Origin of the sequence: Paracraurococcus lichenis (assembly GCF_030657435.1) — a bacterium.
GTDB lineage: Bacteria > Pseudomonadota > Alphaproteobacteria > Acetobacterales > Acetobacteraceae > Paracraurococcus > Paracraurococcus lichenis.
In genome coordinates, this window is record NZ_JAUTWS010000008.1 from 165370 (window position 1) to 221261 (window position 55892).

Annotated in this window: 50 protein-coding genes (2 of these 50 only partly in view); 24 read left to right on the forward strand and 26 right to left on the reverse strand. The window is 72.0% G+C overall.

Annotation, left to right across the window (positions count from 1 at the left end; genetic code table 11):
* The 14 genes from Q7A36_RS10765 to Q7A36_RS10830 all read right to left on the reverse strand — a co-directional run.
* Nucleotides 1–302: the start of an ABC transporter substrate-binding protein gene (locus tag Q7A36_RS10765; RefSeq protein ID WP_305103684.1), read on the reverse strand. Its footprint begins 1471 nt before the window's first position; only the first 302 of its 1773 coding nucleotides appear in the window; the start codon lies at nucleotides 300–302; its stop codon lies off the left edge, out of view.
* A 49-nt stretch (nucleotides 303–351) separates the two neighbouring features.
* Nucleotides 352–633, reverse strand: coding sequence for a DUF2160 domain-containing protein (locus tag Q7A36_RS10770; protein WP_305103685.1), 282 nt, complete (start codon nucleotides 631–633; stop codon nucleotides 352–354).
* A 2-nt stretch (nucleotides 634–635) separates the two neighbouring features.
* Nucleotides 636–1502, reverse strand: coding sequence for a carbohydrate ABC transporter permease (locus Q7A36_RS10775; RefSeq protein ID WP_305103686.1), 867 nt, complete (start codon nucleotides 1500–1502; stop codon nucleotides 636–638).
* On the reverse strand, nucleotides 1499–2386 hold the full coding sequence (locus tag Q7A36_RS10780; protein ID WP_305103687.1) for a carbohydrate ABC transporter permease: 888 nt from the start codon (nucleotides 2384–2386) through the stop codon (nucleotides 1499–1501). Before Q7A36_RS10780 ends, Q7A36_RS10775 begins: the two co-directional genes overlap by 4 nt.
* A gap of 3 nt (nucleotides 2387–2389) precedes the next feature.
* A complete protein-coding gene (locus Q7A36_RS10785) occupies nucleotides 2390–3448 on the reverse strand; it encodes an ABC transporter ATP-binding protein (protein ID WP_305103688.1) in 1059 nt (352 codons plus the stop codon).
* Entirely contained in the window at nucleotides 3448–4527 is a 1080-nt protein-coding gene (locus tag Q7A36_RS10790; RefSeq protein ID WP_305103689.1) for an ABC transporter ATP-binding protein, read from the reverse strand. The genes Q7A36_RS10785 and Q7A36_RS10790 overlap by 1 nt, the downstream gene beginning before the upstream one ends.
* Nucleotides 4524–6050 (reverse strand): glycerol-3-phosphate dehydrogenase, encoded by a 1527-nt coding sequence (gene glpD, locus Q7A36_RS10795; RefSeq protein ID WP_305103690.1) that lies wholly within the window; start codon nucleotides 6048–6050, stop codon nucleotides 4524–4526. Before glpD ends, Q7A36_RS10790 begins: the two co-directional genes overlap by 4 nt.
* Before the next feature lie 82 nt (nucleotides 6051–6132).
* Nucleotides 6133–6963 (reverse strand): DeoR/GlpR family DNA-binding transcription regulator, encoded by an 831-nt coding sequence (locus Q7A36_RS10800; RefSeq protein WP_305103691.1) that lies wholly within the window; start codon nucleotides 6961–6963, stop codon nucleotides 6133–6135.
* 17 nt (nucleotides 6964–6980) lie between these two features.
* Entirely contained in the window at nucleotides 6981–8111 is a 1131-nt protein-coding gene (locus Q7A36_RS10805; protein ID WP_305103692.1) for a serine hydrolase domain-containing protein, read from the reverse strand.
* 136 nt (nucleotides 8112–8247) lie between these two features.
* Nucleotides 8248–9264 carry an LLM class flavin-dependent oxidoreductase gene (locus tag Q7A36_RS10810; protein WP_305103693.1) on the reverse strand — a complete coding sequence of 339 codons (1017 nt, stop codon included), beginning with the start codon at nucleotides 9262–9264 and terminating at the stop codon, nucleotides 8248–8250.
* Nucleotides 9265–9316: 52 nt separating this feature from the next.
* The gene (locus Q7A36_RS10815; protein ID WP_305103694.1) at nucleotides 9317–10297 is read right to left on the reverse strand and encodes a Bug family tripartite tricarboxylate transporter substrate binding protein; all 981 of its coding nucleotides are present in this window, start codon (nucleotides 10295–10297) and stop codon (nucleotides 9317–9319) included.
* 1 nt (nucleotide 10298) lies between these two features.
* Nucleotides 10299–10802, reverse strand: coding sequence for a DUF934 domain-containing protein (locus Q7A36_RS10820; protein ID WP_305103695.1), 504 nt, complete (start codon nucleotides 10800–10802; stop codon nucleotides 10299–10301).
* Nucleotides 10789–12501, reverse strand: coding sequence for a nitrite/sulfite reductase (locus Q7A36_RS10825; protein WP_305103696.1), 1713 nt, complete (start codon nucleotides 12499–12501; stop codon nucleotides 10789–10791). The genes Q7A36_RS10820 and Q7A36_RS10825 overlap by 14 nt, the downstream gene beginning before the upstream one ends.
* Nucleotides 12502–12516: 15 nt before the next feature.
* On the reverse strand, nucleotides 12517–12843 hold the full coding sequence (locus tag Q7A36_RS10830; protein WP_305103697.1) for a DUF2849 domain-containing protein: 327 nt from the start codon (nucleotides 12841–12843) through the stop codon (nucleotides 12517–12519).
* 543 nt (nucleotides 12844–13386) lie between these two features.
* On the opposite strand from Q7A36_RS10830, the gene Q7A36_RS10835 reads away from it, so the two are divergent.
* Nucleotides 13387–14649, forward strand: coding sequence for a CarD family transcriptional regulator (locus Q7A36_RS10835; RefSeq protein ID WP_305103698.1), 1263 nt, complete (start codon nucleotides 13387–13389; stop codon nucleotides 14647–14649).
* Nucleotides 14650–14726: 77 nt separating this feature from the next.
* Entirely contained in the window at nucleotides 14727–15683 is a 957-nt protein-coding gene (locus Q7A36_RS10840; RefSeq protein WP_305103699.1) for a D-2-hydroxyacid dehydrogenase, read from the forward strand.
* Between the two features lie 57 nt (nucleotides 15684–15740).
* Here the strand turns inward: Q7A36_RS10840 and Q7A36_RS10845 are convergent, their stop codons facing one another.
* The 3 genes from Q7A36_RS10845 to Q7A36_RS10855 form a co-directional block, all read right to left on the reverse strand.
* Nucleotides 15741–17402, reverse strand: coding sequence for a thiamine pyrophosphate-binding protein (locus tag Q7A36_RS10845; RefSeq protein ID WP_305103700.1), 1662 nt, complete (start codon nucleotides 17400–17402; stop codon nucleotides 15741–15743).
* Nucleotide 17403: 1 nt separating this feature from the next.
* Nucleotides 17404–18024, reverse strand: coding sequence for an SRPBCC family protein (locus Q7A36_RS10850; RefSeq protein ID WP_305103701.1), 621 nt, complete (start codon nucleotides 18022–18024; stop codon nucleotides 17404–17406).
* A 276-nt stretch (nucleotides 18025–18300) separates the two neighbouring features.
* Nucleotides 18301–20631 (reverse strand): xanthine dehydrogenase family protein molybdopterin-binding subunit, encoded by a 2331-nt coding sequence (locus Q7A36_RS10855; protein ID WP_305103702.1) that lies wholly within the window; start codon nucleotides 20629–20631, stop codon nucleotides 18301–18303.
* Between the two features lie 226 nt (nucleotides 20632–20857).
* Between Q7A36_RS10855 and Q7A36_RS10860 the strand changes: the two genes are divergently transcribed.
* Entirely contained in the window at nucleotides 20858–21610 is a 753-nt protein-coding gene (locus tag Q7A36_RS10860; protein ID WP_305103703.1) for a 2-keto-4-pentenoate hydratase, read from the forward strand.
* Nucleotides 21603–22787 carry an MFS transporter gene (locus tag Q7A36_RS10865; protein ID WP_305103704.1) on the forward strand — a complete coding sequence of 395 codons (1185 nt, stop codon included), beginning with the start codon at nucleotides 21603–21605 and terminating at the stop codon, nucleotides 22785–22787. The genes Q7A36_RS10860 and Q7A36_RS10865 overlap by 8 nt, the downstream gene beginning before the upstream one ends.
* Here the strand turns inward: Q7A36_RS10865 and Q7A36_RS10870 are convergent, their stop codons facing one another.
* Nucleotides 22788–23102 carry a hypothetical protein gene (locus Q7A36_RS10870; protein WP_305103705.1) on the reverse strand — a complete coding sequence of 105 codons (315 nt, stop codon included), beginning with the start codon at nucleotides 23100–23102 and terminating at the stop codon, nucleotides 22788–22790.
* Between the two features lie 202 nt (nucleotides 23103–23304).
* Here Q7A36_RS10870 and Q7A36_RS10875 point away from each other — a divergent pair, with 202 nt between their 5' ends.
* Nucleotides 23305–23940 (forward strand): glutathione S-transferase C-terminal domain-containing protein, encoded by a 636-nt coding sequence (locus Q7A36_RS10875; RefSeq protein WP_305103706.1) that lies wholly within the window; start codon nucleotides 23305–23307, stop codon nucleotides 23938–23940.
* 62 nt (nucleotides 23941–24002) lie between these two features.
* Here the strand turns inward: Q7A36_RS10875 and Q7A36_RS10880 are convergent, their stop codons facing one another.
* The gene (locus Q7A36_RS10880) at nucleotides 24003–25058 is read right to left on the reverse strand and encodes an SDR family oxidoreductase (RefSeq protein ID WP_305103707.1); all 1056 of its coding nucleotides are present in this window, start codon (nucleotides 25056–25058) and stop codon (nucleotides 24003–24005) included.
* A gap of 137 nt (nucleotides 25059–25195) precedes the next feature.
* Between Q7A36_RS10880 and Q7A36_RS10885 the strand changes: the two genes are divergently transcribed.
* From Q7A36_RS10885 to Q7A36_RS10920, 8 genes are all read left to right on the forward strand, one after another.
* The gene (locus tag Q7A36_RS10885) at nucleotides 25196–25741 is read left to right on the forward strand and encodes a DUF4142 domain-containing protein (RefSeq protein ID WP_305103708.1); all 546 of its coding nucleotides are present in this window, start codon (nucleotides 25196–25198) and stop codon (nucleotides 25739–25741) included.
* A gap of 328 nt (nucleotides 25742–26069) precedes the next feature.
* A complete protein-coding gene (locus Q7A36_RS10890) occupies nucleotides 26070–27281 on the forward strand; it encodes a nitrate/nitrite transporter (RefSeq protein WP_305103709.1) in 1212 nt (403 codons plus the stop codon).
* A gap of 19 nt (nucleotides 27282–27300) precedes the next feature.
* Nucleotides 27301–29775 carry a nitrite reductase large subunit NirB gene (gene nirB, locus Q7A36_RS10895; RefSeq protein ID WP_370655657.1) on the forward strand — a complete coding sequence of 825 codons (2475 nt, stop codon included), beginning with the start codon at nucleotides 27301–27303 and terminating at the stop codon, nucleotides 29773–29775.
* Between the two features lie 14 nt (nucleotides 29776–29789).
* A complete protein-coding gene (nirD, locus tag Q7A36_RS10900) occupies nucleotides 29790–30113 on the forward strand; it encodes a nitrite reductase small subunit NirD (protein ID WP_305103710.1) in 324 nt (107 codons plus the stop codon).
* Between the two features lie 10 nt (nucleotides 30114–30123).
* The gene (locus Q7A36_RS10905) at nucleotides 30124–30957 is read left to right on the forward strand and encodes a formate/nitrite transporter family protein (protein WP_305103711.1); all 834 of its coding nucleotides are present in this window, start codon (nucleotides 30124–30126) and stop codon (nucleotides 30955–30957) included.
* Between the two features lie 11 nt (nucleotides 30958–30968).
* Nucleotides 30969–33632: a nitrate reductase gene (locus tag Q7A36_RS10910; RefSeq protein ID WP_305103712.1), complete on the forward strand. Its 2664-nt coding sequence runs from the start codon at nucleotides 30969–30971 to the stop codon at nucleotides 33630–33632.
* Between the two features lie 60 nt (nucleotides 33633–33692).
* Nucleotides 33693–34769, forward strand: coding sequence for a uroporphyrinogen-III C-methyltransferase (gene cobA / locus Q7A36_RS10915; protein ID WP_305103713.1), 1077 nt, complete (start codon nucleotides 33693–33695; stop codon nucleotides 34767–34769).
* A complete protein-coding gene (locus tag Q7A36_RS10920) occupies nucleotides 34759–36468 on the forward strand; it encodes a bifunctional protein-serine/threonine kinase/phosphatase (protein WP_305103714.1) in 1710 nt (569 codons plus the stop codon). The genes cobA and Q7A36_RS10920 overlap by 11 nt, the downstream gene beginning before the upstream one ends.
* Before the next feature lie 159 nt (nucleotides 36469–36627).
* Here the strand turns inward: Q7A36_RS10920 and Q7A36_RS10925 are convergent, their stop codons facing one another.
* Nucleotides 36628–36933, reverse strand: coding sequence for an SWIB/MDM2 domain-containing protein (locus tag Q7A36_RS10925; protein ID WP_305103715.1), 306 nt, complete (start codon nucleotides 36931–36933; stop codon nucleotides 36628–36630).
* A gap of 199 nt (nucleotides 36934–37132) precedes the next feature.
* On the opposite strand from Q7A36_RS10925, the gene Q7A36_RS10930 reads away from it, so the two are divergent.
* The 5 genes from Q7A36_RS10930 (at nucleotide 37133) to Q7A36_RS10950 (ending at nucleotide 43799) form a co-directional block, all read left to right on the forward strand.
* A complete protein-coding gene (locus Q7A36_RS10930; protein WP_305103716.1) occupies nucleotides 37133–37930 on the forward strand; it encodes an enoyl-CoA hydratase/isomerase family protein in 798 nt (265 codons plus the stop codon).
* Nucleotides 37931–38148: 218 nt separating this feature from the next.
* Entirely contained in the window at nucleotides 38149–38898 is a 750-nt protein-coding gene (locus tag Q7A36_RS10935) for a dienelactone hydrolase family protein (RefSeq protein WP_305103717.1), read from the forward strand.
* A 115-nt stretch (nucleotides 38899–39013) separates the two neighbouring features.
* Nucleotides 39014–39319 carry a DUF6295 family protein gene (locus Q7A36_RS10940; RefSeq protein WP_305103718.1) on the forward strand — a complete coding sequence of 102 codons (306 nt, stop codon included), beginning with the start codon at nucleotides 39014–39016 and terminating at the stop codon, nucleotides 39317–39319.
* A 113-nt stretch (nucleotides 39320–39432) separates the two neighbouring features.
* Nucleotides 39433–40662: an efflux RND transporter periplasmic adaptor subunit gene (locus tag Q7A36_RS10945; RefSeq protein WP_305103719.1), complete on the forward strand. Its 1230-nt coding sequence runs from the start codon at nucleotides 39433–39435 to the stop codon at nucleotides 40660–40662.
* Entirely contained in the window at nucleotides 40659–43799 is a 3141-nt protein-coding gene (locus tag Q7A36_RS10950; RefSeq protein ID WP_305103720.1) for an efflux RND transporter permease subunit, read from the forward strand. The genes Q7A36_RS10945 and Q7A36_RS10950 overlap by 4 nt, the downstream gene beginning before the upstream one ends.
* A gap of 54 nt (nucleotides 43800–43853) precedes the next feature.
* Here the strand turns inward: Q7A36_RS10950 and motA are convergent, their stop codons facing one another.
* Both motA and Q7A36_RS10960 read right to left on the reverse strand, forming a co-directional pair.
* The gene (gene motA / locus Q7A36_RS10955; RefSeq protein WP_305103721.1) at nucleotides 43854–44720 is read right to left on the reverse strand and encodes a flagellar motor stator protein MotA; all 867 of its coding nucleotides are present in this window, start codon (nucleotides 44718–44720) and stop codon (nucleotides 43854–43856) included.
* A complete protein-coding gene (locus tag Q7A36_RS10960) occupies nucleotides 44717–45700 on the reverse strand; it encodes a flagellar motor protein MotB (protein WP_305103722.1) in 984 nt (327 codons plus the stop codon). The genes motA and Q7A36_RS10960 overlap by 4 nt, the downstream gene beginning before the upstream one ends.
* A gap of 281 nt (nucleotides 45701–45981) precedes the next feature.
* Between Q7A36_RS10960 and Q7A36_RS10965 the strand changes: the two genes are divergently transcribed.
* The 3 genes from Q7A36_RS10965 to Q7A36_RS10975 all read left to right on the forward strand — a co-directional run bounded on the left by Q7A36_RS10965 (nucleotide 45982) and on the right by Q7A36_RS10975 (nucleotide 48596).
* Nucleotides 45982–46935 carry an ABC transporter permease gene (locus Q7A36_RS10965; protein WP_305103723.1) on the forward strand — a complete coding sequence of 318 codons (954 nt, stop codon included), beginning with the start codon at nucleotides 45982–45984 and terminating at the stop codon, nucleotides 46933–46935.
* Between the two features lie 13 nt (nucleotides 46936–46948).
* A complete protein-coding gene (locus Q7A36_RS10970) occupies nucleotides 46949–47854 on the forward strand; it encodes an ABC transporter permease (RefSeq protein WP_305103724.1) in 906 nt (301 codons plus the stop codon).
* 184 nt (nucleotides 47855–48038) lie between these two features.
* The gene (locus Q7A36_RS10975) at nucleotides 48039–48596 is read left to right on the forward strand and encodes a lipid-binding SYLF domain-containing protein (RefSeq protein WP_305103725.1); all 558 of its coding nucleotides are present in this window, start codon (nucleotides 48039–48041) and stop codon (nucleotides 48594–48596) included.
* Between the two features lie 208 nt (nucleotides 48597–48804).
* Here the strand turns inward: Q7A36_RS10975 and Q7A36_RS10980 are convergent, their stop codons facing one another.
* Together Q7A36_RS10980 and Q7A36_RS10985 are read right to left on the reverse strand one after the other, a co-directional pair.
* Nucleotides 48805–50631, reverse strand: coding sequence for a glycoside hydrolase family 15 protein (locus tag Q7A36_RS10980; protein WP_305103726.1), 1827 nt, complete (start codon nucleotides 50629–50631; stop codon nucleotides 48805–48807).
* Between the two features lie 59 nt (nucleotides 50632–50690).
* Nucleotides 50691–52124: a helix-turn-helix domain-containing protein gene (locus Q7A36_RS10985; RefSeq protein ID WP_305103727.1), complete on the reverse strand. Its 1434-nt coding sequence runs from the start codon at nucleotides 52122–52124 to the stop codon at nucleotides 50691–50693.
* Between the two features lie 148 nt (nucleotides 52125–52272).
* On the opposite strand from Q7A36_RS10985, the gene aceA reads away from it, so the two are divergent.
* From aceA to Q7A36_RS11000, 3 genes are all read left to right on the forward strand, one after another.
* Nucleotides 52273–53601 carry an isocitrate lyase gene (gene aceA, locus Q7A36_RS10990; RefSeq protein ID WP_305103728.1) on the forward strand — a complete coding sequence of 443 codons (1329 nt, stop codon included), beginning with the start codon at nucleotides 52273–52275 and terminating at the stop codon, nucleotides 53599–53601.
* A gap of 88 nt (nucleotides 53602–53689) precedes the next feature.
* Nucleotides 53690–53899, forward strand: coding sequence for a hypothetical protein (locus tag Q7A36_RS10995; protein WP_305103729.1), 210 nt, complete (start codon nucleotides 53690–53692; stop codon nucleotides 53897–53899).
* Between the two features lie 35 nt (nucleotides 53900–53934).
* Complete coding sequence (locus Q7A36_RS11000; RefSeq protein WP_305103730.1) at nucleotides 53935–54171, forward strand: hypothetical protein; 237 nt, start codon at nucleotides 53935–53937, stop codon at nucleotides 54169–54171.
* A 48-nt stretch (nucleotides 54172–54219) separates the two neighbouring features.
* Here Q7A36_RS11000 and Q7A36_RS11005 read toward each other — a convergent pair whose 3' ends face one another.
* Nucleotides 54220–54849 (reverse strand): DUF1345 domain-containing protein, encoded by a 630-nt coding sequence (locus Q7A36_RS11005; RefSeq protein WP_305103731.1) that lies wholly within the window; start codon nucleotides 54847–54849, stop codon nucleotides 54220–54222.
* Nucleotides 54849–55892, reverse strand: the 3' portion of a protein-coding gene (locus tag Q7A36_RS11010) for a threonine ammonia-lyase (RefSeq protein WP_456306788.1). Its footprint extends 321 nt past the window's final position; only the last 1044 of its 1365 coding nucleotides appear in the window; the start codon falls outside the window, past its right edge; it ends in the stop codon at nucleotides 54849–54851. The genes Q7A36_RS11005 and Q7A36_RS11010 overlap by 1 nt, the downstream gene beginning before the upstream one ends.

Below are 55892 nucleotides of genomic sequence, written 5' to 3' on the forward strand. Positions count from 1 at the left end.
CCGGTGATCTCGGAGAAGGCCTTCGCCAGGGTGCGGGCCTCGTACTCATGCGTGGTGATCGTCTCCGACACCACGTTGATCTCCTGGCCGCGGAAGGGCTGCGCGGCGCGCGCGAACCACTCCATCTCCTGCATCTGCTGCTCGCGCGAGAGCGTGGAGGGCTGGAATTCCTCCCCGACCCAGCGGCGGGCGGCATCCACGCCCTGCGCGAGGCTGTGCCGCGGCGCCAGGATCACCGGCGCGGCGAGCACCGCCGCACTGCCGAGCAGCAGCCTGCGGCGGTTGATGATGGTCTCTGCCATGTGCATTTCCTCCTCGTGGTCGCTGCGCCCGTGCCCCGGGCGCGGGTGGTCAGGCCCAGCGGAACAGGGCTGCGCCGAAGATCACGGAGACGATGCTGGCGCCCCAGAGCGGGGCCTCGCCCGCCAGCGCCAGCCAGGCCAGATGGATGAAGGCGCCGCCGAGCAGCGTCAGGAACAGCCGGTCGCCGCGCGTGGTCGGCAGGCCGAGGATGCCGATGCGGTCCGCCTCCGGCCGCAGCACGGCGAGCAGCGTCATGACCGCGAGCGTGGCGAAGAGGGCGCCGAAGAACAGCGCCGTCTCCCAGGTCCAGGCCATCCAGGAGAGATCCATGGTCACACCCGCCCCAGCGCGAAGCCGCGCGCGATGTGGTTGCGGACGAACCAGATGACGATGGCGCCGGGGATGATGGTCAGCGTCCCGGCCGCCGCCAGCAGCCCCCAGTCCATCCCGGCGGCCGAGACGGTGCGGGTCATGGTGGCGACGATCGGCTTGGCATCCACGGTGGTCAGCGTCCGCGCCAGCAGCAGCTCGACCCAGGAGAACATGAAGCAGAAGAAGGCGGCGACGCCGATGCCGCCGGCGACCAGCGGCATGAAGACGCGGACGAAGAAGGCCGGGAAGGAACAGCCGTCGATCGCCGCCGTCTCGTCGATCTCCCGCGGCACGCCGGACATAAAGCCTTCCAGGATCCAGACCGCGAGCGGGATGTTGAAGACGCAATGCGCCAGCGCCACCGCCCAGGGCGTATCGAACAGCCCGACCGCGGAATAGAGCTGGAAGAAGGGCAGGGCGAAGACCGCCGGCGGTGCCATGCGGTTCGACAGCAGCCAGAAAAACAGGTGCTTGTCGCCCAGGAATCGGTAGCGGCTGAAGGCATAGGCCGCCGGCAGCGCGACGGTCAGCGAGATCGCGCTGTTCAGCACCACATAGGTCAGGCTGTTGAGGTAGCCCGTGTACCAGGAGGCGTCGGTGAAGATCCGCCGGTAGTTCTCCAGCGTCGGGTGCATGGGCCAGAGCGTCATGCCGGAGGCGATCTCGGCATTCGTCTTCAGGCTCATGTTCACCAGCCAGTAGATCGGCACCAGCAGGAACAGGATGTAGAGGCCGAGGACGAGGCGCGGCGCCAGCGCCCGGGCGGCGCCGGACCGCGCCGGCGCGCGCGCCGCCGGCAGCGCGGCGGGGACGGCGACGCCGCTCATCGCGCCGCCTCGCTCTGGCCGCGGGTGGTGGTGGCGTAGAAGACCCAGCACACCGTCAGGATGATCAGGTTGTAGACGATCGACATGGCCGCCGCCTTGCCCAGGTCGAACTGGCCGAGCGCGATCTTCACCAGGTCGATGGAGAGGAAGGTGGTGGCATTGCCGGGGCCGCCGCCGGTGACCACGAAGGGCTCCGTATAGATCATGAAGCTGTCCATGAAGCGGAGCAGGATGGCGATGGTCAGCACGCGCTGCAGCTTCGGCAACTGGATCGCCCGGAACACCGCCCAGGCGCCGGCGCCGTCCACCTTCGCCGCCTGGTAGTAGGCATCCGGGATGGCGCGCAGCCCGGCATAGCAGAGCAGGACGACCAGCGAGGTCCAGTGCCAGACATCCATCGCCACCACGGTGATCCAGGCGTCCAGCGGATTCTGCGCGTAGCTGTAGTCGATCCCGAGGCCGTTCACCGCCGCGCCCAGCAGGCCGATGTCGCGCCGCGCGAAGACCTGCCAGATCGTCCCCACCACGTTCCAGGGGATCAGCAACGGCAGGGCGAGGACGACGAGCGAGGCGGCGACTCCCCAGCCCCGGCGCGGCAGGGTGAGCGCGACGGCGATGCCGAGCGGGATCTCGATCAGCAGGCACAGCCCGCTGAACAGCAGCGTGCGCCAGAGCGCGTCGAAGAAGCGGCCGCCGAGGTCGGTCGCGGGGTCCAGCAGCTCCTTGAACCAGGCGGTGCCGTTCCAGAAGAACTGGTTGTTCCCGAAGCTGTCCTGCACCGAGTAGTTCACCACCGTCATGACGGGAATGAGGGCGGAGAAGGCGACCAGCGCCACCACCGGCAGCACCAGGAACCAGGCGCGGTCGTCGCGCGGCTTGGCCATCGATCAGGCCTCCCCTTCGGCCAGGCGGCCATCGGCATAGATGTGCAGCCGCGCGGGATCGAGGGCGAGGCGCGGCTCGGGCGGCACGCCCATCCCCTCCGGCAGGGTCGCGGCGAAGGGCCGGCCGCCCAGCTCGAGGCGGGCGATGCGGCGGCGGCCGAGATCCTCGATGCGCTGCAGCGCGACCGGCAGGCCGTCCCGCGCCAGCGTGGCGAATTCCGGCCGGATGCCGAGTTCGATCCGCCCCGTCAGCGCCGGATAGGCGCGCGGCAGGGCGATGCGGTGGCCGCCCTCCAGCACCGCCTCCCGCCCCGCGACCGCGCAGGGCAGCAGGTTCATCCCCGGCGAGCCGATGAAATGGCCGACGAAGGTATGGGCCGGGCGGTCGAACAGCGCCTCCGGCGTGCCGACCTGCACCACCTCGCCCTCGCTCATGACAACGACCCGGTCGGCGAAGGTCAGCGCCTCGGTCTGGTCGTGCGTGACATAGATCATCGTCACCGGCACCTGCCGGTGCAGTTCCTTCAGCCGCGAGCGCAGCTCCCACTTCAGGTGCGGGTCGATGACCGTCAGCGGCTCGTCGAAGAGGATGGCGGCGACGTCGTCCCGCACCAGCCCGCGCCCGAGCGAGATCTTCTGCTTCTCGTCGGCGCCGAGGTTGCGCGCGCGCCGGTCGAGGTCGCGCGCGAGGCCGAGCAGGCCCGCCACATGCTCCACCCGCGCATTGGCCGCCCTGGCCGCGATGCCGCGGTTGCGGAGCGGGAAGGCCAGGTTCTCCCGCACGGTCATGGTGTCGTAGACCACGGGGAACTGGAAGACCTGCGCGACATTGCGCCGCTCCGGCGGCAGCGCCGTGACATCCGCGCCGTCGAACAGGACGCGCCCCTCGCTCGGCCGCAGCAGGCCGGAGACGATGTTCAGCAGCGTGGTCTTGCCGCAGCCGGAAGGGCCGAGCAGCGCATAGGCGCCGGCATCCTCCCAGACCATGTCCATGGGCTTCAGCGCATACTGGCCGCTGCCGGGATAGCCATGCGCCAGGCGCTCGAACGCGATGCGGGCCATCAGGCGGCCTCCGCCAGGGCGGCGACGGCGGCGAGCCTGCCATCCGCGCCGAAGACCAGGCAGCGCTGCGGGTCGAGCCAGACGGTCGCCGCCTCATGCGGCTCCGGCCGCCGCACACCGGGCGCCAGCACGACCCAGTTCAGGCCGCCGACATCGAGGTGGACGTAGCTCTCCGACCCCGTCACCTCGGACACCCGCACCTCGGCCGGCAATGCAACGGCGCCCGGCAGCGGCTCCAGCGACAATTGGTGGGCGCGGATGCCGATGGTGCAGGGCCCTTCGGCCAGGCCGCCGACGGGCAGCGGCAGCACGGCGCCGGTCGAGAGCACCAGCCGCCCGCCCTCCAGCCGCGCCGGCGCCTCGTTCAGCGGCGGGTCGGAGAAGACCCGCGCGGTGGCGAGGTCGGCGGGGCGGCGGAAGACCTCCCCGGCCATGCCGAATTGCGTCACCCGTCCCTCCGACAGCGTGGCGACACGGCCGCCGAGCAGCAGCGCTTCGGCCGGCTCGGTCGTCGCATAGACGAAGACGCTGCCGCTCTCGGCGAAGAGCTTTGGCAGTTCCTCCCGCAATTCCTCGCGCAGCTTGTAGTCGAGATTGGCCAGCGGCTCGTCCATCAGCACCAGGGCGGCGCGCTTGACCAGGGCGCGGGCGATCGCCGTGCGCTGCTGCTGCCCGCCGGAGAGTTCGAGCGGCCTGCGCTGCAGATAGGGCGTCAGGCGCAGCAGGGTCGCGGCATCCTGCACCCGCTGCGCGATCTCCGCCTTCGGCAGCCGCGCCACGCGCAGCGGCGCCGCGATATTCTCGAAGACGGTGAAGGAGGGGTAGTTGATGAACTGCTGGTAGACCATGGCGACGCTGCGCTTGCGCACCGCGAGGCCGGTCACGTCCCGCCCTTCGGCAACCAGGCGTCCCTCGCTCGGCCGGTCGAGGCCGGCGAGCAGCCGCAGCAGCGTGGTCTTGCCCGCGCCGGTCGGGCCGAGCAGCACGTTGGGCAGTCCGGGCTCCAGCGCCATCGTCACGGGGTGCAGCACCGGCTGCCCGCCGGCGGAAAGGCCGATGCCCTCGAGCGCGACGGTCATTCCGCCGCCCTCCGCGCCGGCGCCGCCATATAAGCCGCGAGCGCCGCCTGCCCCTCCGCGCCGATGCGCAGGCCGAGCTTGCTGCGGCGCCAGAGGATATCGGCCGGCGCGCGGGCCCATTCCTCGCGCATCTGCCAGTCCACCTCGCGCGCCGTCAGTCCGGCGCCGAAATCGCGGCCGAGATCGTCCCGGGTGCGCGCATCGCCCAGCATCGCGCGGGCGCGGGTGCCGTATTGCCGCACCAGCCGCCGGGCCTGCGCCGGGTCGAGGAAGGGGTAGCGCGCGCGCAGATCCGCCGCGAGCGCCGGCGCCCCGTCCCAGGGGAAGTCGCCGCCCGGCAGCGCGGCGCGCGCCGTCCAGGCTGCGCCCAGCCCCGGGAAATGCGGCGCGAGCTTCGCCATCGCGGCCTCGGCCAGCCGCCGATAGGTCGTGATCTTGCCGCCGAAGACCGAGAGCAACGGCGCCTCCCCGTTCGTTGCGTCCAAGGTCAGGACGTAGTCCCGCGTCGCTTCCTGGGCGCGGCTGGCGCCATCATCGTACAGGGGGCGCACGCCCGCATAGCTCCAGACGACATCGGCGCGCGTGACGGGCCTGCGGAAATAGTCGCTGATGGCGCGGCAGAGGTAGTCGGTCTCGGCTTCGGAGATGGCGGCCGAGGCCGGGTCGCCCTGGAATTCCTCGTCCGTGGTGCCGATGAGGGTGAAGTCCTCCTCATAGGGGATCGCGAAGCAGATCCGCCCATCGGCATTCTGGAAGATGTAGCAGCGGTCATGGCCGTAGAGCCGGCGGGTGACGATGTGGCTGCCCTTGACCAGCCGCACCCTGGCCGGCGTGTTCTGGCCGGCGACGCCGCCCAGCACCTCGGCCGCCCAGGGGCCGGCGGCATTGACCAGGGCGCGCGCCGCGACCTCGGTCACCGCGCCCGTCTCCTCGTCCCGCAGCGTGGCGTGCCACAGCCCATCGGCGCGCCGGGCGGAGATGCAGCGGGTGCGCACCAGCACCGTCGCGCCGCGGTCGGCCGCGTCGCGCGCGTTCAGCACGACCAGGCGCGCATCCTCGACCCAGCAGTCCGAATATTCGAAGCCGCGGCGGTAGTCCGGCTTCAGCGGCTCCCCCGCCGCGTCGCGCGTCAGGTCCAGCGCCCGCGTCGGCGGCAGGATGCGGCGGCCGCCGAGATGGTCGTAGAGGAAGAGGCCGAGGCGCAGCAGCGGCCAGGGGCGCAGCCCGGCATGGTGCGGCAGCACGAAGCGCAGCGGCCAGACGATGTGCGGCGCCGCGCGCAGCAGCACCTCGCGCTCGATCAGCGCCTCCCGCACCAGGCGGAACTCATAGTGCTCGAGGTAGCGCAGGCCGCCATGGATCAGCTTGGTGGAGGCGGAGGAGGTGGCGCCGGCGAGGTCGCCCTTCTCCACCAGCGTCACGGAAAGCCCCCGGCCGGCCGCGTCGCGCGCGATGCCGCAGCCGTTCACCCCGCCGCCGATGACGAGGAGATCCTGGACCCCATTGCTGTGCGTTGCCGACACCTGGCCTTCCCCGGACGCGTCGGGGAGTCTTGCCGAAGTCAAAACGCAAGGGCAAGCGAAAATTTCGCGCCCTAACCGCGCGTCATCCGGTTTCGGTTTCCAGGGCGTCGCTTTCGTATGGCTCGCCGGGGTCCCCCGGCCCGGCCAGGTCCAGCCGGGTCCCGCCGAGCCGGCAGGCCTCCGCGAAGCGCTCGGGCGGGGGCCGGTCCATCACCACGGCATGCAGTTGCGAGACATGACCGATCCGCACCGGGGCGGAGCGCTCGAACTTCCCGGCATCGGCGACCAGGATGCCATGGCGCGCATTGGCCAGGATGGCGCGCGCCACCCGCACCTCCCGGTAGTCGAAGTCGAGCAGGCTGCCATCCTCGTCGAGCGCCGAGGCGCCGATGACGGCGAAATCCAGCTTGAACTGGGAGACGAGGTCGACCGTCGCCTCGCCGACGATGCCGCCATCGGCGCGCCGCACCGGCCCGCCGGCCACCACCACCTCCACCCCCGGGCTCGGCAGCAGGATGGAGACGACATGGATGTTGTTGGTCACCACCAGCAGGTTGCGGTGGTTCGCCAGCGCCCGCGCCACCTCCTCGGTCGTCGTGCCGATATTGATGAAGAGCGACGAGCCGTCCGGGATCAGCGCGGCGCAGCGCCCGGCGATCCGCCGCTTCTCCTCATGCGCGAGTGCCCGGCGCGCGGCATAGGCCAAGTTCTCGATGCCCGAGGCCAGCATCGCCCCGCCATGCTGCCGCGCCAGCAGCCGTCGGTCGCAGAGCGTGTTCAGGTCCTTGCGGATGGTCTGCGGGCTGACGGCGAAGCGGGCGGCGAGGTCCTCCACCCCGACCCGGCCGTCCCGACGCGCCAGGGCCAGGATGGCCTGCTGCCGGTCCGACAGCGCCTCGAGGGGAAGGCTCATCGCCGCACCGCACGCTCTCAGGCAGGGAGGATGGCAGCGTGCGCCAGGTTGCTCAGCACGTCCATCCGCTGGTTGTGGAAGAGCTCCGTCTGCCTTGCGTTCGAGAAGAAGGCGAAGCTCACGCCGCTGGCCGGGTCCGCCCAGCAATAGGAGCTGCCGACGCCGCCATGGCCGAAGGTCCGCGGATGCCCGATGCTGCCGAGGCCGCGCGCCACCGGATGCTCGCCGCGCGAATGCGGGCCGATGCCGCGGCACATGGGCAGGCCCATGTATTCGTCGATGCGGTCGCCGGTGAAGTTGCGGGTGACGAACTCGATCATGCGGGGCGAGAGGACGCGCACGCCGCCCAGCACGCCGCCCTGGGCCAGCATCTGGTAGAAGGCCGCCATGCCGCGCGCCGTGCCATAGCCGCCGCCGCCCGGGATGCCGGCGGCATGGTGCGCCGCGGTATTCTCCGCCGCGCGCGGCGGGAAGGCGCCGTCCACCGGCGGGTCGTGGATATCGGCGGCGCGGGCAAGCTGCGCCTCCGGCAGGCCGACGAAGACCTCATCCTGCAGGCCGAGCGGTTCCAGCACCCGGGCCTTGATGAACGCCCGGAAATCCTGGCCGGTGATGGCCTCGATCAGCACCGCGGCCGTCCAGTGCGCCGCGGCCGGGTGGTACTGGACCTTGCTGCCCGGCGTCCATTCCAGCGTGAAGTCCGACACCGTCTTCCGCAGCAGCGCATGGTCCGCCCAGCAGGCCTCCGGCACCTGCGCCGAGGGGAAGCCGCCCTGGTGCGTCAGCAATTGCAGCACGGTGATGCCGCCCTTGCCGTTGGCGGCGAATTCCGGGACGTGCTGCGCGATGGGATCGGAGAAGCGGAGCAGCCCGTCCTCCACCAGCATCCAGACCGCGGCGGCGGTCACCACCTTGGTGTTGGAGTACATCAGGAAGAGCGTCCGGGCATCCGTCGCGACGTCCGGCGAGACACGCGCCCGGCCGAAGCTGCGGAACAGGGCCAGCTTGCCGTGCCGCGCGACGGCGACCTGCGCGCCGGGATGTTGCCCCTCGGCGATGTGCCGCTCGATGGTGGCGCAGAGCCGCTCCAGCGGCCGCGGGTCGAGGCCGAGGGACTCCGGATTGGATTCGGGCAGCGGGACGCTCATCGGGTCATTCTCCATTTGGCCGGCCGATTCAGACCTTCGCGGCATGCGCCGCTGCGGGCATCGGACGGCGGTTGTTTGGCCGGCCGATTCAGACCTCCGCGGCATGCACCGCTGCGGTCATCGGACGGCGGTTGTCTCAGGCCGCCGCGCGGTGTTCCTCGGCCAGCGCGGGCATGATCTCGCGCGCGAAGAGGCTCGCGGAGCGCAGCATCTCCTCGGGCGTCAGGTCGCCGAAGGCGAAGCGGCCGACCACGTAGTTCACGCCGGTTTCGCGCACCTGCCGCCGCAGCGCGTCGCGCACCTCGGCCGGGGTGCCGGCGAAGGCGAGGCCCGCCGCCTCCGCCTCGGCGAAGTCCTCGCTCATCCGGACATTGATCGGCTGCGCCCCGTGCCGGCGCCAGAGCCTGAGGAAGCTCTCGGCATGCACCCGCCAGGCGCGCTGCGCCGCGGCCCGCGCCTCCTCCCGCGTCCCGGCGATGACCATGGCGCGGGAGAGGCCGATGCAGGGCAGGGGCTCCGGCCGCGTCCATTCCGCGCGATAGCGCGCGACGATCTCGGCGATGCGGCCGGTCGGGCCGTTGCAGACCGTGCCGGCGGCAGCCCTGGCGGCGCGCGCCGCATGCTCGACGGTCGCGGCAGGCATCCAGAGCGGCGGGTGCGGCTGCTGCTTCGGGCGGAGGACGATCGGGACCTTGCGGCACTGCCAGAAGCGGCCCTCGAAGGTGACCTCCTCCTCGGTCAGCGCCTTGAGCAGCAGCGCGAGGCCCTCGGCCAGCATGGCCGGGCTCTCCTCCGCCGCCACGCCGTGATAGCCGAGCTCATAGGGGGAGACGCCGCGGCCGATACCGAGCTCGAACCGCCCGCCGCTCATCTGGTCGAGCAGGCAGACCTCCTCGGCGATCTGCAGCGGGTGGCGCAGCGGCAGGATATAGACCAGCGGCCCGAAGCGGATGCGCTTGGTACGCTGCGCGAGGGCGCCGAGCCAGGCGCCGGTCGCCGGCGTCGCGGAGAGCGGCGTCGCGTGGTGCTCGCTGACGTGGTAGCGGTCGAAACCGGCCTGGTCGTAGAACTCCGCCAGCCGCAGCCGCGCCTCGTAATGCGCCGTCAGGTCCAGCGCGCCGCGGTCGTTCTGGTCGAAGATGCCGAACTGCATGCCGGTCTCCCCCTGTTCTTGCAGGGGAGCCTAGCAGGCAGGCCGGGCAAAGCTAGTCCGGCTGGATCCGTGCCTGGCGGACGACTGTCGCCCAGCGCTCGGCATCGGCCTGGATCAGCCGGCCCAGCGCCTCGGGCGGCGCCTCCACCGGCTCGAGGCCGAGGGCGGCGATGCGCTCCAGCACCTCCGGCTTCCGCAGCACCTGCATCAGCGCGGCATTGACCCGCGCCAGGATCGCCGGATCGGTCCCGGCCGGCGCGACGATGCCGTGCCAGCCCACCGCCTCGCCGCCCGGCATGCCGGCCTCGGCGAGGGTCGGGACCTCCGGCAGGGCCTGGGTGCGCTGCGCCGAGGAGACGAAGATGCCGCGCAGCCGGCCGACGCGCACATGGTCGGCCACCGCGCCGATATTGATCATCACGCCCTGCAGGCTGCCCCCCAGCAGGTCGTTCACCGCCAGCGCCCCGCCCTTGTAGGGGACATGGGTCCAGCGGATCTCGGCCGCGGCCTGCAACTGCTCGCCCAGCAGATGCGCGAGGCTGCCATTGCCCGGCGTGCCGACCGCGACCGTGCCGCGGCGCGCCAGGGCGACGAAGTCCTCGAGCGTCCGGGCCGGGCTGTCCGCCCGCACCACCAGGATCTGCGGCACGCGGACGCCCTGCGCCACCGGCGCGAAGCCGGTGACGTCGAAGCCGAGCTTCGGGAAGAGCGTCCGGTTGATGGACAGGCTGTCCGAGCCCGCGAGCAGCGTGTAGCCGTCCGGCTTCTGTCGCGAGACGTGCTCGTAGCCGATATTGCTGCCGGCGCCCGGCATGTTCTCGACCAGCACGTTCTGGCCGAGCGCATCCGTCAGGTGCCGGGCGAAGAGGCGCGCGACGATGTCCTGGCTGCCGCCCGGCGCGACCGGGACGACATAGCGGATGGAGCGCTCGCGCGGCCAGGCCTCGCCCCCATGGGCGTTTCCTTGGGCGAGCGCGGGGCGGGCCAGCGCGGTGGCGCCGGCCAGCGCCAGCAGGGAACGGCGGGCGAGCATCTCAGGCGGCCTTCAGGCGACGGCGCCGCAGGCCGAGCGGCAAGCCCTCGTCCTGCGCCGGCTGGTAGGCGATGTCGACCACCGCGCCGAAGCGCCGCCAAGCCTCGAGATCGGCGCCCTCGGGCAATGCCACCGTCGTCACGCCGCAGCGGCGCAGCATGCGGGCATGGTCGGGCAGCAGGTGGCCGGCGGCGCGGATCTCGCCGGTGAAGCCGAAATGCTCCCGCAGCGCCCGCGCCTGGGTGAAGGCGCGGCCATCCTTCGACTTCGGCAGCGCCACCTGCACCAGGGAGAGGCGCGGCAGCAGGTCGGCGATCTCCTCAGGCTGCGTGGCGGGATCGAGCAGCAGGCCGAGCGGCGCATTGCGGCCGGCGTGCGCCTCCGCCTCCTGCCGCAGCCGGGCCGGGCTCAGGATCGCCGGCGCCTCCGGCAGGGGCGCGTCGTCGGCGACGAGCACCCAGTCATCGGCCAGCACACGGTCATGGGCGATCTCAAGCAGCGGCATAGAGCGCCTCCTTGAACGGCGCGAGGCCGATGCGGCGATAGGTGTCGACGAAGCGCTCGCCCTGGCTGCGATGCGCGAGATAGGTGCGGAGGATGGTCTCCACCGCATCCGTCACCTTGTCGTAGGGGAAGCCGGGCCCGACCAGCTCGCCGAGCGCGGCGTCGTTGGTGGCGCTGCCGCCGAGGGTGATCTGGTAGCTCTCCGCGCCGCGCTTATCGACGCCGAGGATGCCGATATGCCCGACATGGTGATGGCCGCAAGCATTGATGCAGCCGGAGATGTTGATGAAGCACTCGCCGATGTCGTGTTGCCGGTCGAGATCGGCGAAGCGCTCCGAGATCATCTGCGCGACGGGGATGCTGCGCGCCGTGGCGAGCGAGCAGAAATCCATCCCCGGGCAGGCGATGATGTCGCTGATCAGCCCGATATTCGGCGTGGCCAGCCCGACGTCCCGCAGCCCCTGCCAGACCGCGAGGAGGTCCTCCTGCCGCACATGCGGAAGCACCAGGTTCTGCACATGGCTGACCCGGATCTCGCCGAAGGCATGCGCCTCGGCGAGGGCCGCGACCGCCTCCATCTGCTCGGCGCTGCAATCGCCCGGGATGCCGCCGATCGGCTTGAGGGAGATGGTGACCGAGGCATAGCCCGGCGCCTTGTGGGCGCGCACGCTCTGCTTCGCCCAGGCGGCGAAGTCGGGGTTCCCCGCCAGCGCCTGCGCATAGGCAGGCGGGTTGTCGGCCAGCGGCGCGAAGGGCGGCGGGGCGAAATGCGCCGCGATCTGCTCGACGATCTCCGGATCCAGCCGGTACTTCCGCTTGGGCAGGCGGGCGAATTCGCGCTCCACCCGCTCGCGGTAGTCCTCGCCCAGGTCGCGCACCAGGATCTTGATGCGGGCCTTGTGGATGTTCTCCCGCTGGCCCAGCGCGTTGTAGACGCGAATCACCGCCTCGAGATAGGCGAGGAGCTCCTCCTCCGGCACCCAGTCGCGCAGCTTCGTCGCCAGGATCGGGGTGCGGCCGAGGCCGCCGCCGACCCAGACCTCGAAGCCGATCGCGCCCTCCGCGTTGCGCTTCGCCTGCAGGCCGACATCGTGGATCTGGATCGCCGCGCGGTCATGCGACGCGCCGGTGATGGCGACCTTGAACTTGCGCGGCAGCCAGGTGAACTCGGGATGCAGCGTCGACCACTGCCGGATGATCTCGGCATAGATGCGCGGGTCCACCACCTCGTCCGGCGCGGCGCCGGCATATTCGTCGATGGTGGTGTTGCGGATGCAGTTGCCGCTGGTCTGGATGGAGTGCATGTCGACATCCGCGAGCGCGCGCATGATGTCGGGCACGTCCTTCAACGCGATCCAGTTGAACTGGATGTTCGTGCGGGTGGTGAAATGGCCATAGCCGCGGTCCCAGCGGCGGGCGATCATCGCGAGTTGCCGGAGCTGCGTCGCGTTCAGCACGCCATAGGGGATGCAGATGCGGTGCATATAGGCGTGCAACTGCAGGTAGAGGCCGTTCATCAGCCGCAGCGGCTTGAACTCGTCCTCCGTCAGCTCGCCGCGCAGCCGGCGCTCGACCTGGCCGCTGAACTCGGCGATGCGCTCCTGCAGGAATTCGCGGTCCACCTCGTCATAGCGGTAGGTGCGCGCATCCGGCGGATAGACCGGGGCGGGCAGGGCGATGGGTTCGACAAGGGCGTTCATGCGGCGGTCTCCCGGTCAGGAGGCGAGCAGGTATTCGGCGGGTTCGGCGTTCACGCTCGGCCCCTCGGCGCGCAGCCGCTCGCGGAACTTGATCGGCACCGCGACGCCGTCGTGGATCGCGACCTCGGCACCGTAGACGCCGACGACCACCTGGTCCCGCTCCCCCTGCTGGGCCTGGGCGAGGCCGGCGGCGGCTTCGGCCGGCGGGAAGACCCGGGCTTCGGCGACCGTCTCGGCCCAACCGCCATCCGCGGCCAGCCAGACGACGCGGCCGTCCAGCAGGCGATTGGCCGTGAAGACCATGGGCGCGGTGGCGGGCTTCGCCTTCGCCGGGGAGCTCATCGTCGGGGATTTCCTTGCGGGCGGACGGTGGACGGGCAGCCGCCGTCGTGTTGCTATTGTATTTAACGGCGCGATACAGGGCAATCAAGGCTATCCACGCGCCAGATGCGGTGCGGGTTTCGCATGGCTGGCGGCGAATCCGCGCACGACGGAGCGCGGACGGCAGCCGGGCGGCGCCGGTGGAACGTCTTGCATTTCACGCAAGGGTTCCGCTAAAATCCGATACGGGCTGGGCGCGGCTCCCGCATGGCGAACCGCCGTGAGTGCAAATTCGGGCGAACACCGGATTTGCCGGCCCCGCCATATCCCGCGCTGCGCGGCGGGATAATGACACTCGGCCGAATGAATGCTATGGTTTCAGCACTGTGGCGAAGCCGGCCTGCCTTCGTGTTCGGCCCGGCGCAACCATTTGCGGAACTTCGGCATGCACAGCGAACCCGGCCGGCCCTGTTTCGATGGGATGTCTGGCCGAATGCGGGCAGGATGCCTCGGGATCCGATGCCGGCATCGCTGGGGCCTGCTGCAGGAGAAGAGTCGTCCGGAATGAAGGCAACCGCCAAGGCGAAGGGTTCGGGCACGCGCTCCACCACGGCGAAACCAGCCGGGAAGGACGCGCGCGCGGCCGCCAAGCCGAAGCAGGTGGCGGAGGTCCGCCGGACCGCGCCCGCCAAGCCGGCGAAGACGCCGGCTGCCAAGACCACCGCGGCGAAGCCGGCGGCCAAGGCTGCGCCGCTGAAGGCGAAGGCCGCCCCGCCCCTTCCCAAGGCGCCTGCGGTGAAGGCGCAGCCCGCACCCGTGCCGGCCAAGGCGCCGCCCGCCTCCAAGGCAGCGCCTGCGCCGGTGTCCAAGTCGCCGATGTCCAAGGCGCCGCTGGCCGCGAAAGCCGCCCCCATTCCGGCAGCGAAGGCCCTCGCCGCGAAGGTCGCCCCCGCGCCGGCCGCCACCGGCACCACGGCGAAGGCCGCCGTCCCGCCGCGCCCGCCTGCCGCGGCGCCGGGCACCCCGCCCGCGCCCAAGGTGGTTCCACCCCGGCCGGCCGCCGCCGGCCGCGTCGCCGAGGCCGGGCGTGCCGCCTCGCCGCCCGACACCGCGCCGCCCCGGGCCGCCGTTCCGCCTGTCGTCACGCCCTCTGCCGCCGCGCCCTCTGCCGCCACGCCGGCACCAGCGCCCGCCCCCATTGCCCCGCCCAGGCCCGCAGGCCTGGCGGAGCAGCAGGCGGCCGCGCCGATCCCCGCCTCCGCGCCGCCCGTCAGCCTTCCCGGCGAGACGGCGCGACGCGAAGGTCCTCCATCACCCCCTCCGAGACAGCCTGCAAAGCCAGTGGAATTCAAGGCCGGCGACCATGTCGTCTACCCGACCCATGGGGTCGGGACCGTCCAGGGCATCGAGACGATGTCCGCCGCGGGTATCTCCCTCCAGGTGATCGTCGTGACCTTCGACGAGAACCGGATGACCTTGCGCGTCCCCGTCAACAAGGCTGCCTCCTCCGGCCTCCGCAAGCTCGCCTCCGACGAGGCGATGAAGGAGGCGTTGGACACGCTGAAGGGCAAGGCGCGCATCAAACGCACCATGTGGTCCCGCCGCGCGCAGGAATACGAGGCGAAGATCAACTCCGGCGATCCGATCCAGATCGCCGAGGTGGTCCGTGACCTGCACCGCAATGCCGGCCAGCCGGACCAGAGCTTCTCCGAGCGGCAGATCTACGAGCAGGCGATGGATCGCCTCGCCGCGGAACTCGCCGCCATCGACCGCACCGACAAGACCGCGGCGACCGAGAAGCTGCTGCAGCACCTGAAGGCGGCCTGACCGCGCGTCGCGGGCGGGCCCCCAATGACGGGGGCCCGGACCGGGGATAGGCTTCTTGCGAACGGAGGACCGTCCGCATGCCGAACCCGACCCGCCTGCTGCTCTGGCACGACAATCCCGGCCCCTATCTCGCGGCGATCGAGGCCGCGGGCCTCGCCGCGCGCCTGCAGGTGGAGGCGCTGCCGCGCCAGCAGAGCCCGAGCCCCGGGCAGATGGCGGAGACCGAGGCGCTGCTGGGCTGGGGCGTGCCGGCCGGGCTGCTGCCGCGCATGCCGAAGCTCCGCTGGGCGCAGTCGCTCACCGCGGGCGTCGAGGGCTGGCTGGCCCTGCCCGACCTGCCGCCGGACCTGATCCTGACCTGCGCCCGCGGCACGCATGGCGAGTCGATGCCGGAGAACATCCTCGGCGCCATCTTCCACGTCACCAAACCCTATGCCGCCATCGCCGAGGCGCAGAAGGACAGCCGCTGGACCCGCCGCGTGGCGGTGCCGCTGAGCGGCAAGTGCCTCGGCATCCTCGGCCTCGGCGCCATCGGGCAGGAGGTGGCGCGGCTGGCCGGCGCGCTGCGGATGGAGGTGATCGGCACCCGCCGCAACCCGGCGCCGCTGCCTGATGTGGAGGTGCTGCCGCCCGAGCGCACGGACGAGGTGCTGGCACGGGCGGATTTCCTGCTGCTGCTCCTGCCCGCGACGGCGGAGACCGAGGATTTTATCGATGCCGGGCGCCTGGCCCGGATGAAGCCCGGCGCCTGGCTGCTGAATTTCGGCCGCGGCAATGCCATCCGGGACGCGGACCTGATCGCGGCCGTCCGCGCCAAGCGCATCGCCGGGGCGGTGCTGGACGTCTTCCGGGAGGAGCCGCTGCCGGCCTCCCATCCCTTCTGGACGACCGAGGGCATCCTGGTCGTCCCGCATATGGGCGGGATGCACCCGCAGCGCGACACGGTCGTCGCGCGGCTCTTCGTGGACAACCTCGCCCGCTTCCTCGACGGCCGGCCGCTGCGGCAAGTGGTCGATCGCGCGGCCGGGTATTGATATTGATTGTAGAGCGGATTCACGCTCCCGGACGCTCGCGTCCGTCCGCGATCCGCTCTAGGCCTCGCCGTAATGCACCCGGCGATAGGGCCGGGAGACCACGGTGTCGTCGGTATGGATGTCCCAGAGCGACGCGCCGTTCGAGGCCTGGTGCTGCGCGAACATCCCCGCCATGGCGCCGAGGCCGGTGACGGTGCCGCCCCGCACGCCGAAGCCGGTGGCGGCGCCCGCGAGGTCGCCGCGGCCATGGATGACCAGCGAGGGGTCGAGGCCGCCGGCGCGGAATTTGTGGATCTCCGCGCCGTAGCCGCCATCGTTGATGATGGCCATCAGCAGGCGGTGGCCCTCCCGGCGAATCGTCTCGAGCTCCTGCACATGCATCAGCAGGCTGCCGTCGCCCTCGATCAGCAGCACCTTGCCATCGCGGCGCGCGGCGGCGACGCCGATGGCGGCGGGCAGGCCGTTGCCGATGGCGCCGAAGTCGCAGACCACGTTGATCCGCTCCGGCGCGCGGCCGCGCAGATGCGTCATGGCGATGCCGAGATAGTGGCCGCCGCCGATCACCACGTCCCAGTCCTTCGGCACGATGGCGTCGAGTTCCAGCATCGCCTGGCGCGGATCGACGGTGCCGGGGGCGATGGCGAATTCCTTGCGGTCCGGCCGGTCCTCGGCGATCTGCGCCGCCAGCGCGGCATTGCGCCAGCCGGGCTTCGTGATGCCGCGCTTCGCCAGCGCCTCGGCGATGGCCTCCGCGCCGCCGAAGGCATCGGCGCGGATGTGCAGGTCGGCGGTGCGCAGGCCCTGCCAGAGCCCGCGCGGGTTGATGTCGATCTGCACCGTCTGCGCGTTCGGGTAGAGATAGCCGCTCTCGGTCGTATAGGCGCCGAGGCCCACGCCGATGCCGATGACGAGGTCCGCCCCGGCGAAGAGTTCGCGCGAGAAGTCCGAGGCGAAGGCGCCGGCGATGTCGAGGGTCCAGGGGCTGCCCTCGAACAGGCCCTTCGCCTGCAGCGAGGTCGCCAGCAGCGCGCCGCAGCGCTCCGCCATGGCCTCGATCGGCGCGCGGGCCTTGGCCAGGCGGGCGCCGCGGCCGGCGATGACGATCGGCTTCTCCGCCGCCTCGATCATCGCGACCAGCCGGTCCACCATGGCCGGATCCGGCAGGCTGCGCTGCGGCATCGGCATGTAGTCGGAGGAGGGGATGTAGTCCGCCAGATAGGGATAGGCCTGCTTCTGCAGGTCCATCGGCACGGAGAGCACCACCGGCCTCCGCTCGAGCGCCGCGGTGTGGAAGGCCTCCCGGACATTGTCGAGGGCGCGGTCCAGCGACTTCACGGCGATGTAGTGCGCGCCGCAGGCCTGGGCGAGCGGCGCCATGTCGATCTGCTGGACGTAGTAGGAGGCCAGCATCGGCGAGTCGCCGGCGAAGACGACCAGCGGCACGGAGGCGCGCGCGGCAATCGCCAGCGCCGTCATGATCTGGGTGAAGCCCGGGCCGCAGGTGGTGGACGCGACGCCGACCTTGCCGGTCGCCCGCGCATAGCCATCCGCCATCGCCACCGCGCAATGCTCGTGCCGCGCATTCACCACGGTGATGCCGGGCTGCCGGGCCATCGCCTCGGTCCAGTACATGTTGGCGTCACCCATCAGGGTGAAGAGCACCTCGCAGCCCTCGGCCGCGAAGGCCTGGGCGAGGACGTCCTGCAGCTTGGTGGCCATGTCATGCTTTCCCTTGGACGAAGAGGCTGCGCAGCCAGGAGAGGAAGGCGCGCCACATCAGCCCGAAGCCGCCGAGTTCGGCGGGCGGCACGGCGGGCGGCGGCGGGGCGGGCGGCGTCGAGGGCGCGGCCGCAGGGGCTGCCTCGACGGCGGGCTCGGGCGCCGCGGCCGGCGCGCGCTCCGCCACCAGCTTCGCCATGTTGGCGGCGAACTCCGCCAGCAGGGCGCGCGCCACATGCACGCCGCCGGCATTGGCGAAGGTCTCGAGCGGCCCGGTCACGGTGAAGCTGCCCGCCACGTCCAGCAGCGTCGCCTCGCCCTCGGCGCTCGCCCGCACCTGGCCGGAGGCGAGGGCGCGGGAGGCGCCGCGGCCGTCGATCCCGCGCCCCTCGATCGCGCAGGCATGGGCGGCATGGTCGAAGTCCAGCGTCGCCTCGCCCTTGAAGACCGCGATGGTCGGCCCGAAGCGCACCTTCACCGAACCGCGCCAGAGCCCGTCCCCCTGGTCGGGGGCGAGCGTCGCGCCGGGGATGCAGCCCGCCACCGTCGCGGGGTCGCTCAGCAGCGGCCACACCACGGCGAGCGGCGCCGCGATGCGGGTCTGTTCGGCAATCTCGGGCATCCCTCTCCGCCTGGTCGTTCTGCTTGCCCGGCAGCCTGCGCAACCCCGCCCGGTTGCGCAAGCCGGCCCGGCCCGGGCGGGGTTGCCCGCCGGACCTGGACGGCCCCCACGCGATGGGGTGCTGCGGCCATCGGGCTGCCTTGCCTGTCGGGCGGACCGGTCCAAGGCACCGCCCTGGACGGCCTCCACCTCGCGGCGTTGCCGCATCGGGCCGCCTTCTCTCAGGCGGGCCTTTTCGGACCTCCGCGCCCTGCGATGCTGCGGCCGTCGTCCGCCTCAGCCGTGCAGCGCCGCCCAGACCCGTGGCGGCATCAGCGGCATCTGCAGCCCCGCTGCCGCCTGCGGCCGGCCGGCCCGCGTCAGGGCATCCGCCACCGCATTCACCACCGCCGGCGTCGCGCCGATGGTGCCGAGCTCGCCGACCCCCTTCACGCCCAGCGGGTTGGTGCGGCAGGGAATGGTCTGGTCCAGGGTGGTGACATAGCCCCAGGCCAGGTCGGCGCGCGGCATGGCGTAGTCCATGAAGCTGGCGCTCAGCGGCTGGCCCGTCTCCGGGTCATAGACCACCTGCTCGTAGAGCGCCTGGCCGATGCCCTGCAGCGCGCCGCCGACGATCTGCCCCTCCACGATCAGCGGGTTCACCACCCGCCCGGCATCATTGGCCGAGGTATAGGAGACCACCTCCACCTCGCCCGTGTCGGGGTCGATCTCCACCTCGCAGATATGCGTCCCGTTCGGCCAGGTGGGGCCGGAGACGCTGCTGGTGCTGTCGATGAAGATGCGCTGGTCCGGCTGCTTCGCCGCCAGCTCGAACAGCCCGATGCCGCGGTCGGTGCCGGCGACCTGGAGGCGGCCCTCGCGGTATTCGAGATCGACAGCCGCGACCTCCAGCGCATCCGCCGCCAGGTCCTTGGCGGTGTTCACCGTCTTGTCGGCTGCGACCTTGACCGCCGAGCCTGCGGTGAAGAGCGAGCGGGAGCCGGCACTCCCGAAGCCGCTGCCGCGGTCGCTGTCGCCGAACACCACGCGGATGCGCTCGAGCGGCACGCCGAAGACATCCACCGCGAGCTGCGCGTAGCTGGTCGCGATGCCCTGACCCATGGCCTGGGTGGTGGCATAGATCTCGATCTCGCCGTCACCCTTGACCGCGACGGTCACCCGCTCCTCGAAGACATTGCCGCCGGTCCATTCGAGGAAGCTGGCGATGCCGCGCCCGCGCAGCCTGCCGCGCGCCTTGGACTGCGCGGCCCGCGCCGCGAAACCGTCCCAGTCCGCGAGCTTCAGCCCCTCGTCCAGCACCTGCGCGAAGCTGCCGCTGTCATAGGTCTGGCCCATGGCATTGGTATAGGGCATCTGCGAGGGCGCGATCATGTTGCGCCGGCGCAGCTCCGCCGGGTCGAGGTCCATCTTCCGCGCCGCGGCGTCCATCAGCCGCTCGATCAGGTAGATCGCCTCCGGCCGTCCGGCGCCGCGATAGGGGCCGGTCGGCGCGGTATTGGTCATGACGGCGGTGAATTCGAAGTCGATGGTGGTGATGTCGTAGATGCTGGTGGAGACCCAGGGGCCGATGAGGAGCTGGATGGCGACGCCCGGGTTGCGCGGATAGGCGCCCATATTGGCCAGGGTACGTACGCGGAAGGCCAGCACCTTGCCATCGGCGTCCAGCGCCAGCTCCGCCTTGCTCTCCGTGTCGCGGCCATGCAGGGCGGAGAGGAAATCGTCCAGCCGCGTCGCCGCCCATTTCACGGGACGGCCGACCTGCTTGGCGGCGAAGGCGACCACCGCATCCTCGGGGTAGAGGCCGGTCTTCATCCCGAAGCCGCCGCCGACATCGCCGACCAGCACCCGCACCTTCTCGGCCGGGATGCCCAGCACCTCGGTCGCGATGGAATCGCGCGCGGAGGAGGGCATCTGGCTGCTCATCCGCACGGTGATGCGGTCGCCTGCCGCGTCGTATTCCGCCAGCACCACCCGCGGCTCCATGGAGGCGGGGACGAGGCGCTGGTTCACCAGGTCCAGCGAGACGACATGCGCCGCCCTCTCGAACCCGGACTGCGCCGCCGCGGCATCGCCGTAGCGGGTCTGCGCCACGACATTGTCCGGCGCGCCGTCCCAGACCCGCGGGGCGCCCGGCGCCGCGGCGGCCTGCAGCGCGGTGACCGCGGGCAGGTCCTCGTAGTCCACCAGGACGGCCTCGGCGCCGTCGCGGGCGGCGGCCGCGCTCTCGGCGATGATGGCGGCCACCGGTTCGCCGACGAAGCGGACATGGCCCTCGGCCAGCACCGGCCGCGGCGGCGCGGTCAGGGGCGCGCCGTCCGGCCGCTTGAAGGGCAGGCTGACCAGCATGGGCTTGGCGCCGGCCTTGGCCAGGTCCGCCGCGGTGATCACCGCCAGCACGCCCGGCACGGCCAGTGCCGGCGCGGTGTCGATGGCGGCGATGCGCGCATGCGCCTGCGGGGAGCGGAGGAAATAGAGATGCGTCTGCCCCGCCGGGGCGACATCGTCGGTGAACATCCCGGCCCCGCTCAGCAGCGCGCGATCCTCGACCCGCCGCACCGCCTGGCCGCTGCCGAACCGGCCGGCGCCGGCCTCCATGCCATCTGCCACGATCACACCCCTCCCGGACGAAGGGCGCGAGCCTAAGCAGACTTTCGCGGTTTGGGCCACACGTCGCGCCGCCCGACGCCTCGGGCCGGAAGCCCGCCGAGGAGGCCCGGCGGCGCAAATCCCGGGGGGGCTTGCCGGCGCCGGCAAGCCGGGCCGGGGGCAGGGGGCTTCATCCCGCCGGCATCCCCGGCCATGCTGCGCGCCCGAGGGGAAGGAATGCCAGCCCATGACCGATACCACGCAGCAGGCCGCCGACATCCTAATGGCGGTCCGCCAGGGCGGCCCGCGCGTCGCCGGCCTCGGCGCCGCCGCGCCGCGGGACGAAGCCACGGCCTTCGCCATCCAGCGGGAGGTGCTGCGGCGCCGCGGCGCCCGCGCCGGCGGCTGGAAATGCGCCGCGCCCCCGGGCAAGCCGACCTCGGCCGCCATGCTCGATGCCGCCGGCATCCGCCCCGGCCCCGCCACCTGGCCCGTGCCGCCGGGGGAGAAGATCGGCATCGAGACGGAGATCGCCTTCCGCCTCGGCCGCGACCTGCCCGGCCGCGGCACGCCCTATACGCTGGACGAGATCAAGGACGCCATCGCCGCCTGCTTCCCGGCCATCGAGATGGTCGCCAGCCGCTACATCGACCCGTCCGGGGTCTCGCCGCTGGAGGCCATGGCCGACAGCATCGCCCATGCCGGGCTGGTCATCGGCGCCGAGGTGCCGGGCTGGCGCGACATGGACCTGAAGTCCCTCACGGTGCGCCAGACCTGCGGCGGCGCGGTGCAGGTGGAGAAGGTGGGCGGCAATCCCTCCGGCGATCCCTTCACGCCGCTGCTCTGGCTGGCGAACCACCTGCCGGGCCTCGGCATGACGCTGGAAGCCGGGCAGGTCGTGACGACGGGAAGCTGCACCGGCCTGCTCTGGGTGGATGGCGGCCAGCGCGTGACCGGCGGCTTCGCCGGCCTCGGCGAGGTGGTGGTCGACCTTGCCTGAGGCTGCCTTCGGCCGCACCGGGCTGGGCCTCGCCGCGGTCACCGTGCTCAACCTGCCGCTCGGCACGGTCTATGCCTTCAGCGTCTTCATCCGGCCGCTGGAGGCGGAACTCGGCCTCTCCCGCGCCGCGCTCTCCTTCGTCTTCGGCCTGACGCTGGTCGGCTTCACCGCGGGGATGAACCTGGCGCCGCTGCTCTATCGCGCGGCCTCGGCGGCGGTGCTGACGGCGGGCTGCGCGGCCTTCGCCGCGTTCGGCATGGCGCTGGCGGCGTCGGCCACGGGGCTCGTGCAGCTTGCGCTCGGCTATGGCGTGCTGTTCGGGCTCGGCGGCGGCGCGGCCTATGTGGTGCTGCTGCAGGGCATGAACCTGATGCTGGGCGGCGCGCGGCGCGGCCTCGCCAACGGCTTCATCGTCAGCCTCTACCCCATGGGCGCCATGATCGGCGCGCCGCTCTTCGGCTGGGCGCTGGGCGGATTCGGCCTGCGCGCCACGCTGGGCGGGCTGGCGGCGGCGCTGCTCGGGGCCGGGCTGCTCGCCGCCCTCCTGGCACGCCTCGCCGGCATGCGGCTGGAGCCGCCGGCGGGCGCCGCCGCGCCGCAGGCGCCGGGACAGCGCTCGGTCTTCTGGCGCATCTGGCTGGTCTTCTTCCTCGCCGCCGCGGCGGGGCTGACGGTGCTGGGCCAGGCGGCCGGCATGGTGGAGGCCTATGGCGGCAGCACGGCGCTCGCCCTCTCCGCGACCACGGCGATCACCGGCTTCGTCGCCGGGGCGCGCATCGTCGGCGGCTGGCTGGCGGACCGCATCCCGGCGCCGCGCGTCCTGGCCTTCGCGCATCTGCTGGCGCTGGGCGGCGGGGTGGTGCTGCTGGCCTTCCCCGCGGCGGGGCCTGCGGTCGTCTCGCTGGCCATGATCGGCATGGGCTATGGGCTGGTCAGCGGCAGCACCGCGGCGGCGATCGGCATCTACTGGGGCGCCGCGGCCTATGGCCGCATGGCCGGCCGGCTCTATGCCGCCTGGTGCGTGGCGGCGGTCACGCTGCCGGTGCTGGCCGGGCGGCTCTTCGACCTGACGGGCGGCTATGCCGGCACGCTGGCGATAGCGGCGACGGGCAACCTGCTGGCCGCCGCCATCGCCGCCAGCCTGCCGCGGCGCCAGCCCGTGCCGGCCCCCGCCTGATCAAGGGAGCTGGCCGGCGAGTTCCAGCACCTCCCGCGTCCGGGTGACGCGGGTGTCCCAGACGCGGTCGAACTCCTCGACCAGCGCCCGCATCCCGGACGAGGCCAGCACCGCCTCGGCCCGCGCCGCATCGGCGAATTCGTAGAAGGCGAAATGGATCGAGGGGTCGAGGCGGCTCCAGCAGCGCCAGGCGCGGAGGGCGCCCAGGGCCTCGCGCGCGTCGCGGAGGTGCTCGGTCTCGTACCAACGGTCGAAGCGGGGGCGGTCGGCCGGCTCCGCCACGACGGCGCGCACCATCAGCCAGGCTGTGGGCATGGTCCTTGTCCCTTCGACGTTTCTCCCGACGCGATTCTCCGCCCGGCGAGGCGCCAGGGCAAGCGGCGTTCCGCCTCCCCGCGCCCGACGAGCGGTTGCGGGATGCGCATCCCGGATCCGCCGCGCGCCCGCGGCGGGATGGCCCGGCTTGACCCCATGGTGGGTGGCGCCCAGGCTCGCTGCGGACCAGGGAGGGACGCCCATGCTCAGGCTGATCAGCGCCACCCCCAGCCCCTATGCGCGCAAGGTGCGCATCGCGCTGGCGGAGAAGGCGATCCCCTTCGAACTGGTGACGGAGGTGCCCTGGGACAGCACCACGCGGACGCCGCAGCACAACCCGCTGGAGAAGCTGCCGGTCCTGATCTTCGAGGACGGCAGCAGCGTCTATGAGAGCCGCTACATCCTCGAGGTCATCGAGGCGCGGTGGCCGGTGCCGCCCCTGGTCCCCGCCGAGACCTGGGAGAGGCTGGCCGCCCGCAAGGTCGAGGTGATCGCCGATGGCGTTTGCGACGCCTGCGTGCTGCTGTTCTGGGAACGCCATCGCGCGCCGGAGCAGCAGAGCGCCGAGTGGATCGCGCGGCAGCGCCGCAAGGTGGATGGCGGGCTGCGCGCCCTCGCGGAGATCGCCGGCGGGCGCGAATGGGTGGTGGGCGAGCGATTCGGCCTCGCCGATATCTGCACCGGGACGGTGCTGCGCTACCTCGACGTCCGCTTCCCCGAGCATCCCTGGCGCAGCCAGTACCCGAACCTGGTCGCGCTCTCCGCAAGGCTGGAAGCACGCCCCTCCTTCGCCGCCTCGGTCCCGGTGCCGCAGGTGATCACCGACAAGGTGGTCTGAAGGAAGGGGGGTCTCGAAGGGGGGCTTCGCCCCCTTCGCGGGGCCCGGGGCGGAGCCCCGGTCTACCGCGGCGGCAATACGCGCGCTGCCCGGTACCCCTCGATCTGCCGCCCGAACATCTCCCATGAATCCACGAACCCCGTGAACCCGGCCTTGCGCGCCGCGGTCATGGAGAACAGCACGTCGTAGTCCATCCCGAGGAAGAAGTCGGCGAAGTCCCAGCTCGCCACCTGCTCGAGCGGCAGGGCGAGGTCGTGGCGGCGGCGGATGGCGTCCCAGACCGGGCCCTTGTCCGCCATCCAGCGCGGCATCGACATCGGCCGCGGCACGCCGCAGGGCAGGCCGAATTGCTGGGCGAGGAAGGGCCAGAGGTCGCACCAGCGGAAGCTGTCGCCATTGGAAAGGTTGAAGGCGCGGTTGGCGGCGCGCGGCTCGGTCAGCATCCAGAGCACGCCCTCCGCCAGCAGCGACGCATCGGTCAGTTCGTGCAGCGCGGTCCAGGCGCCGGGCCGGCCGGGGAAGTCGAAGGGCGCGCCGAGTTCGCGGCAGATCGCGGCGTAGGCGCCGAGGGTCGAGACCATGTTGCGGGCGCGGCCGGGCGCGACGTCCAGCACGAAGCCGGGGCGGCTCGCGCTCCAGGACCAAGATTTTCCGCGCTGCCGCGCGGCGACCAGATCCTGCTGGTCGTAATAGAAGTTGGGTGGCAGGTGGCGCGGGTCGTCCTCCCGCGCCGGGGTGCGGAAGGGGCCGATATGCAGCCCGTACCACTTGCCGCCATGGATCATGTGGATATGGGCGAAGCGCGGCAGGCCGGCCTCCGCCGCGTCCAGCAGGTTGCGCAGCATGGCGAGGTTGGCCGGCACGTCCTCCACCCCGCCCTCGCCGAAGGGCGCGCGGGAGGCATAGACGATGTGCGTGATGTCGGGCCGCGCGGCGAGCGCCTGGGCGAGGCCCGCCGGGTCCGTCAGGTCGGCCTGGACCCAGTCCCCGGCGCCGGCCGGCACGCGGCGCGAGAGGCCGAGGAGGTTGAACCCGCCCTCCGCCCGGGCGCGTTCCGCGACGCGCGTGGCGGCGGCGCCGGTGGCGCCGACCACCAGCAGGCTGCGGGCATTGCTCATGTGGTTTCCCCCCTCGCTCGGGCCGGGATGCTCGCAGCGGCACGCGGCGGGCGTCAACCGAACGGCTGCCGCTCTGGAACGTTGCCGTTCGGGGCCGCGCCGGCGGCCTCTCGAGCATGACGAGACGGAGAGAGACGATGCACAAGGCATCCTGGGCCGGGGCGCTCGCGCTGGCCTTCCTGGCGGGCTGCGCGGAGACGCAGCAGGCCGCGGACACCACGGTCGCCGCCGCCAAGGCGCAGGTGAACCCGACGCTGTCCACCAGCGACGCGACCTTCATGACGACCGCGACGCGCGGCGGCCTGGCCGAGGTGCGGCTGGGCCAGCTTGCCCAGCGCAATGGCCGGTCGGAGCCGGTGAAGCGCTTCGCCGCGAAGATGATGACGGACCACGGCACGGCGAACCAGGGTATGGCGGCGCTCGCCCAGCAGAAGCAGATCACGCCGCCGGACAGCATCGGCGCGGAGCACCAGGAGGTCTACGACAGCCTGGCGAAGCTGCGCGGCCGTGCCTTCGACCGCGCCTATGCCAAGGCCATGGTGCAGGACCACCAGGAGGACCTGCGGATCTACCAGGAGGAGGCGCAGAACGGCACCGATCCGGACGTGAAGGCCTTCGCGGCGCGGCAGGTGCCGGTGCTGCAGGAGCATCTGCGCATGGCGCAGCGGCTGCCGCAGCGCTGAGCCGCACCGGGGGCGGCGCGGGTGGTCCTAGAGACGCCTGCGCCGTAATCCGGCAAAATGATCAAAGTATAATCGGCATTAGCCTAACTTGCGGGCAATCGTGGCCTGCGTCAGGTGTCTGCCAACGAAAACGGCATTGACCGCATAATCAGCACTCGGGTAACCATCGACCAGCCGCGGGGAGCGCAGAGCCGCTCCCGATACCCGGCCGGTGGTTCCCCAAAGGCGGGGCGCCGCCGCCATGGGACGGACCTGCCCCGTCCCGGACGAGACCTGCGGGCCAAAGGCGGCCCGCGCGCGGACGATCCGGTCCGCGGAGCTTCCCACCGTGAACAAGGGCTTCCTGAAGGCGGGCCACCTCCCGACCCTGATCGCCGCCTTCCTCTATTTCGACGTCTCCTTCATGGTCTGGGTGCTGCTCGGCCCGCTCGCCGTGCAGATCGCGGCCGACCTCCACCTCTCCCCCGCGCAGAAGGGCCTGATGGTCGCGGTGCCGGTGCTGGCCGGCGCGCTGCTCCGCGTGGTGAACGGCGTGCTGGTGGACCGCATCGGCCCGAAGCTGACGGGCGCCATCGGCCAGGCGATCGTCATCCTCGGCCTGCTCGCCGCCTGGTGGTTCGGCGTCTCCAGCTTCGCGCAGGTGCTGCTGGTGGGCATTGCGCTCGGCGTCGCCGGCGCGGCCTTCGCGGTCGCCCTGCCGTTGGCCTCCCGCTGGTATCCGCCGGAGCACCAGGGCACCGCGCTCGGCATCGCCGGCGCCGGCAACTCCGGCACCGTCTTCGCCGCGCTCTTCGCCCCGGGCCTCGCCGCCGCGCTGGGCTGGAACAGCGTGCTCGGCCTCGCCGCCCTGCCGCTCGCCGCCGTCTTCGTCGTCTACCTCGTCCTGGCCAAGGATGCGCCGAACAGCCCCGCCGCCAAGTCGCTGGCCGAATATGCCGCCGTGCTGCGCAACCCGGACGCCTGGTGGTTCATGTTCTTCTACAGCGTGACCTTCGGCGGCTTCGTCGGCCTGACGGCGTCGCTCACCATCTACTTCAACGACGTCTACGGCCTGAGCCCGGTCATCGCCGGCTACTTCACCGCCGCCTGCGTCTTCGCGGGATCCCTCGTCCGCCCGATCGGCGGCGCGGTCGCCGACCGCATCGGCGGCGTCCGCTCGCTCTCCGTCATGTACGCCGTCGCCGCCATCGCCCTCGGCATCGTCTCGCTCGGCCTGCCGAATGCCTGGATCGCGCTCGCCGTCTTCGTCCCGGCGATGCTCGCGCTCGGCATGGGCAATGGCGCCGTCTTCCAGCTCGTCCCGCAGCGCTTCCGCGGCGAGATCGGCGTGATGACCGGCCTGGTCGGCATGACCGGCGGCATCGGCGGCTTCTACCTCGCCTCCTCGCTCGGCCTCTCCAAGCAGTACACGGCCAGCTACCAGGCCGGCTTCCTGGTCTTCGCCGCGCTCGCGGCCCTCGCGCTCGTCGGCCTCACCGGCGTGAAGCGCCGCTGGCGGACGACCTGGGGCGCCGCCGCCGTCACCACCGCCCGCATCTGACGCAGAAGGAACATCCGCGATGAACATGATGTCCCCCCAGCGCCAGCGCCTGGTCGTCATCGGCAACGGCATGGCCGGCATGCGGACCGTCGAGGAGCTGCTGAAGCGCGCCCCGCACCGCTACGACATCACCGTCTTCGGCGCCGAGCCGCACCCGAACTACGACCGCATCGCCCTCTCCTCGGTCCTGGCGGGCGAGAAGACTCTCGAGCAGATCGTCATCAACAGCCGCGAGTGGTACGAGGAGAACCAGATCCGCCTGATCGCCGGCGACCCGGCGGTCGCGGTGGACCGGGTGGCGCGGACCGTCACCTCCGCCGCCGGCATCACGGTCGGCTATGACCGGCTGCTGATCGCCACCGGCTCCAAGCCGCTGGCGCCGCCGATCCCGGGCCTCGGCCTGCCTGGCACCTGCGCCTTCCGCGACATCAACGATGTCGAGCTGATGCTGGAGGCCGCGCGCAGCCACAAGCGCGCGGTGGTCATCGGCGGCGGGCTGCTGGGGCTGGAGGCGGCCTGGGGCCTGAAGCGGCGTGGGATGTCGGTCGCCCTCGTCCACCTGATGCCGACGCTGATGGAGCGGCAGCTCGACGTGCATGCCGGCACGCTGCTGCAGCGCGACCTCGACAAGCGCGGCATCGCCTTCTTCACCAATGGCCAGACCGAGGAGATCACCGGCACGGACCGCGCGACCGGCGTGAAGCTGGCCGACGGGCGGGAGATCGAGGCCGACCTGGTCGTCGTCGCCATCGGCATCCGGCCGAATGTCGACCTCGCCCGCGGCATGGGCCTCGAGATCAACCGCGGCATCGTGGTGGATGACGGGCTGCGGACCTCCGAGGACCCGAATGTCTTCGCGGTCGGCGAGTGCATCGAGCATCGCGGCCAGGTCTTCGGCCTCGTCGCGCCGATCTGGGAGCAGGCGAAGGTCTGCGCCGCGCAGCTTGCCGGCGAGGAGGATGCGGCCTATGTCACGCCGGCGCTCTCCACCCGCCTAAAGATCACCGGCATCGACGTCTTCTCGGCCGGCGCGCTGAACGCCGCCGACGAGGCGGACGAGGAGATCACCTTCGCCGACGCCGCCCGCGGCGTCTACCGCAAGCTGGTGCTGCGGGAGAACAAGGTGGTCGGCGCCGTGATGTACGGCGATGTCGCGGATGGCGGCTGGTATTTCCAGCTCCTGCGCGAGGGCGCCGACGTCTCCGCCATGCGGGACACGCTGATCCTCGGCCGCGCCGTGGCGACCGCCGCGCTCGGCGCCGCCGCCCCGGACCCGAATGCCGCCATCGCCGCCCTGCCGGACAGTGCCGAGATCTGCGGCTGCAACGGCGTCTGCAAGGGGAAGATCACGGCGACCATCGCCGACCTCAAGCTGACCACGCTGGACGCCGTCCGCGCCCATACCAAGGCCAGCGCCTCCTGCGGCTCCTGCACCCCGCAGGTGGAGAGCCTGCTTGCCCTGTCTCTCGGCGACGGGTTCCAGAAGGCGGCCGGCGAGAAGCCGATGTGCAAGTGCACCGCGCATGGGCACGACTTCGTCCGCAAGGCGATCCTGGACCAGCAGATCAAGACCATCCCGGAGGTGATGCACCGCCTCGGCTGGACGAAGGCCGAGGGCTGCGCCTCCTGCCGCCCGGCGCTCAACTACTACCTGCTTTGCGCCTGGCCGGGCGAATACGTGGACGATGCACAGAGCCGCTTCGTGAACGAGCGCATGCACGCCAATATCCAGAAGGACGGCACCTATTCCGTCGTGCCGCGCATGTGGGGCGGGCTGACCAGCGCGAAGGAACTCCGCGCCATCGCCGATGTGGCGGAGAAGTACAACGTCCGCGAGGTCAAGGTCACCGGCGGCCAGCGCATCGACCTCTTCGGCATCCGTCGGGAGGACCTGCCCGCGGTGTGGCGCGACCTCAACGCCGCCGGCATGGTCAGCGGCCATGCCTATGCCAAGGGCCTGCGCACGGTGAAGACCTGCGTCGGCTCCACCTGGTGCCGCTTCGGCACCCAGGACAGCACGACCATGGGCGTGAAGCTGGAGAAGATGACCTGGGGCTCCTGGCACCCGCACAAGGTCAAGCTCGCGGTGTCCGGCTGCCCGCGCAATTGCGCCGAGGCGACGATCAAGGACTTCGGCGTGGTCGCGGTCGACAGCGGCTGGGAGCTGAGCGTCGGCGGCAATGGCGGCATCCATGTCCGCGCCACCGACCGCCTTGCCAAGGTGGAGACCGAGGCGGAGGTGCTGGAATACTGCGGCGCCTTCCTGCAGCTCTACCGGGAGGAGGCCCGCTACCTCGAGCGCACCGCCCCCTGGGTGGAGCGCGTCGGCATCGACTACGTGAAGACGCGTATCGTCGAGGATGCGGAGGGCCGCCGCGCGCTGCACGAGAAGTTCCTCTACGCGCAGCAATTCGCGCAGGTCGACCCCTGGGCGGAGCGTGCGGCCGGCGGCCCGGTCGCCGAGCCCTTCAAGACCCTGGTCGCGGCGGAGTGACGGCAATGGACGGCATGGCTCAGGCATCCCGCTGGACCGTCATCGGCCGGCTCGAGGACATCCCCCGCCAGGGCGCGCGGGTCGTCGCGTCAGCCATGGGTGACATCGCTGTCTTCCGCGCGCTGGACGACACCGTCTTCGCGGTGGAGGACAGTTGCCCGCACAAGGGCGGCAAGCTCAGCCAGGGCATCGTGCACGGCCATGCCGTGACCTGCCCGCTGCACAACTGGGTCATCGACCTGCAGCAGGGCGAGGCCGTCGCGCCGGATGCCGGCTGCGTCAGGCGCTTTGCCGTGAAGCTGGAGGAGGGCCGCGTCCTCCTCGCCCTGCCCCGCTGAGGAACCCCCCATGTCCTATGTCACGCCCCAGGACTTCACGCGGAAGATGATCGACGCCGGCGAGGCGAAGGTCTTCATGGCCACCCGCGACACGCTGATCCGCGCCTTCATGGCCGGCGCCATCCTGGCGCTCGCCGCCGCCTTCGCCGTGACCGTCACGGTGCAGACGGGGCAGCCGCTGGTCGGCGCCATCCTCTTCCCCGTCGGCTTCTGCCTGCTCTACCTCATGGGCTTCGACCTGCTGACGGGCGTCTTCACCCTGGCACCGCTGGCGCTGCTCGACCGCCGGCCGGGCGTGACGCTCGGCGGCGTGCTGCGCAACTGGACGCTGGTCTTCTTCGGCAATTTCGCCGGCGCGCTGGTGGTCGCCGTCATGATGGCGGTGATCTTCACCTTCGGCTTCACCGAGGCGCCGAACGATGTCGGCAAGCGCCTCGGCGGCATCGGCGAGGCGCGCACGTTGGGCTATGCGGCGCATGGCGCCGCGGGCATGCTCACCCTCTTCATCCGCGGCGTGCTCTGCAACTGGATGGTCTCGACCGGCGTGGTCGCGGCGATGATGTCGACCAATGTCGGCGGCAAGGTCATCGCCATGTGGATGCCCATCATGGTCTTCTTCTACATGGGATTCGAGCATTCGATCGTGAACATGTTCCTCTTCCCCTCGGGCCTCATGCTCGGCGGGCATTTCACCTTCCTGGACTACATGCTGTGGAACGAGCTGCCGACGGTCCTCGGCAACCTCGTCGGCGGGCTCACCTTCGTCGGCCTGACGCTCTATGCGACGCATGCGCGCACCGCGCCCCCCGCCCGCGTCCAGGGCCTCGGCGTCGCGGCGGAATAGGGGCGGCTCCGATGACGCAAGCCGTCCGGACCACCTGTCCCTATTGCGGCGTCGGCTGCGGGGTTCTGGCGCAGCCGGATGGCAGGCTGGTCGGCGACCCCGCGCATCCCGCCAACAAGGGAAGGCTCTGCGTGAAGGGCGCCGCGCTGGGCGAGACGCTGGAGGATGCCGGCCGTCTCCTCCACCCCATGGTCGATGGCGCGCGGGCTTCCTGGGACGCCGCGCTCGACCGCATCGCCGGGCGCTTCGCCGAGACCATCGCGCAGCACGGGCCTGACGCGGTCGCCTTCTACGTCTCCGGCCAGTGCCTGACCGAGGACTACTACGTCGCCAACAAGCTGATGAAGGGCTTCATCGGCAGCGGCAACATCGACACCAACTCCCGCCTCTGCATGGCCTCCTCGGTCGCTGGCCATACCCGCGCCTTCGGCGCCGATGTGGTGCCGGGGGTATACGAGGACCTGGAGGAGGCCGACCTCGTCGTCCTCGTCGGCAGCAACCTCGCCTGGTGCCATCCGGTGCTGCACGGCCGCCTGCAGGCGGCGCGCGCGGCGCGCGGCACGAAGCTGGTCGTCATCGACCCGCGCGGTACGGCAACGTCGTCCGGCGCCGACCTGCACCTCGCCCTCTCGCCCGGCTCGGACGTCGCGCTCTTCGCCGGGCTGCTCGCGCATTGCGCCGGCATCGGCCGGCTGGACCGCGACTGGATCGCCGCGCATGGCTCGGGCTTCGAGGCTGCGCTCGCCGCGGCGCGGCAGGTGGCGCCGACGCTCGAGCGCGTCGCGGCGCTGACCGGCCTCGACCCCGAGGCCATCGCGCGCTTCTACGCGATGTTCGCCACGACGGAGCGGACCGTCACCGTCTACAGCCAGGGCGTGAACCAGTCCGCGGCAGGGACGGACAAGGTCAACGCCATCCTCAACTGCCACCTGGCGACAGGCCGCATCGGCCGCCCCGGCATGGGCCCCTTCAGCATCACCGGCCAGCCCAATGCCATGGGCGGGCGGGAGGTCGGCGGCCTCGCCAACCAGCTTGCCGCCCATATGCGCTTCGACATGCCAGGCGCGCCCGACCGCGTGCGGCGCTTCTGGCGGGCGCCGAACCTGGCGGAGAGGCCCGGCCTCAAGGCTGTCGATCTCTTCGACGCCGTCCTGGACGGACGCGTCAAGGCGCTCTGGGTCATGGCGACCAACCCGGCGGACAGCCTGCCGCGTGCCGGCCGGGTGCGGGAGGCGCTGGCAGCCTGCGACTTCCTCGTCGTCTCCGATTGCTGGGAGACCGACACCACCCGCTACGCCGACGTCGTCCTGCCCGCCGCCGGCTGGGGCGAGAAGAGCGGCACCGTCACCAACTCCGAGCGCCGCATCAGCCGCCAGCGCCCCTTCCGCGCCGCGCCGGGCGAGGCGAAGCCCGACTGGTGGGCGCTGGCGGAGGTGGGCCGCCGCATGGGCTGGGCAGAGGCCTTCGCCTGGGAGAGCCCGGCCGCGGTCTTCCGCGAGCACGCCGCGCTCTCGGCCTTCGAAAACGGCGGCACGCGGGCCTTCGATATCGGCGCCATGGCAACCCTGAGCGACGAGGGCTACGACGCCCTCGCCCCCTTCCGCTGGCCGCTCCGCGCCGGCGCGACCGAGGAAGGCGACCGTCTCTTCGCCGAGGGCGGCTTCCCGACGCCGGATGGCCGCGCCCGCTTCGTCGCCACGCCCTTCCGCGGCCTCGCCGCCGCACCGGGCGGCGGCTTCCCGCTGCTGCTGAACACCGGCCGGCTGCGCGACCAGTGGCACACCATGACGCGCACCGGCCAGGTGCCGCGCCTCTCGGACCACGCGCCCACCCCGGCCGCGGCCTTCGCCCCCGCCGATGCGGCGGCGCTGGGCGCGGTGGAGGGTGGCCTGGTCCGCCTCGCCACCCCGCATGGCGAGGCTGTGCTGCGCGTCGCCCTCGATCCCGGCCAGCGCCCGGGCGAGGTCTTCGTGCCCATGCACTGGACGGATGCCTTCACCTCCTCCGGCCCGGTGGACCTGCTGGTCGGCGCGGCGACCGATCCCGTCTCCGGCCAGCCGGAGTTGAAGGCGACGCCGCTGCGCGCCGAGGCGCTGCCGGTCCGCTGGCGCGGCCTGCTGCTGCACCGCGACGCGGTGCGGCCGGAGGCGCCGGGCCTGCACTGGTCCCGCGTCCCCGTCGCCCGCGGCCATGTGCTGGAACTGACCGGCGCGGCGCCGCTGCCGGCCGAGATCGCGCCGCTGGTCGAGTCGCTGCTCGCCGCCCCCGCGGGCGCCGAACTGCTGCACATCGCCGACCCGGCCCGCGGCGCCTGGCGCTTCGCGGCGCTGGTCGAGGGAAGGGTGGAGGCCTGCCTCTTCCTGGTGCGGGAGGGCAGCCGCGCGGGGCTGCCTGCCGGCGCGGCGCTGGCGGCGCTGCTGGACGGGACGGTGACGGAGGCGGCGCGCCCCGGCCTGCTCGCCGGCCGCGCCCTCGCCGCGAAGCCGGCCGAGCGGAATGTCTGCGCCTGCTTCGGCGTCGGCGTCGACACGTTGCGGACCTGCATCCTCGACCGCCGCCTGACCACGGTGGCCGAGGTCGGCGCGGCGCTGAGCGCCGGGACCAATTGCGGCTCCTGCGTGCCGGAGATCCGCGCGCTGCTGCACGACCTGCAGGCCGAGGAGGCAGCGGCCTGAGCCGTCCGACCGGCCGCTGCCGCAGGCAGCGGGCGTGAATTGGCCGGCAGGAGACATGTCATGCGCACCTACACCCTCTCCCTCGACCTCGCCGGCGTGCCGGTGCTGCTCGCCGGCGGCGACCTCGCCACCGCCGAGGCGCTGCTCGCGGCCGGCGCCGCGCTGCGCGTGGTGACGCCGGAACCGGGGACCGGCCTCGTCGCCCTCGCGGCGGCAGGCCGCCTCGCCCTGCATCGCCGCGAGGTCGAGGCCGCCGATCTCGACGGCGTCCGGCTCTGCGTCACCACGCTGGAAGGTGCCGCGGGCGATGCCGTCGCCGCGCTCGCCCGCCGGGCCGGCGTGCTGGTCAATGCCGTCGCGGCGCCCGCTCCCGCCGCGCGCGGCCGTGCCAGCCTGGTCGGCGCCGGCCCGGGCGACCCGGAGTTGCTGACGGTCAAGGCCGTGCGCGCCCTGCAAGCCGCCGATGTCGTGCTCTACGACAAGCTCATCGACCCGCGCGTGCTCGACCTCGCCCCCGCCCGCGCGCGGCGGATCGATGTCGGCAAGCGCTGCGGCCGCCACGCCATGAGCCAGGCGGCGATCAACCGCCTGCTGGTGCAGCAGGTGCGGACCGGCGCGCATGTCGTGCGCCTCAAGGGCGGCGACCCCTTCGTCTTCGGCCGGGGCGGGGAGGAGTTGCAGGCGCTGCAGGAGGCGGGCGCCGAGGTCGAGGTGGTGCCCGGCATCACCGCGGCGCTCGCCACCGCCGCGCGGCTGCGCATGCCGCTGACGCATCGCGGTACCTCCCGCAGCCTGCACCTCATCACCGCGCATGGCCGCGAGGAGGAGGGCATGCCGCAGCACGACTGGCGGGCGCTGGTCGCGGCCGGCGGCACGCTCGCGGTCTATATGGGGGCGCGCACCCTGCCAAAGGTGGCGCAGGCGCTGCTCGCCGCCGGCATGCCGCCCGCGACGCCGGCCATCGCGGTGGAGAACGCGACACTCCCCGGCGAGCGCCGCATCCGCCGGACCCTCGCCGATATCGCCGGGGCGGTGGCGGAGGCCGCGGTGGAGGGACCGACGCTCACCCTGATCGGCGAGGTCGTCGCCATGGCCGAGGTCGAGGGGGCGCCGTGTCCGGCGCGCCATGCCGCCTGAGACGGGAACGCCGGCGCGCGGCCGGCTGGAACTGCGCGTCGGCCTCTGCTCGGACCGCGGCCCGCGCCCGGCGAACGAGGACTATGCCGCGGCCTGGGTGGGCGAGCCTGGCCGGCGGGAGGCGATCGCGGCGCTCGCCGATGGCGTCGGCGGCGCCAAGGGCGGCCGCGTGGCGGCGGAGCTTGCCGTCCGCGGCCTGATCGACGGGCTGCTTGGCCAGAGCCAGGCGCTCGGCATCCAGAGGACCGCCGGCCGCGCCATCGAGGCGCTGAACGGCTGGATCCATGCCAAGGGCCAGGCCGATCCGGATCTCGCCGGGATGGCCTGCACCCTGACGGCGGTGGTGCTGCGCGGGCGGCGGATGCATGTGCTGCATGTCGGCGATTCCCGGCTCTACCGGTTCCGCGACGGCGCCCTGGCGCGGCTGACCGAGGACCATGCGCAGCGCGGCGCCAATGTCCTGACCCGCGCCCTCGGCGCGGCGGAGAGCGTGCGCGTCGACTATGCCGAGGAGGCGGCGCGGCCGCATGACCGGCTGCTGCTCTGCAGCGACGGCGTCCATGGCGGCCTCGCCGATGCCGCCATCGCCGCCGAGCTTGCCCGCCGCGGCGCGCCGGAGGACACCGCGCGCCGGCTGGTCGGAGCGGCGCTGGCCGCCGGCGCCGCCGACAATGCGACCGCCCTGGTGCTGGACCTGCTGGACCTGCCGCCGCCCGTGCAGGCCGACCTGGAGGCGGCGATCGATGCCCGTCCCATCCTGCCGCCGCCGCGGCGCGGCACGGTCGTGGACGGCTATGCGCTGGAGGAGATGATCGCCGACAGCCGCACCAGCCGGGTCTTCCGCGGCCTGGACACACTCTCGCCCGGGACGCGGGCGGTGGTGCTGAAATTCCCCAAGCCCGGCACGGCGGCCGAGGCCAGCTTCCGCCAGGCCTATCTGCGGGAGGGCTGGATCGCCGCCCGCATCCGCAGTCCTTATCTGGGCGAGGTGCTGGAGCCGCCGCCCGAGCGCGCCTCCTGCCTCTATGCCGTCATGCCCTGGTACGGCGCGGAGACGCTGGAGCGCCGCATCCTGCGCGGCCCGCCGATGGCGCTGGAGGCGGGCCTGGGGATCGCCACCCGCCTCTGCCGCGCGGTCGCCGCGCTGCACCGCGCCGGCGTCATCCACCGCGACATCAAGCCGGACAACGTCATCCTCGAGCCGGGCGGCGGGCTGCGGCTGATCGACCTCGGCGTCGCGCGGCTGCCGCATATGGACGACTTCGCCGCCGAGGACATCCCGGGCACGCCGAGCTACATGGCCCCGGAACTGCTGGCCGGCAGCGCGGAGGGCGACGAGCGCACCGACCTCTATGCCCTCGGCGTCACGCTGTGGCGCATGTTCGCCGGCGCCTTTCCCCATGGCGAGGTCGAGGCCTTCTCCCGGCCCCGCTTCGGCGCCCCGGCTTCATTGCTCGCCCGCCGGCCGGACCTGCCGGCCTGGTTGGACCAGGCGCTGAGCCGCGCCGTCGCGGTAGCGCCGGAGGAGCGCTTCGGCGATGCGGTCGAACTGCTCTTCACGCTGGAACGCGGGATGGCGGGCGGCGCACCGGCCCGGCCCCGCCCGCGGTCGCTGCACGACCGCGACCCGCTGCTGTTCTGGCGCGTGGTCTCGGCCGGGCTGGCCCTGCTGCTGCTGCTGAGCTGGGCGATGAGGTGAAAACAGGATCGGGGAGAAGGTATTCTCCCCTTGGACGCCTTCGGCGTCCAAGCCCTCTTCCATTTCTGTGAGTCGGCACTCGCTTCGCGACGGCACTCGACTCAGAGAGAGGAAGGGTGGGGTTCGGGGAGGGAATACGTTTCCCTCCCCGACCTTGCCTCAGCTCAGATGCGCCGCGAGGTGCTTGTTCATCTCGAACATCGTCACCTTGTCCTTGCCGAAGACCTTCTTCAGCTTCTCGTCGGCCAGGATCTCCCGCTTGTCCTTGGGGTTCTGCAGGTTCTCGGCCTTGATGTAGCTCCAGACCTTGCTCACCACCTCGGCGCGCGGCAGCGGCCCCTCGCCGACCACCGCCGCAAGCTCGGGGGAGGGCTTCAGCGGCTGCTGCAGCGCGTTGGGCTTGTCCTTCTTCTCTCCGGCCGCCTTGGGCTTCTTCGCGGCTGCCTCACCGGTCTTGCTGGCCATCGGTCCTCCAGGCGTCCTGATATCTCATGGCAGGGGGCCGATTCGCCCCCGCGATGGGGGCACGAACGTTTGCAGGCGCCCGCCGGTTCGGCAAAAGGTGATCCGAGCGATCACGCCGGTGTTACCGGATTTAGGGCTTCCGCCCTCGCTTGACCACCCCCTGCCCCCACCGCAGCATCCTTTGGCAGGGGGAACCGATATGGCGGTACTCGAAACCGAGGTTCATGGCCAGGTGCTGGTGCTGCGGCTGAACCGGCCGGAGCGGCTGAACGCCCTGAACCATGAATTGCGCACCGAAATGGCCCGCTGCTGGACCGCCTTCCGGCACGACCCGGCGCTCGAGGTCGCCATCCTCACCGGCACGGGCCGCGCCTTCTGCGCCGGGGAGGACATGAAGGAATCCCTCGCCGAGCGGAACCCGGGCGGCCGCGCCGCAGCCATGGAGGACCCCTTCAACGCCGGCATGCTGGAGAAGCCGGTGATCGCCGCGGTGAACGGCTTCGCCATGGGCGGCGGCTTCATGCTGGTGGAGCGCACCGACCTTCGCGTCGCCGCGACGGGCGCGGTCTTCGAGGTCTCGGAGGCCAAGCGCTGGTTGCTCGGCGGCTGGAACCATGGGTTGCTGGCCAACATGCCCTATCCCGTCGCCATGGAGATGGCGCTCGGCTACCGCTTCACGGCGGAGCGCTTCCACCAGCTCGGCTTCCTCAACCGGCTGGTGGCGCCTGAGGCGCTGCTGGCGACGGCGCTGGAGATGGCCGCGCATCTGCTGAGCCTGCCGCCGGCGGCGCGGGTGAATACGGTGCACATGATGCGCCGGATGCGGCCGGTGCCGACCGCCGCGCAGCAACGCCTGGCGACGAGGCTGCACGCGCATGGTGCGACGAGCGACCTGCTGGAGAGCCGCGCCGCCTTCGCGGAGAAGCGCGCGCCGCAGTTCAAGGGCTGGGACGACCCGGCGGACCGCTTCCGGCTGCCGGAGATCGAGCAGGAGTAGCGCTCCGTCGCGGCGGCCGCTGCGCCGGGCGAGGACGCGGCAAGGGTCCTGCGCATGGCGGCAGCCGGTGTTGCATCCCGGCAGCGGCCATCGAATACTGACCGCGCGCAAGGCGCCTGCATCGCCACGGATCGGTCGCCGCCGGCCGCGCGCGGCAGGGCATCGGCCCGACCACTGGCCCGCGAGAGGCCCGTGACTCAATCCGTGGAGGAGGATCCATGTCGTTCTACAAAGGCATGACCTGTGAGAACGTGACCATCCAGGGCCACGAAGGCACCCCGATCACCGCCTATGCCGCCAAGCCCTCCGGCCCCGGGCCCTTTCCCGGCGTGGTGCTGATCCACCACCTGCCGGGCTGGAGCGAGTTCTACATCGAGACGACGCGCCGCTTCGCGCATCACGGCTACATCGCCATCTGCGCCAACCTCTACCAGCGGGCGGGCGAGGGGAATCCCGACGACGTCGCCGCCAAGGTGCGCGCGGAGGGCGGCATCCCCGACGCGCAGATGGTCGGCGATACCGAGGCGGCCGTGCGCTGGATGCGCTCGCAGCCCGAGCACAATGGCAAGATCGGCCTCTTCGGCTCCTGCTCCGGCGGCCGGCACGCCTTCATCTATGCCTGCCAGAGGAAGGACGTCGATGCCTGCGTCGACCTCTGGGGCGGCCGGGTGGTGATGGGCGCCGAGGAGCTGAACGCGAAGACGCCCGTCGCGCCGATCGAGATGACGAAGGACCTGTCCTGCCCGCTGCTCGGCCTCTTCGGCAATGACGACCGCGCGCCGAGCCCCGAGCAGGTGGACCAGCACGAGGCCGCGCTGAAGACGCACGGCAAGGATTACGAATTCCATCGCTACGACGGCGCCGGCCACGGCTTCTTCTACTGGCACCGGCCGCTCTACCGGCCGGAGCAGGCGATGGATGGCTGGGGCAAGGTCTTCGCCTTTTTCGGCAAGCACCTCGCGGCCTGAGCAGGCTTTCGCGGATTGGGCCGCACTTCGTGCGGCGCAAACCCCTCGGATGAAAGCCTGCTCAGGATCTGTTTGCGGCGCAAACGCCGAAGGGTTTGCTTAGGGAAACTCCGCCATGTGCACATCCATCATCGAGATCGCGCGGGCCGAGGGCATGGCGAAGCGCGGCGAGACGTGGTTCCCGCTGACCCAAGCCGTGGTCGCCTATGACCATGCGCGGCATGCGCCGCTCGGCGACGTCATTACGCTCGACTTCATCAATACCCGCCTCGATCCCGGCGCGCGTGCCGGGGTGGAACTGACCCTGGAGACGGCGAAGGAGTTGCGCGCGGCGCTCGACCGGGCGATCGCGGCGGCCGAGTTCGATGAGGCCGAGGTACGGGGCAAGGGCGCCGCGCCGGGGCTCGGCCGCGCCGCCTGATGCGCGCGGGGCGCTGCGGCCGCCCGATGTCCGTTGCGCAGAAGTAATCCGCGGGGCGAGGTCTCCACGAACCGCGCCCGGCATCCCGCGTTGCACCGCGGGACCTCCGCACAATGCATCACCGACGCGCCCTCGGCGGCGCCTTCCTTGCCCTTGCCCTGATCCTCGGCGGCCTGGCCGGCTGGCGCCTGCTGGCCGAACCCGCCGCCGGCGCGCCGCGCGAGGCCGCGCAGGATCCGCCCGTGACAGTCACCCTCGCCGCGGCCGAGGCGCGCGACGTGCCGATCTGGCGCGGCGGCCTCGGCAATGTCCAGGCCTTCCAGACCGTGACGATCCGCCCCCGCGTGGACGGGCAGCTCGACCGGGTCGCCTTCACCGAGGGGCAGGACGTGCAGCAGGGCGACCTGCTGGTGCAGATCGACCCGCGCCCCTTCCAGGCCTCGCTGGACCAGGCCGTCGCGCAGAAGGCCCGGGACGAGGCGCTGCTCGCCAATGCGCGGCTCGACCTGCAGCGCTACACCACGCTGTCGCAGACCCAGGGCGCCTCGCGCCAGCAGCTCGATACCCAGCGCGCGACCGTCGCGCAGACCGAGGCGACGATCCAGGCGGACCAGGCCTCGATCGACAATGCCCGCACCCAGCTCGGCTATACGCGGATCGAGGCGCCGATCGCCGGCCGGCTCGGCGTTCGGCTGGTCGATCCGGGCAATATCGTGCACGCCGCGGATACGACGGGCCTCGTCGTGATCACGCAGATCCACCCCATCGCGCTCTTCTTCACCCTGCCGCAGGACGACCTTACCGAGGTGCTGCGCCGCCAGCGGGAGGCGGTGGGCAATGCCCCGCCCGCGCCGGCGCCCGGCGGCGGTCCGGAGGAGCCGGCCTACAAGGGCCTGCCGGTCCAGGCGCTGACGCGCGACGGCCGCGTGCTCTCGGAGGGACGGCTGCTGCTGGCCGACAACCGCATCGACCCGAACAGCGGCACCATCCAGCTCAAGGCGGCCTTCCCGAACCAGGACGACGCGCTCTGGCCGGGGCAGCTCCTCAGCGCCCGCCTGCTGCTTGAGACGCGGCGCGGCGTCGTCACCGTGCCGCCCGCCGCCGTGCAGCGCGGGCTGGAAGGGCCCTTCGTCTTCGTCGCCAAGGCCGACGGCACGGTCGAGATGCGCAAGGTCCGGCCCGGCGCGGTCTCGGAGGGCGTCATGATCGTCGAGGAGGGGCTGAAGCCGGGCGAGCAGGTGGTGACGGACGGCGTGCAGCGCCTGCGCCCCGGCGCGCGGGTGCGGCCGGCGGGCGCCCAGGCCGGGGCACAGCCCGGGGCAGGGCAGGGGCCGCGCGGGTGACGATCTCCGGCCCCTTCATCCGCCGGCCCATCGCCACCTCCCTGCTGATGGCGGCGATCGTGCTGCTCGGCATCGTCGCCTATCCGCTGCTGCCGGTCGCGCCGCTGCCGCAGGTGGAATTCCCGACGATCCAGGTGACCGTGCAATATCCGGGCGCCAGCGCGGAGACCATGGCGAGCGCCGTCGCCACGCCGCTCGAGCGGCAATTCGCCCAGATCCCGGGCGTCAGCCAGATCGTCTCGACCAGCGCGCTGGGCAATACCACCATCGCCGTGCAGTTCGTGCTGTCGCGCAACATCGACGCCGCGGCGCAGGACATCCAGACCGCCATCAACCAGGCGGGCGGGCAATTGCCGACCGATCTGCCGCAACCGCCGCTCTACCGCAAGCTGAACCCGGCCGACCCGCCCATCGTCATCATCGCCGTGCAGTCGGAGGTGCTGCCGATCGACCGCGTGGACGACTATGCCGATACCCGCATCGCCCAGCAGCTCTCGCAGATCCCGGGTGTCGGCCAGGTGAACATCACGGGCGAGCAGAAGCCCTCCATCCGCATCCGCCTGGACCCGGACCGCATCGCCGCGCTCGGCCTCGGGCTCGAGGATGTGCGGACGGTGGTGAACAACGCCACTGTCGACCGCCCGAAGGGCGCCTTCGAGGGCCCGCGCCAGGCCTTCGCCGTGCTGGCCAATGACCAGGTGCTGGCGGCGAAGCGCTGGGAGGAGGTGATCGTCGCCTACCGCAACGGCGCGCCGGTGCGCCTCGGCGATGTGGGGGAGGCGGTGGAGGGGCCGGAGAACCGGCTGCTCGGCGCCTGGCAGAACGGCCGCCGCGGCGTGGCGCTGGTGGTCTTCAAGCAGCCCGGCGCGAACGTGGTGGAAGTGGTGGGCCGCATCCGCGAGGCGCTGCCGAAGCTCCGCGCCGCCGTGCCGCCGGCGGTCGACGTGCAGGTGGTGAGCGACCGCACCACCACCATCCGCTCCTCGGTCTCCGACATCGAGATGAGCCTGGCGCTGACCTTCGGCCTGGTGGTGCTGGTCGTGCTGGCCTTCCTGCGGGACTGGCGGGCGACGCTGCCGCCGGCGCTGGTGGTGCTGGTCGCCGTGCTCGGCACCGTCGCGCTGATGTTCCCGGCCGGCTTCAGCCTCGACAACCTCTCGCTCATGGCGCTCGTCATCGCGGTCGGCTTCGTGGTGGATGACGGCATCGTCGTGCTGGAGAACATCTACCGCCGGGTCGAGGAGGGCCAGGATCCCCGCCAGGCGGCCGAGGAGGGATCGGGCGAGATCGGCTTCACCGTCCTCGCCATCAGCATCTCCCTCATCGCGGTCTTCATCCCGCTGCTGTTGATGGGGGCGGTGGTGGGGCGGCTGTTCCGCGAATTCGCCCTCGTCGTCACCGGCACCATCCTGCTCTCGGTCTTCGTCTCCCTCACCCTGGTCCCGACCCTCTCGGCCCGGCTGCTGCGGCGCGAGACGGCGCGGCAACGCCGTGGCGGCCTGCTCGGCCAGCTGGACCGCTGGCTGGAGCACGCCTTCGGGTGGCTCGAGGGCGGCTATGCCTGGGCGCTCGACCGTGCCCTGCGGCGCCGGCGTCTGATGCTCGGCGTCTTCGCCGCGACCCTGGCCGCGACCGTCGCGCTCTACGTTTTCATCCCCAAGGGCTTCTTCCCGCAGCAGGACACCGGCTTCATCGTCGGCACGGCCGAGGCCGCCCCCGACACCTCCTTCGCCGCCATGTCGGAGAAGCAGGTGGCGCTGATGGAGATCATCCGCGCCGATCCGGCGGTCGCGAACGTGCTGGCGACGGCGGGCGCGACGGGCGGCACCCAGACCTCCAATACCGGCCGCTTCTTCATCGATCTGAAGCCGCACCACGACCGCGACGTGACGGCCGGCGAGGTGATCGCCCGGCTGCGCGCGAAGCTGCTCCAGGTGCCGGGCGTCACGCTCTACCTGCAGGCAGCGCAGGACATCAACCTCTCCGCCCGCGGCTCGCGCACGCAGTATCAGTACGTGCTGCGCGACGCCGACCTCGACGAGCTGAACGCCTGGGCGCCGCGGCTGCTGGAGCGCATGCGCGGCATGCCGCAGCTCACCGACGTGGCGACGGACCAGCAGCCGGGCGGGCCGACCGCGAGGCTGACCATCGACCGCGACCTCGCGGCGCGCTTCGGCATCCAGCCGCGGCTGATCGACGACACGCTGGCCGACGCGTTTGGCCAGCGCGTGGTGGCGCAGTGGTTCACCCAGCTCACCTACTACCACGTCGTCATGGAGGTCGACCCGGCGATGCAGGCGGACCCGCGGGCGGCGCTGCAGCGGATCTACCTGCAATCGCCGGTGACCGGGCAGCGCGTGCCGCTCTCGACCTTCGTCACGCTCGATACCTCCGGGACCGCCTATCTCTCCATCAGCCACCTGAACCAGTTCCCGGCGGTGACGCTCTCCTTCAACCTCGCGCCCGGCGTCTCCCTGGGAGAGGCGACGGCGCAGATCGAGCAGGCGCGGGCGGAACTCGGCGCGCCGGCCGCGGTGCAGGGCGTGTTCCAGGGCAATGCCCAGGCCTTCTACGCCGCGCTCGCCAACCAGCCCTACCTGATCGCGGCGGCGCTCATCGCGGTCTACATTATCCTCGGCATGCTCTATGAGAGCTATGTCCACCCGCTGACCATCCTCTCGACCCTGCCCTCGGCCGGGCTCGGCGCGCTGGTCTCGCTCTGGCTGCTCGGCTTCGGGCTCGACGTCATGGGGCTGATCGGCATCATCCTGCTGATCGGCATCGTCAAGAAGAACGGCATCATGCTGGTGGACTTCGCCCTGCAGGCGGAACGCCACCGCGGCGCCGGCGCAGTGGAGGCCATCCGCGACGCCTGCCTGAAGCGCTTCCGCCCCATCCTGATGACGACCATGGCGGCGGTGCTGGGCGCAGTGCCGCTCGCCCTCGGCATCGGCACGGGGGCGGAGCTGCGCCAGCCGCTCGGGATCGCCATGATCGGCGGCCTGCTGGTCAGCCAGGTGCTGACCCTGTTCACGACGCCCGTGGTCTATATCGCGCTGCACCGGCTGACCAAGCGGCGCGAGCGCCGCCGTCCGCTGCCCGCCGCGCGGGAGCAGGAGGCAGCGGGCAGGGTCTGATCCCGCCCGCATCGGCAGGACGGATCGCGGGCGCGGCGGGCCGCCCCCGCCGCGTCAGGCGATCTGCAGGTCCTGCAGCGCCTGCTCCAGCTCCTGGAAACTCGGCATATGGCCGCTCGGCACCATCTTGCGGCCGGTCTCCACCGCGACCTGCGGCGCATTGCCGTGCAGATGCGCGACGAGGACGGCGCGGATCACCTCGAAATAGGCGGCTTCCTCCTCCACCACGCCCTTCAGCCGCGCCGCCATGGGCCCGACCATGCCATAGGCCAGCAGCACGCCGAGGAAGGTGCCGACCAGCGCGCCGCCGATCATGCCGCCGAGGATGGCCGGCGGCTGGTCGATCGAAGCCATGGTCTTGATCACGCCGAGCACCGCCGCGACGATGCCGAGCGCGGGCAGCGCATCGGCCACCGCCTGCAGGGCATGGCTCGGGTGCATCTCCTCGTGGTGCAGCTTCTTCAGCTCCCGCGCCATCACGTCCTCGATCTGGTGCGGGTCGTCGGCATTCATGCCGACCATGCGCAGGTAGTCGCAGATCAGCGCCACCGCGTGGTGGTCCTGGCGGATCTTCGGGAATTTGCCGAAGGCGCTGCTCTCCTCCGGCTTCTCGATATGCGGCTCGAGCGCCATGGCGCCCTTGGTCTGGGCGAGGCGGACGAAGTAGTAGAGCAGGCTCAGCATCTCGACATAGTCGGGCTTCCTGAAGCGGGCGCCCTTCAGGATCTTGGCCATGCCGCCGCCGACATGCTTGATGTCGGCGAGGCTGTTCGACATCACGAAGGCGCCGACCGCGGCGCCGCCGATGACGATCATCTCGTGCGGCAGGGCGTGCAGGATGATGTCGAACTTGCCGCCGGCGACGACATAGCCGCCGAAGACGCAGGCGAGCAAGACGACCAGGCCGAGGACGGTCGTCATGGCCGCCGCGCGGGCTCCGCCGGCTGGCTGCGCAGCAGGGTGATGGCGACGCGCCGGTTGGCGGCGGCCAGGGGCTGGTCGGGCAGCAGCGGCATGCGGTCGGCATGGCCGGCGACGCCCTGCAGCCGCGCTTCCGCGATGCCATGGTCCAGCAGCAGCCGGCGCACCGCATTGGCCCGCTCGGCCGAGAGCTCCCAGTTCGAGCGCCCCTCGCCGCGGAAGGGCGTGGCATCGGTATGGCCGGCGATGGCAAGGCCGTTCGGCAGCCTGGCCGCGACCTGCGCCACCTTGGCGAGCAGCGCCCGCGCGCGCTCGTTCGGGCTGGCGCTGCCGACCGGGAACATCGCCTGCCGCTCGGCATCCAGGATCTGGATGCGGAGCCCCTCCGGCACCTGCTCGATCACCAATTGCCGGGCGAGCTCGGCCAGCGCCGGGTCGTCCTGCACCGCGGCGCGCAGCTCGGCCGCCGCCTGCTCGAAGGCGCGCGCCTCGCGCCGCGCCAGCTCGGCCCGCAGCGCCTCCTCGGCCAGCGCCGCGGCCGCGGCCGGCGGGGCAGCGGATTGCGGCGCCGCATCGCCGGGCGGCTGCGGCGGGGCGGGCGGCGCGGTCTCGGGCGGCGCGTCCGAATCGCCGTCATCCTCGATGTCCAGCCGCACCGGGGCGCGGCCCTGCTCGACCCGCAGCGCGCCCTTGTCGGAGACCATGGCGCCGTCCGAGTTCGGCGTGCTGCCGCCGAAGGGATCGCCCGAGCCGGTGGCGCTGCGGCCGAGCGCATTGGAGGGCGCGAAGTAATCGGCCAGGCCCCGGCGCTGGTCGTCCGAGGTGGCATTGAGCAGCCACATCAGCAGGAAGAAGGCCATCATCGCCGTGACGAAATCGGCATAGGCGACCTTCCAGGCGCCGCCGTGATGGCCCTGCCCGACCTCCTCGATCCGCTTCAGGACGATGGTTGCGCCCTCGCGCCTGCCCCTGGCTGCCACGGCCCGCCCGGCCCCCCGGTCCTCTGCTCCGCCCCCTCTCTGCCGCAGCGCCGCTTAAGGTGGCTCTAACGCCCGGGCTGCGCCCCGGGGGCGGGCAGTCTGCCGCGCGCTTGGGCAGCGCGAGGTCATCCGTGCCCCGGGGGCGCGCCCGCGGCATGGCACGGGGCTTGCCAAACCCGGCCCGGTGCCGCGGGCACCGACCGGGAGATGCCCGCCGGGCCGGCCCGTCCCGGTGCCGCGTCACCTGGCGCGGGGCTTGGTACCGCGCCGAAGGAGTTCGCATGGCCCTCTACCTGATCCGCCGCATCCTCTACGCCATCCCCATCGCCCTCGCGGTCGGCTTCGTCTGCTTCATGCTGGTGCAGATCGCGCCGGGCGACCCGATCAACGCCATCGTCCCGCCGGATGCGCCGGCCGACGTGGTGGAGCAGGTCAGGAAGGACTACGGCCTGGACAAGCCGCTGCCGGTGCAGTTCGGCCTGTGGATGAGCAAGGTGGCGATCGGCGATCTCGGCCGCTCGCTGGCGACGGGCCGGCCGGTCTGGGCCGACCTGCAGTCGGCGATCGGCAATACGCTGACGCTCGCCTTCTGCGCCTCCTTGCTCGGCTTCCTGCTGGGCTGCGTGCTCGGCGGCCTGGCCGGGACCTTCCGCGGCTCGGCGGTGGACCGCGGCGCGGTCGGCCTCGCGGTCGCCGGCGTCTCGGTGCCGCATTACTGGCTCGGCATGGTGATGGTCGTCATCTTCTCCGTGCAGCTCAACTGGCTGCCGGCGATGGGCGCGGGACCGGGCGGCTCCTCCGACTGGGCCTGGGACTGGGAGCACATGAAGCACCTGGTGCTGCCGGCCGTGACCCTCTCGGTCATCCCGATGGGCATCGTCACCCGTACCGTGCGCGGCATCGTCGCCGAGATCATGAACCAGGAATTCGTCACCGCGCTCCGCGGCAAGGGGCTGACGCGCTGGGGCGTCTTCCTGCATGTCGTCAAGAACGCCGCGCCGAACGCGCTGGCGGTGATGGGCCTGCAGCTCGGCTACCTCATGGGCGGCTCGATCCTGGTGGAGACGGTCTTCTCCTGGCCGGGCACCGGGCTGCTGCTGAACAGCGCCATCTTCCAGCGCGACCTGCCGGTGCTGCAGGGCACGATCCTGGTGCTGGCCATGTTCTTCGTCGCGCTGAACCTGGTGGTCGACCTGGTCCAGACCGCGCTCGACCCCCGCATCAAGCGCGCCTGAGGAGGGCCCCGCGATGAGCACCACCACCACGGCGGCCGAGGCCGAGCTTGCCGTCCAGGCGCGGCAGGCGGCGGCGAAGTCTGAGGGCTATTGGGCCGGCGTCTGGAAGCGCGTCCGGCGCGACCCCGTCACCATCGCCTGCGGCGCGATCCTGATGCTGATGCTGCTGGCGATCCTCCTCGCCCCGCTGCTGGCGCCGCACGATCCTTACCAGGGCAGCATGATCCGGCGTCTCCGCGCCATCGGCACGCCCAACTACCCCCTCGGCACGGACGAGCTCGGCCGCGACATCCTGACGCGCCTGCTCTTCGGCGGGCGGCTGTCCTGGTTCATGGGCATCGTGCCGGTGGTGCTGGCGACCGCCATCGGCGCGACGCTCGGCATCGTGGCGGGCTTCGTCGGCGGGCGGGTGAACATGATCATCATGCGCACCACCGACATCTTCTATGCCTTCCCCTCCGTGCTGCTGGCCGTCGCCATTTCCGGTGCGCTGGGGGCGGGCATCGGCAATGCCATCCTGGCGCTGACCCTGGTCTTCATCCCGCAGATCATCCGGGTGTCGGAGACCGTGACGCAGGGCGTGCGCAACCTCGATTTCGTGGATGCGGCGCGGGCCTCCGGCGCCTCGGGCTTCACCATCGTGCGCGTGCATGTGCTGGGCAATGTGCTGGGACCGATCTTCGTCTATGCGACCTCGCTGATCTCGGTCTGCATGATCCTGGCCTCCGGCCTCTCCTTCCTCGGCCTCGGCACCAAGCCGCCGGAGCCGGAGTGGGGCCTGATGCTGAACACGCTGCGCACCGCGATCTATGTGCAGCCCTGGGTGGCGGTGCTGCCGGGCGTGTGCATCTTCGTCACCTCCATCTGCTTCAACCTGCTGGCGGATGGCCTGCGGCAGGCGATGGACGTGAAGGGGTAGGCGGCCCGATGACCGAAGGGCCGGAAGGCCCGGAGGTCTGAATCGGCCCGCACGACAGGCAAGGCGGTCCGATGACCGAAGGGCCGGAAGGCCCGGAGGCCTGAATCGGCCCGCCCGGCCTGCAAGCGGCAACCGCGGGCGGCATCGGACGTTCCGGGAGCGAGAACAGCTCCCGGAGGTCCCGATGCAAGCCCTCTCCCGCCGCCACCTGTCCCGCCTCGCCCTCGCCGCCGGCGCGCTCGCCGCGCCCGGCCTCGCCCGCGCCGCGACGCGGCGCGAGATCGACGCCGACATCCACGCCGCGATGATCCGCCTGCAGGAACTGCCGAACACCGCGCCGCTGCTGCAGAAGGCGCGCGCCATGCTGGTCTTCCCGCGCATCATCAGCGGCGGCTTCATCGTCGGCGGCCAGTACGGGGAGGGTGCGGCGATCCGCAACGGCGTCACCCAGGGCTACTACGCCATCGCCGGCCTCTCGCTCGGCCTGCTCGCCGGCGCGCAGGCCGCGGGCCTTGCCATGTTCTTCATGACCGACGAGGCCGTCGCCGTGCTGACGCGCAACGACGGCTGGGAGATCGGCACCGGCCCGACCGTGGTGGCACTGGACAAGGGCCTGCAGGCCAATGCCACCAGCACCACCCTGACCGAGCCGGTCTATGCCATCACCTTCGGCCAGCAGGGGCTGATGGCGGCGCTCGCCCTGAACGGCACCAAGATCACCCGCATCCACCCGGAGGCGTGATGCCGATGGGCCGGAAGCGAATTCCCGGTCTTCGGTGAAACGGGTCAAGGCCGGGGAGAAGGCATTCTCCCCGGACCCCTGATCTATTTTGTGGGTAATTCGGTACCGCGCGGCGAGTGCCGACTCACGAAAAGGAAGGGTGGGGTTCGGGGAGGGAACACTTTTCCCTCCCCGATCTTGCCCACGCTCCCGCTCAGCGCGGCGGCGGTCACTCCGCCGCCTCCTCCCGCATCGGCCGCCGGGCCAGCGCCATCCCGAGCCCGACCAGGCCGAGATGCGAGAAGGCCTGCGGAAAATTGCCGACCTGCCGGCGCGCCCTCGGGTCGTATTCCTCGGCCAGCAGCCCGACATCGTTGGCGATGCCCACCAGCCGGTCGAACACCGCCCCGGCCTCCGCCCAGCGGCCCTGCAGCACATAGACCTCCCCGAGCCAGGCGGTGCAGGCGAGGAAGGCGCCCTCTGGCTCGGGATGCAGCCCCTCGATCGCCGCGCTCGGCCGGTAGCGCAGCACCAGACCGTCCTCCGTCAGCCCCTCCTCGATCGCCCGCACCGTGCCCTGGATGCGCGGGTCCTCGGCCGGCAGGAAGCCGACCAGCGGCATGCGCAGCAGGCTGGCATCCAGTTCGTCGGACCCGTAGCTCTGGGTGAAGCAGCCGCGCCGCGCATCGAAGCCCCGGGCACAGACCTCGGCATGCACCGCGTCGCGCTCGGCGCGCCAGGCCTCGACCGGGCCGTCCAGCGCGCCCTCCTCGGCGCCGCGGACCGCGCGGTCGAAGGCGACCCAGGCCATGACCTTGGAATGCACGAAGTGCCGGCGCGGCCCGCGCACCTCCCAGATCCCCTCGTCCGGCTCGCGCCAGGTCCGCGCCAGGTGCCCCAGCATCGCCCGCGCCACCGCCCGCCCCTGGTCGTCCACCTGCAGCCCGATATGGCGCGCAGCGTGGAAGGCATCCATCACCTCGCCATAGACGTCGTGCTGCACCTGCCCGCGGGCATCGTTGCCGATGCGCACGGGCGACGCGCCCTCGTAGCCCGGCAGCCAGGGCAGGATCATCTCCGGCGTCCGCCGCTCCCCCGCGAGGCCGTAGAGCGGCTGCACCTGGGAGGCGGTGCCGGCGACGGTGCGCAGCAGCCAGCGGCGCCAGGCCTCGGCCTCCCCCAGATGCCCGGCGCCGACCAGCGCGCGGAGCGTCAGCGCCGCGTCGCGCAGCCAGCAGAGCCGGTAGTCCCAATTGCGCCCGCCGCCCAGCGCCTCGGGCAGGGAGGTGGTGGGCGCCGCGGCGATGCCGCCGGTCGGCGCATAGGTCAGCGCCTTCAAGGTCAGCAGGGAGCGGCGCAGCATCTCGGGATGCGGGCTCGCCTCCGCGACGCGGCAGCCGGCCAGCCAGTCGCGCCAGTGGTGCTCAGTCTCGGCGATGGCGGCGGCGATGTCCACCGGCGGCCCGGGCGGCAGGTGGGACTGTGTCCAGACGAGGTGGAAGGGCACGGAGTCGCCGGCCGCCACGCTGAACTCGGCGACCGTGCGGCAATCCTCGCCATGGATCGGCGCCGGCGTGCGCAGCGCCACCTGGTCGGGGCCGCAGACCGCCAGCAGCGTGCCGTCCGACGCGCGATGCACCCAGGGGACCAGCGAGCCGTAGTCGAAGCGCAGCACCAGGTCCATCGCCATGGCGACGCGGCCGCGGCGGCCCTCCACCACGCGGACGAGGTCGGCGGCGCCGTCGCGCAGCGGCATGCAGTCCACCAGCGCGACGACGCCCTCCGCCGTCTCGAACTCCGTTTCCAGCACCAGCGTGCCCGGGCGGTAGCGGCGGCGGGTGGCCAGCACCTCGCCCGCCGGCGCGATCCGCCAGCGGCCATGTTCCGGCGTGCCGAGCAGCGCGGCGAAGCAGGCGGCGCTGTCGAAGCGCGGCAGGCAGAGCCAGTCGATGGAGCCGTCCCGGCCGACCAGCGCGGCGGTGTGGCCGTCGCCGATCAGGGCGTAGTCCTCGATCCGGAGGGGCATGCGCAAGGAGATCCACGGGCAATGGCCCATGGAGGTGATGCGGCGGCGCTGCCCCTCAATCCCGCGCCGCGGTCACGTCCTGTGGTGCATCAACCCGCGCCGGCCGGGGCCGGGCGCCGGCGCGGCGGCTCGAACCGGTAGGGCGCGTCGCTCGCCACCATGGGGTCCAGCGACAGCCGGTGCTCGAGCGGCGGGAAGGCGCGGCTGCGGCACTCCATGCGGTCGCAGAGCCGGCAGGAGAGGCCGATGCCGACCATCGCCTTCTCGAGGTCGAGGCCGTCGCCATAGACCACCTCCGTCGCGCGGGAAAGGTCGCAGCCCATGGCGACGACATAGACCGGCGGCGGATCGCCCCAGCGCTGCGCGACGCCATGCACCGTGCGGGCGAAGCAGAGGAAGGTGCCGCCATCGGGCAATTGCGCGAGCTGGACGCGCAGCGTGCCCGGCGTGGCGAAGGCTTGGTGGACGATCCATTTCGGGCAGGAGCCGCCGAAGCGCGCGAAGGGAAAGCCCGCCGCCGCCAGCCGCTTGCCGACATTGCCCGCGGGATCGACGCGGAGGAAGAAGAAGGGCACGCCGCGCAGGCCCGCCTCGCCCGGGCGCTGCAGGGTGGTCAGGCGGTGGCAGGCCTGCTCGAAGGAGACGCCGAAGCGCGCCGCCAGCGCCTCCACGTCGTGCCGCAGCTCCCGCGCCGCGGCAAGGAAGGGGCCATAGGGCATCAGCAGCGCCGCCGCGGCGTAGTTCAGCAGGCCGATGCGGATGAGCTGCCCGGCCTCGGTCGAGCTCGGCTCGAAGCCCGCCATCGCCGCCTGCACCGCCTCGCCCGCCTCGAGCAGCATGAGCTGGAAGGCGAGGTGGAAACCGCGGCTCTCCCGCGGCAGCGTCTCCGAGAGGTCGAGCCGCCGCCCGACCGGGTCGTAGCGGCGGAGCGCGCCGGGCAGCGCGCCGACGGTGACGACAAGGCCATGCGTCTGCCGCAGCCGCTGCGCGACGGCGTGGTTCATCTCGGATGGCGCGGTCACGCCCATCTCCGCTGCGATCGCTTCCGCCGCGGACTCCAACTCGGCAAAATGATTGCTGCGGTCGTGGAAAAAGTCGCGCGCCTCCTCGGTCGGCAGCAGGATGCGGCGCCCCGTCGGCAGGGCGATGCCGCCGGAATCCTCCCGCGCCACGCGCCAGGCGCGATAGAGCGCGAGCATGGCGCGCGCCGCATTCGGCGCGCTGCCGGCGAGGGTGCCGATCTCCTCTTCCGGCACCTGCTCGAGCCCGAGCAGCGGGTCCGACATCACCTCGCGCAGGCCGGTCTCGATCGCCTTCTCCCGCATGCCCGAGAGCGCGGCGATGTCGACCTGCAGCGCCTCGGTCAGCTTGATCAGCAGGGTCGCGGTGACGGCGCGCTGGTCGTGCTCGATGAGGTTCAGGTAGCTCGCGGAGATGCCGAGCCGGGCGGCGAGGGCCTGCTGCGCCAGCCCCTTCTCCTGCCGCAGCCGGCGCACGGTCCGGCCGATCAGCGCACGCGCCATCTTCACTGCCTTTACGGTTTTCACAACCGCACTGTCAAAACGGCAACCCATTTGCCGCTTTTCACTCGAATAGGCGCTCAACTTCGGCGCTGCAATGTGAATTATTGACCCTGCCTGCGACGGCAGACCTGACCTACGGAGTTCAACGATGCGTCACGTTCCGACCCCCGCCCATGCGCCCGACGGCAGCTTCGGGGGTTACCGGCCGGAGCCCGGCCGCTTCGACGGCATCCGCCGCGACTATTCCCCGGCCGACGTCGCGCGCCTCGCGGGCAGCTTCCGGATCGAGCATACCCTGGCCCGCATGGGCGCCGAGCGGCTCTGGACCCTGCTGAAGACCGAGCCCTTCGTGAACACGCTCGGCGCGCTGACCGGCATGCAGGCGCTGCAGCAGGTCAAGGCCGGCCTGAAGGCTATCTACCTCTCGGGCTGGCAGGTGGCGGCGGATGCCAATACCGCCGGGACCATGTACCCGGACCAGTCGCTCTATCCCGTGGACAGCGTGCCGAACGTGGTGCGCCGCATCAACAATGCGCTGCGCCGCGCCGACCAGATCGCGACGCTCGAGCGGCTCGAGGGCAAGTCCGACGACCAGACCCACTACATGGCGCCGATCGTGGCCGATGCCGAGGCCGGCTTCGGCGGCGCGCTGAACGCCTATGAGCTGATGCGGGCGATGATCGCCGCCGGCGCCGCGGGCGTGCATTTCGAGGACCAGCTCGCGTCCGAGAAGAAGTGCGGCCATCTCGGCGGCAAGGTGCTGGTGCCGATCGCGCAGCACATCCGCACCCTGAACGCCGCCCGCCTCGCCGCCGATGTGGAGGGCGTGCCGACCGTGCTGCTCTGCCGCACGGATGCCGAATCCGCGCAGCTCCTGACCAGCGACGTCGACGAGCGCGACCGGCCCTTCATCACCGACGACCGCACGCCCGAGGGCTTCTTCCGCATCAGGCCCGGCATGGGCAAGCAATACGCCATCGCCCGCAGCCTGGCCTATGCGCCCTATGCCGACCTGCTGTGGTGGGAGACGTCGGATCCCGACCTGCAGGACGCCCGCGACTTCGCCGAAGCGGTACAGAAGCAGTTCCCCGGCAAGATGCTCGCCTACAACTGCAGCCCGTCCTTCAACTGGCAGCGGAAGATGGGCGTCGAGGCCGCGGCGAAGTTCCAGCGCGAGATCGGCGCCATGGGCTACAAGTTCCAGTTCGTTACCCTTGCCGGCTTCCACAGCCTGAACCTGTCCATGTTCAAGCTGGCCCGCGGCTACAAGGAGCGGGGCATGGGCGCCTATTCCGAGCTGCAGCAGGCGGAATTCGCCGCCGAGGCCGAGGGCTTCACCGCCGTCCGCCACCAGCGCGAGGTGGGCGTGGGCTATTTCGACGCCGTCGCCACGGTGGCCGGCGGCGGCCAGTCCAGCACCACGGCGCTGGCGACGAGCACCGAGGCGGCGCAGTTCCACGACCACGCGCACGCCTGACGACACGCGGCGCCGCGCCGGAGGACCGGCACGGCGCCGACGGAGCCCGACACCTTCTCCACCGTCCGCAACACAGAGGAACCGTCCCATGAGCAACGACGACTATGATGACGGCCTGGTGCACTCCCATGGCTGGGCGACCGAGCCGGCTGCGCCGGCGGTCGGCCCGATGACGCGCGGCGCCGAGATCGCCGCGGCCATGTCGGCGCATCCGGAGGAGGAGGGCTACGACGACGGCCTGGTGCATGCGCATGGCTGGGCCTGCGCCGAGCGCAGCCTGCTCGCGCACCAGCGCTGAGGACGGGCCGCGGCGGCACGTAAGGGAGCTCTCGCATGAGATCGGGAATTCGCCTGCTGCCGCCGCGGCGGCATCGCCATGGCCATGGCCGCGAGGCCGGCGGCCTGCTGCGCGCGCTGCTGGCCGGCATGCGGCCGGGGCCGGTCCTCGGCGGCGCCCCGCCGGCCGCGGCCCGCGCGCCGGAGCCCGTCCGCGTGGCGGCCGGTCCGGCCGAGGCCACGGCGCCGGAGGCCTGGTCGCGCTTCCAGTCCAGCCTCGCCGCCGGCGGCTGAGCGCCGGCGCGGATCGCTGGGAGGCGTGAAGTTATAGCGCCTTCGGCCTCAGACCATGCCGGCGGTGACGTTCACCGCGGCGGCCAGGATGACGACGTTGAAGAGGAAGGCGACCAGCGCATGCACCAGCGTGAGCTGGCGGATCAGCCGGTTGCTGACGGCGACGTCCGAGGTCTGGAAGGTCATGCCGATGGTGAAGGCGAAGTAGAGGAAGTCGCCGAACTCCGGCCTCTCCTCCCCCGGGAAGTCCAGCCCGCCGCCCGCCTGCCAGTACTCGTGCGCGTAGCGCACTGCGAAGAGCAGGTGGACGAAGGTCCAGGACAGCAGGATGGAGAGGAAGGCGAGCCCCACCTCCGCCGGCGCCATCTGTCCGGACCGGGAGGAGAGGAACCATCCCACCGCCGCCAGCGCGGCGATGGCGGCGACCAGGCAGGCGGCCAGGATCGCTCCCTCGCCCTCATCCAGTTGCGCGGCGCGGCGGCGAAGCTCCTCCGGCGTCGCCCGGTGCATGCTGGCGAGCATCGGCCCGGAATAGCCGAGGACCAGCACGCACCAGCCGATCAGCATGGCGGTCGGGCCCGGCAGGGTCAGCAGCCGCAGCACGCCGACCGTGAGCGCGCCCAGCGCCCCGGCCGCCAGCAGCACCGGCCGGTGGCGAAGGCCGAGCGGGAGCTGCATCAGGCCGCGGCCAGGGCCTGGGCGAAGACGGCCGGGTCCACATTGCCGCCGCTGATCACCACGCCGAGGGTACAGCCCTTCGTCGGCAGCTTCCCCGCCAGCAGCGCCGCCAGGGCCACCGCGCCGCCCGGCTCTGCCACGATCTTCAGGTGGTCGAAGGCGAAGCGCATGGCGCGCAGCACCTCCGCCCGCGTCACCACCAAGCCGCCCGCGAGGCGCGGATGGTTGAGCGCGAAGGTGATGGCGCCCGGCTGCCGCGAGAGCAGCGCATCGCAGAAGCTCTCGCCCGTGCCGTCGGCCGGAATGCGGCGCCCGGCCTCCAGGCTGCGGCGGGTATCGTCCCAGCCCTCCGGCTCCACCGCCCAGACCTCGGCACCCGGCGCCAGCGCCTCGGCCGCCAGCGCACAGCCGGCGATCAGCCCACCGCCGCCGGTGCAGACCAGCAGGTGGTCGAGCGCGAGGCCGGCGGCCCTGGCATCCTCGATCAGTTCCAGCGCCACCGTGCCCTGGCCGGCGATGACATGCGGGTGGTCGAAGGGCGGGATGAGGGTGGCGCCGCGCTGCCCGGCGAGGTCCGCGGCCAGCGCGTCGCGGTCGACGCCGTGCCGGTCGAAGGGGTGGATCTCGGCGCCCCAGCGGCGCGTGCTCTCCACCTTGATCGCCGGCGCGTCGGCGGGCATGGCGATCAGCGCCGGCATGCCCAGCATGGCGGCGGCGCAGGCGATGGCCTGGCCATGGTTGCCGGAGGAATGGGTGACGACGCCCGCCCGCCGCGCCGCGGGGTCCAGCAGCAGCGCGGCATTGGTCGCGCCGCGCAGCTTGAAGCTGCCGGTCTTCTGCAGCGGCTCCGGCTTCACCAGGACGGTGCCGCCGGTGATCTCGTCCAGCAGCCGGTGGCGCAGCATGGGCGTGCGCACCACCTTGCCGCGCAGGCGTGCGGCGGCGGCCTCGACATCGCTGAAGGTGACGCTGTCGCTCATGGATGCCTCCTCCCGAATCCCGGCCTGACGCGCGGCGCCGCGGCCGGCATCGGCCGCAGGTGC

Bases quoted from the DNA above. Each gene is read 5' to 3' on its own strand.
- Q7A36_RS10770 (WP_305103685.1), bottom strand. From the start codon at position 633: ATGGATCTCTCCTGGATGGCCTGGACCTGGGAGACGGCGCTGTTCTTC.
- Q7A36_RS10775 (WP_305103686.1), bottom strand. From the start codon at position 1,502: ATGAGCGGCGTCGCCGTCCCCGCCGCGCTGCCGGCGGCGCGCGCGCCG.
- Q7A36_RS10780 (WP_305103687.1), bottom strand. From the start codon at position 2,386: ATGGCCAAGCCGCGCGACGACCGCGCCTGGTTCCTGGTGCTGCCGGTG.
- Q7A36_RS10785 (WP_305103688.1), bottom strand. From the start codon at position 3,448: ATGGCCCGCATCGCGTTCGAGCGCCTGGCGCATGGCTATCCCGGCAGC.
- Q7A36_RS10790 (WP_305103689.1), bottom strand. From the start codon at position 4,527: ATGACCGTCGCGCTCGAGGGCATCGGCCTTTCCGCCGGCGGGCAGCCG.
- Q7A36_RS10800 (WP_305103691.1), bottom strand. From the start codon at position 6,963: ATGAGCCTTCCCCTCGAGGCGCTGTCGGACCGGCAGCAGGCCATCCTG.
- Q7A36_RS10805 (WP_305103692.1), bottom strand. From the start codon at position 8,111: ATGAGCGTCCCGCTGCCCGAATCCAATCCGGAGTCCCTCGGCCTCGAC.
- Q7A36_RS10810 (WP_305103693.1), bottom strand. From the start codon at position 9,264: ATGCAGTTCGGCATCTTCGACCAGAACGACCGCGGCGCGCTGGACCTG.
- Q7A36_RS10815 (WP_305103694.1), bottom strand. From the start codon at position 10,297: ATGCTCGCCCGCCGTTCCCTGCTGGCGCTGGCCGGCGCCACCGCGCTG.
- Q7A36_RS10820 (WP_305103695.1), bottom strand. From the start codon at position 10,802: ATGCCGCTGCTTGAGATCGCCCATGACCGTGTGCTGGCCGATGACTGG.
- Q7A36_RS10825 (WP_305103696.1), bottom strand. From the start codon at position 12,501: ATGAACGCCCTTGTCGAACCCATCGCCCTGCCCGCCCCGGTCTATCCG.
- Q7A36_RS10830 (WP_305103697.1), bottom strand. From the start codon at position 12,843: ATGAGCTCCCCGGCGAAGGCGAAGCCCGCCACCGCGCCCATGGTCTTC.
- Q7A36_RS10835 (WP_305103698.1), top strand. From the start codon at position 13,387: ATGAAGGCAACCGCCAAGGCGAAGGGTTCGGGCACGCGCTCCACCACG.
- Q7A36_RS10840 (WP_305103699.1), top strand. From the start codon at position 14,727: ATGCCGAACCCGACCCGCCTGCTGCTCTGGCACGACAATCCCGGCCCC.
- Q7A36_RS10845 (WP_305103700.1), bottom strand. From the start codon at position 17,402: ATGGCCACCAAGCTGCAGGACGTCCTCGCCCAGGCCTTCGCGGCCGAG.
- Q7A36_RS10850 (WP_305103701.1), bottom strand. From the start codon at position 18,024: ATGCCCGAGATTGCCGAACAGACCCGCATCGCGGCGCCGCTCGCCGTG.
- Q7A36_RS10860 (WP_305103703.1), top strand. From the start codon at position 20,858: ATGACCGATACCACGCAGCAGGCCGCCGACATCCTAATGGCGGTCCGC.
- Q7A36_RS10870 (WP_305103705.1), bottom strand. From the start codon at position 23,102: ATGCCCACAGCCTGGCTGATGGTGCGCGCCGTCGTGGCGGAGCCGGCC.
- Q7A36_RS10875 (WP_305103706.1), top strand. From the start codon at position 23,305: ATGCTCAGGCTGATCAGCGCCACCCCCAGCCCCTATGCGCGCAAGGTG.
- Q7A36_RS10880 (WP_305103707.1), bottom strand. From the start codon at position 25,058: ATGAGCAATGCCCGCAGCCTGCTGGTGGTCGGCGCCACCGGCGCCGCC.
- Q7A36_RS10885 (WP_305103708.1), top strand. From the start codon at position 25,196: ATGCACAAGGCATCCTGGGCCGGGGCGCTCGCGCTGGCCTTCCTGGCG.
- nirB (WP_370655657.1), top strand. From the start codon at position 27,301: ATGAACATGATGTCCCCCCAGCGCCAGCGCCTGGTCGTCATCGGCAAC.
- nirD (WP_305103710.1), top strand. From the start codon at position 29,790: ATGGCTCAGGCATCCCGCTGGACCGTCATCGGCCGGCTCGAGGACATC.
- Q7A36_RS10905 (WP_305103711.1), top strand. From the start codon at position 30,124: ATGTCCTATGTCACGCCCCAGGACTTCACGCGGAAGATGATCGACGCC.
- Q7A36_RS10910 (WP_305103712.1), top strand. From the start codon at position 30,969: ATGACGCAAGCCGTCCGGACCACCTGTCCCTATTGCGGCGTCGGCTGC.
- cobA (WP_305103713.1), top strand. From the start codon at position 33,693: ATGCGCACCTACACCCTCTCCCTCGACCTCGCCGGCGTGCCGGTGCTG.
- Q7A36_RS10920 (WP_305103714.1), top strand. From the start codon at position 34,759: ATGCCGCCTGAGACGGGAACGCCGGCGCGCGGCCGGCTGGAACTGCGC.
- Q7A36_RS10925 (WP_305103715.1), bottom strand. From the start codon at position 36,933: ATGGCCAGCAAGACCGGTGAGGCAGCCGCGAAGAAGCCCAAGGCGGCC.
- Q7A36_RS10930 (WP_305103716.1), top strand. From the start codon at position 37,133: ATGGCGGTACTCGAAACCGAGGTTCATGGCCAGGTGCTGGTGCTGCGG.
- Q7A36_RS10935 (WP_305103717.1), top strand. From the start codon at position 38,149: ATGTCGTTCTACAAAGGCATGACCTGTGAGAACGTGACCATCCAGGGC.
- Q7A36_RS10940 (WP_305103718.1), top strand. From the start codon at position 39,014: ATGTGCACATCCATCATCGAGATCGCGCGGGCCGAGGGCATGGCGAAG.
- Q7A36_RS10945 (WP_305103719.1), top strand. From the start codon at position 39,433: ATGCATCACCGACGCGCCCTCGGCGGCGCCTTCCTTGCCCTTGCCCTG.
- motA (WP_305103721.1), bottom strand. From the start codon at position 44,720: ATGACGACCGTCCTCGGCCTGGTCGTCTTGCTCGCCTGCGTCTTCGGC.
- Q7A36_RS10965 (WP_305103723.1), top strand. From the start codon at position 45,982: ATGGCCCTCTACCTGATCCGCCGCATCCTCTACGCCATCCCCATCGCC.
- Q7A36_RS10970 (WP_305103724.1), top strand. From the start codon at position 46,949: ATGAGCACCACCACCACGGCGGCCGAGGCCGAGCTTGCCGTCCAGGCG.
- Q7A36_RS10975 (WP_305103725.1), top strand. From the start codon at position 48,039: ATGCAAGCCCTCTCCCGCCGCCACCTGTCCCGCCTCGCCCTCGCCGCC.
- Q7A36_RS10980 (WP_305103726.1), bottom strand. From the start codon at position 50,631: ATGGGCCATTGCCCGTGGATCTCCTTGCGCATGCCCCTCCGGATCGAG.
- Q7A36_RS10985 (WP_305103727.1), bottom strand. From the start codon at position 52,124: ATGGCGCGTGCGCTGATCGGCCGGACCGTGCGCCGGCTGCGGCAGGAG.
- aceA (WP_305103728.1), top strand. From the start codon at position 52,273: ATGCGTCACGTTCCGACCCCCGCCCATGCGCCCGACGGCAGCTTCGGG.
- Q7A36_RS10995 (WP_305103729.1), top strand. From the start codon at position 53,690: ATGAGCAACGACGACTATGATGACGGCCTGGTGCACTCCCATGGCTGG.
- Q7A36_RS11000 (WP_305103730.1), top strand. From the start codon at position 53,935: ATGAGATCGGGAATTCGCCTGCTGCCGCCGCGGCGGCATCGCCATGGC.
- Q7A36_RS11005 (WP_305103731.1), bottom strand. From the start codon at position 54,849: ATGCAGCTCCCGCTCGGCCTTCGCCACCGGCCGGTGCTGCTGGCGGCC.